Origin of the sequence: Sinomonas susongensis, from assembly GCF_005877005.1 — a bacterium.
Lineage (GTDB): Bacteria > Actinomycetota > Actinomycetes > Actinomycetales > Micrococcaceae > Sinomonas > Sinomonas susongensis.
On the sequence record NZ_SSNH01000002.1, the window covers coordinates 402,984 to 459,666 of the forward strand.

The 56,683-nt window shown below is 68.5% G+C and carries 50 protein-coding genes and 1 tRNA gene (2 of these 51 only partly in view); 17 read left to right on the forward strand and 34 right to left on the reverse strand.

Features of this window, described 5'->3' with window-relative positions:
* The 3 genes from E6A21_RS04975 to mobF all read right to left on the reverse strand — a co-directional run.
* Positions 1-878 carry the start of a DUF4209 domain-containing protein gene (locus E6A21_RS04975; RefSeq protein WP_138443016.1) on the reverse strand. Its footprint begins 901 nt before the window's first position, so the window shows 878 of its 1,779 coding nt (coding positions 1-878); the start codon lies at positions 876-878; its stop codon lies beyond the left edge, outside the window.
* Positions 879-932: 54 nt separating this feature from the next.
* On the reverse strand, positions 933-1,814 hold the full coding sequence (locus E6A21_RS04980; RefSeq protein ID WP_138443017.1) for a hypothetical protein: 882 nt from the start codon (positions 1,812-1,814) through the stop codon (positions 933-935).
* Positions 1,815-2,077: 263 nt separating this feature from the next.
* Entirely contained in the window at positions 2,078-5,125 is a 3,048-nt protein-coding gene (gene mobF, locus E6A21_RS04985; protein ID WP_212745870.1) for a MobF family relaxase, read from the reverse strand.
* Positions 5,126-5,654: 529 nt separating this feature from the next.
* Here mobF and E6A21_RS04990 point away from each other — a divergent pair.
* Positions 5,655-6,227: a hypothetical protein gene (locus E6A21_RS04990; protein WP_138443019.1), complete on the forward strand. Its 573-nt coding sequence runs from the start codon at positions 5,655-5,657 to the stop codon at positions 6,225-6,227.
* 254 nt (positions 6,228-6,481) lie between these two features.
* On the opposite strand, the gene E6A21_RS04995 is transcribed toward E6A21_RS04990, so the two are convergent.
* The 15 genes from E6A21_RS04995 to E6A21_RS05065 all read right to left on the reverse strand — a co-directional run bounded on the left by E6A21_RS04995 (position 6,482) and on the right by E6A21_RS05065 (position 24,731).
* Positions 6,482-7,261, reverse strand: a complete 780-nt coding sequence (locus tag E6A21_RS04995) for a hypothetical protein (protein ID WP_138443020.1) — start codon at positions 7,259-7,261, stop codon at positions 6,482-6,484.
* 142 nt (positions 7,262-7,403) lie between these two features.
* Positions 7,404-8,477 (reverse strand): patatin-like phospholipase family protein, encoded by a 1,074-nt coding sequence (locus E6A21_RS05000; protein WP_138443021.1) that lies wholly within the window; start codon positions 8,475-8,477, stop codon positions 7,404-7,406.
* The gene (locus E6A21_RS05005; protein WP_138443022.1) at positions 8,474-10,921 is read right to left on the reverse strand and encodes an anti-phage 6A-MBL system cap2_3 protein; all 2,448 of its coding nucleotides are present in this window, start codon (positions 10,919-10,921) and stop codon (positions 8,474-8,476) included. The genes E6A21_RS05000 and E6A21_RS05005 overlap by 4 nt, the downstream gene beginning before the upstream one ends.
* Entirely contained in the window at positions 10,918-12,225 is a 1,308-nt protein-coding gene (locus E6A21_RS05010; protein ID WP_138443023.1) for an anti-phage 6A-MBL system MBL-fold protein, read from the reverse strand. Before E6A21_RS05010 ends, E6A21_RS05005 begins: the two co-directional genes overlap by 4 nt.
* 1,943 nt (positions 12,226-14,168) lie before the next feature.
* On the reverse strand, positions 14,169-15,353 hold the full coding sequence (locus E6A21_RS05015) for a tyrosine-type recombinase/integrase (protein ID WP_138443024.1): 1,185 nt from the start codon (positions 15,351-15,353) through the stop codon (positions 14,169-14,171).
* A 4-nt stretch (positions 15,354-15,357) separates the two neighbouring features.
* Positions 15,358-15,600 carry a helix-turn-helix transcriptional regulator gene (locus tag E6A21_RS05020; protein ID WP_138443025.1) on the reverse strand — a complete coding sequence of 81 codons (243 nt, stop codon included), beginning with the start codon at positions 15,598-15,600 and terminating at the stop codon, positions 15,358-15,360.
* Between the two features lie 179 nt (positions 15,601-15,779).
* Positions 15,780-15,856: transfer RNA gene (locus E6A21_RS05025), tRNA-Pro, on the reverse strand.
* A gap of 113 nt (positions 15,857-15,969) precedes the next feature.
* A complete protein-coding gene (gene der, locus E6A21_RS05030; protein WP_138443026.1) occupies positions 15,970-17,505 on the reverse strand; it encodes a ribosome biogenesis GTPase Der in 1,536 nt (511 codons plus the stop codon).
* Positions 17,506-17,539: 34 nt separating this feature from the next.
* The gene (cmk, locus tag E6A21_RS05035; RefSeq protein WP_138443027.1) at positions 17,540-18,352 is read right to left on the reverse strand and encodes a (d)CMP kinase; all 813 of its coding nucleotides are present in this window, start codon (positions 18,350-18,352) and stop codon (positions 17,540-17,542) included.
* Entirely contained in the window at positions 18,334-19,434 is a 1,101-nt protein-coding gene (locus tag E6A21_RS05040) for a prephenate dehydrogenase (RefSeq protein WP_138443028.1), read from the reverse strand. The genes cmk and E6A21_RS05040 overlap by 19 nt, the downstream gene beginning before the upstream one ends.
* A 3-nt stretch (positions 19,435-19,437) precedes the next feature.
* The gene (locus E6A21_RS05045) at positions 19,438-20,487 is read right to left on the reverse strand and encodes a pseudouridine synthase (RefSeq protein ID WP_138443029.1); all 1,050 of its coding nucleotides are present in this window, start codon (positions 20,485-20,487) and stop codon (positions 19,438-19,440) included.
* 209 nt (positions 20,488-20,696) lie between these two features.
* Positions 20,697-21,248 carry an SMC-Scp complex subunit ScpB gene (gene scpB / locus E6A21_RS05050; protein ID WP_246036200.1) on the reverse strand — a complete coding sequence of 184 codons (552 nt, stop codon included), beginning with the start codon at positions 21,246-21,248 and terminating at the stop codon, positions 20,697-20,699.
* The gene (locus tag E6A21_RS05055; protein ID WP_246036201.1) at positions 21,238-22,173 is read right to left on the reverse strand and encodes a segregation and condensation protein A; all 936 of its coding nucleotides are present in this window, start codon (positions 22,171-22,173) and stop codon (positions 21,238-21,240) included. The genes scpB and E6A21_RS05055 overlap by 11 nt, the downstream gene beginning before the upstream one ends.
* Positions 22,160-23,059 (reverse strand): ParA family protein, encoded by a 900-nt coding sequence (locus tag E6A21_RS05060; protein WP_138443031.1) that lies wholly within the window; start codon positions 23,057-23,059, stop codon positions 22,160-22,162. The genes E6A21_RS05055 and E6A21_RS05060 overlap by 14 nt, the downstream gene beginning before the upstream one ends.
* A gap of 238 nt (positions 23,060-23,297) precedes the next feature.
* Positions 23,298-24,731: a cation:dicarboxylate symporter family transporter gene (locus E6A21_RS05065; RefSeq protein WP_138443032.1), complete on the reverse strand. Its 1,434-nt coding sequence runs from the start codon at positions 24,729-24,731 to the stop codon at positions 23,298-23,300.
* Between the two features lie 159 nt (positions 24,732-24,890).
* Between E6A21_RS05065 and E6A21_RS05070 the strand changes: the two genes are divergently transcribed.
* The 5 genes from E6A21_RS05070 (at position 24,891) to E6A21_RS05085 (ending at position 28,583) form a co-directional block, all read left to right on the forward strand.
* A complete protein-coding gene (locus E6A21_RS05070; protein ID WP_138443033.1) occupies positions 24,891-26,600 on the forward strand; it encodes a sensor histidine kinase in 1,710 nt (569 codons plus the stop codon).
* Between the two features lie 41 nt (positions 26,601-26,641).
* On the forward strand, positions 26,642-27,340 hold the full coding sequence (locus E6A21_RS05075; RefSeq protein ID WP_138443034.1) for a response regulator: 699 nt from the start codon (positions 26,642-26,644) through the stop codon (positions 27,338-27,340).
* A 101-nt stretch (positions 27,341-27,441) separates the two neighbouring features.
* Positions 27,442-27,594 (forward strand): hypothetical protein, encoded by a 153-nt coding sequence (locus E6A21_RS17755; protein WP_171041265.1) that lies wholly within the window; start codon positions 27,442-27,444, stop codon positions 27,592-27,594.
* A 44-nt stretch (positions 27,595-27,638) separates the two neighbouring features.
* Entirely contained in the window at positions 27,639-27,848 is a 210-nt protein-coding gene (locus E6A21_RS05080; protein WP_138443035.1) for a hypothetical protein, read from the forward strand.
* A gap of 3 nt (positions 27,849-27,851) precedes the next feature.
* Complete coding sequence (locus E6A21_RS05085; protein WP_138443036.1) at positions 27,852-28,583, forward strand: nucleotidyltransferase family protein; 732 nt, start codon at positions 27,852-27,854, stop codon at positions 28,581-28,583.
* On the opposite strand, the gene E6A21_RS05090 is transcribed toward E6A21_RS05085, so the two are convergent.
* From E6A21_RS05090 to E6A21_RS05110, 5 genes are all read right to left on the reverse strand, one after another.
* Positions 28,544-30,214, reverse strand: a complete 1,671-nt coding sequence (locus E6A21_RS05090; protein ID WP_138443037.1) for a class I adenylate-forming enzyme family protein — start codon at positions 30,212-30,214, stop codon at positions 28,544-28,546. The genes E6A21_RS05085 and E6A21_RS05090 overlap by 40 nt on opposite strands.
* A 73-nt stretch (positions 30,215-30,287) precedes the next feature.
* Positions 30,288-30,944: a GntR family transcriptional regulator gene (locus E6A21_RS05095; protein WP_138443038.1), complete on the reverse strand. Its 657-nt coding sequence runs from the start codon at positions 30,942-30,944 to the stop codon at positions 30,288-30,290.
* A 98-nt stretch (positions 30,945-31,042) separates the two neighbouring features.
* Positions 31,043-31,996, reverse strand: coding sequence for a transketolase family protein (locus E6A21_RS05100; protein ID WP_246036212.1), 954 nt, complete (start codon positions 31,994-31,996; stop codon positions 31,043-31,045).
* 20 nt (positions 31,997-32,016) lie between these two features.
* Complete coding sequence (locus tag E6A21_RS05105) at positions 32,017-32,907, reverse strand: transketolase (protein WP_138443040.1); 891 nt, start codon at positions 32,905-32,907, stop codon at positions 32,017-32,019.
* Positions 32,904-34,241, reverse strand: coding sequence for an MFS transporter (locus E6A21_RS05110; RefSeq protein ID WP_138443041.1), 1,338 nt, complete (start codon positions 34,239-34,241; stop codon positions 32,904-32,906). The genes E6A21_RS05105 and E6A21_RS05110 overlap by 4 nt, the downstream gene beginning before the upstream one ends.
* Before the next feature lie 192 nt (positions 34,242-34,433).
* On the opposite strand from E6A21_RS05110, the gene E6A21_RS05115 reads away from it, so the two are divergent.
* Genes E6A21_RS05115 through E6A21_RS05130 form a run of 4 tightly spaced genes read left to right on the forward strand, consistent with a single transcriptional unit; the run spans position 34,434 to position 38,331 of the window.
* Positions 34,434-35,258, forward strand: a complete 825-nt coding sequence (locus tag E6A21_RS05115; RefSeq protein WP_138443111.1) for a sugar phosphate isomerase/epimerase family protein — start codon at positions 34,434-34,436, stop codon at positions 35,256-35,258.
* A 32-nt stretch (positions 35,259-35,290) separates the two neighbouring features.
* Positions 35,291-36,064, forward strand: a complete 774-nt coding sequence (locus E6A21_RS05120) for an SDR family NAD(P)-dependent oxidoreductase (protein WP_138443042.1) — start codon at positions 35,291-35,293, stop codon at positions 36,062-36,064.
* Between the two features lies 1 nt (position 36,065).
* Positions 36,066-37,814 (forward strand): dihydroxyacetone kinase family protein, encoded by a 1,749-nt coding sequence (locus E6A21_RS05125; RefSeq protein WP_138443043.1) that lies wholly within the window; start codon positions 36,066-36,068, stop codon positions 37,812-37,814.
* A gap of 49 nt (positions 37,815-37,863) precedes the next feature.
* On the forward strand, positions 37,864-38,331 hold the full coding sequence (locus E6A21_RS05130) for a ribose-5-phosphate isomerase (RefSeq protein ID WP_138443044.1): 468 nt from the start codon (positions 37,864-37,866) through the stop codon (positions 38,329-38,331).
* 22 nt (positions 38,332-38,353) lie between these two features.
* On the opposite strand, the gene E6A21_RS05135 is transcribed toward E6A21_RS05130, so the two are convergent.
* Both E6A21_RS05135 and E6A21_RS05140 read right to left on the reverse strand, forming a co-directional pair.
* Positions 38,354-39,199: an NAD-dependent epimerase/dehydratase family protein gene (locus tag E6A21_RS05135; protein WP_138443045.1), complete on the reverse strand. Its 846-nt coding sequence runs from the start codon at positions 39,197-39,199 to the stop codon at positions 38,354-38,356.
* Positions 39,200-39,432: 233 nt separating this feature from the next.
* Positions 39,433-39,990 (reverse strand): NADPH-dependent FMN reductase, encoded by a 558-nt coding sequence (locus tag E6A21_RS05140; RefSeq protein WP_138443046.1) that lies wholly within the window; start codon positions 39,988-39,990, stop codon positions 39,433-39,435.
* 101 nt (positions 39,991-40,091) lie between these two features.
* Between E6A21_RS05140 and E6A21_RS05145 the strand changes: the two genes are divergently transcribed.
* Together E6A21_RS05145 and E6A21_RS05150 are read left to right on the forward strand one after the other, a co-directional pair.
* Complete coding sequence (locus E6A21_RS05145; RefSeq protein WP_138443047.1) at positions 40,092-40,682, forward strand: MarR family winged helix-turn-helix transcriptional regulator; 591 nt, start codon at positions 40,092-40,094, stop codon at positions 40,680-40,682.
* A 9-nt stretch (positions 40,683-40,691) separates the two neighbouring features.
* Positions 40,692-42,116: a DUF1731 domain-containing protein gene (locus E6A21_RS05150; RefSeq protein ID WP_138443048.1), complete on the forward strand. Its 1,425-nt coding sequence runs from the start codon at positions 40,692-40,694 to the stop codon at positions 42,114-42,116.
* A gap of 229 nt (positions 42,117-42,345) precedes the next feature.
* Here E6A21_RS05150 and E6A21_RS05155 read toward each other — a convergent pair whose 3' ends face one another.
* The 5 genes from E6A21_RS05155 to E6A21_RS05175 form a co-directional block, all read right to left on the reverse strand.
* A complete protein-coding gene (locus E6A21_RS05155; RefSeq protein ID WP_171041266.1) occupies positions 42,346-43,878 on the reverse strand; it encodes an HNH endonuclease signature motif containing protein in 1,533 nt (510 codons plus the stop codon).
* A complete protein-coding gene (locus tag E6A21_RS17760; protein ID WP_171041267.1) occupies positions 43,875-44,216 on the reverse strand; it encodes a hypothetical protein in 342 nt (113 codons plus the stop codon). The genes E6A21_RS05155 and E6A21_RS17760 overlap by 4 nt, the downstream gene beginning before the upstream one ends.
* Before the next feature lie 308 nt (positions 44,217-44,524).
* On the reverse strand, positions 44,525-45,058 hold the full coding sequence (locus E6A21_RS05165) for a hypothetical protein (RefSeq protein ID WP_281281555.1): 534 nt from the start codon (positions 45,056-45,058) through the stop codon (positions 44,525-44,527).
* Positions 45,059-45,414: 356 nt separating this feature from the next.
* Complete coding sequence (locus tag E6A21_RS05170) at positions 45,415-46,041, reverse strand: DUF6318 family protein (RefSeq protein ID WP_281281556.1); 627 nt, start codon at positions 46,039-46,041, stop codon at positions 45,415-45,417.
* A 237-nt stretch (positions 46,042-46,278) separates the two neighbouring features.
* Positions 46,279-46,821, reverse strand: coding sequence for an acyl-CoA thioesterase (locus tag E6A21_RS05175; RefSeq protein ID WP_138443051.1), 543 nt, complete (start codon positions 46,819-46,821; stop codon positions 46,279-46,281).
* A 117-nt stretch (positions 46,822-46,938) separates the two neighbouring features.
* Here E6A21_RS05175 and E6A21_RS05180 point away from each other — a divergent pair, with 117 nt between their 5' ends.
* The 4 genes from E6A21_RS05180 to E6A21_RS05195 are packed head-to-tail and all read left to right on the forward strand — an operon-like array spanning position 46,939 to position 51,274.
* Entirely contained in the window at positions 46,939-47,625 is a 687-nt protein-coding gene (locus E6A21_RS05180; protein WP_138443052.1) for a GntR family transcriptional regulator, read from the forward strand.
* On the forward strand, positions 47,618-49,138 hold the full coding sequence (locus E6A21_RS05185) for an MmgE/PrpD family protein (RefSeq protein ID WP_138443053.1): 1,521 nt from the start codon (positions 47,618-47,620) through the stop codon (positions 49,136-49,138). The genes E6A21_RS05180 and E6A21_RS05185 overlap by 8 nt, the downstream gene beginning before the upstream one ends.
* A 20-nt stretch (positions 49,139-49,158) precedes the next feature.
* Positions 49,159-50,076, forward strand: coding sequence for a methylisocitrate lyase (gene prpB / locus E6A21_RS05190; protein WP_138443054.1), 918 nt, complete (start codon positions 49,159-49,161; stop codon positions 50,074-50,076).
* 34 nt (positions 50,077-50,110) lie between these two features.
* Positions 50,111-51,274: a bifunctional 2-methylcitrate synthase/citrate synthase gene (locus E6A21_RS05195; RefSeq protein WP_138443055.1), complete on the forward strand. Its 1,164-nt coding sequence runs from the start codon at positions 50,111-50,113 to the stop codon at positions 51,272-51,274.
* A 6-nt stretch (positions 51,275-51,280) separates the two neighbouring features.
* Here the strand turns inward: E6A21_RS05195 and E6A21_RS05200 are convergent, their stop codons facing one another.
* From E6A21_RS05200 to E6A21_RS05210, 3 genes are read right to left on the reverse strand one after another with little or no spacing between them, the layout of a single operon-like run.
* Positions 51,281-53,101, reverse strand: coding sequence for a glycoside hydrolase family 15 protein (locus E6A21_RS05200; RefSeq protein ID WP_138443056.1), 1,821 nt, complete (start codon positions 53,099-53,101; stop codon positions 51,281-51,283).
* A 1-nt stretch (position 53,102) separates the two neighbouring features.
* Positions 53,103-54,152 (reverse strand): glucose 1-dehydrogenase, encoded by a 1,050-nt coding sequence (locus tag E6A21_RS05205; protein ID WP_138443057.1) that lies wholly within the window; start codon positions 54,150-54,152, stop codon positions 53,103-53,105.
* 41 nt (positions 54,153-54,193) lie between these two features.
* Positions 54,194-55,996 carry a thiamine pyrophosphate-requiring protein gene (locus E6A21_RS05210; protein WP_138443058.1) on the reverse strand — a complete coding sequence of 601 codons (1,803 nt, stop codon included), beginning with the start codon at positions 55,994-55,996 and terminating at the stop codon, positions 54,194-54,196.
* A 95-nt stretch (positions 55,997-56,091) separates the two neighbouring features.
* On the opposite strand from E6A21_RS05210, the gene E6A21_RS05215 reads away from it, so the two are divergent.
* The gene (locus tag E6A21_RS05215; RefSeq protein ID WP_246036202.1) at positions 56,092-56,577 is read left to right on the forward strand and encodes a MarR family winged helix-turn-helix transcriptional regulator; all 486 of its coding nucleotides are present in this window, start codon (positions 56,092-56,094) and stop codon (positions 56,575-56,577) included.
* Between the two features lies 1 nt (position 56,578).
* Here the strand turns inward: E6A21_RS05215 and E6A21_RS05220 are convergent, their stop codons facing one another.
* Positions 56,579-56,683 carry the final stretch of a hypothetical protein gene (locus E6A21_RS05220; RefSeq protein ID WP_138443059.1) on the reverse strand. 213 nt of this gene lie beyond the right edge of the window, so 105 of the gene's 318 nt are visible here — the last part of the coding sequence; its start codon lies off the right edge, out of view; its stop codon occupies positions 56,579-56,581.

Here is a 56,683-nt window from a genome sequence, read left to right on the forward strand (position 1 = left end):
CTGTACTTGCGGGCGATCTTGACTGCCGTCTCGAGATGTGCCATTCGCACAGCGCCGCTGTTTCTCTCGGCTTCTGCTATCCAGGTTTGGACGGTGTCTCGACGAAGCTGTTCGCGCTGTTCGCGTGAGAGACCCGCCACCCGCAACTGCAGGTCGATCGCTGCGACGGTGATGAAGGTGTTGCCCGTGTAGACTGCGCGGGCCTTCTCCAGAAGGGGAAGGACTCGGTCGGCAGGGGCGGCGTCGTTGACGAGGATTTCGATCAGTCCCAGGACTACACCCGGCCCTGGGGATGTGCCATTCATTGCGCCTGCCGCCGCCTTCTCAGCGGCAGCGAGTGCGGCTTCGCTTTGATCAGTCGCCTTGATAAGCCGTGCGAGGTCGAGCGCACGGGCAAGGCTCTTGACGGCCGCAATGTTGGCTCGGAGCTTGCCCGCCTCGTCGAAGTGGTGCGTGGGCCGTGCAGGCACACTGAGATAGCTTTCGATTGCCGCGCGTGCGTGCTTGCCGGGGTGACCCCACTTTGCCTCGAATGCGATGTCGTTGAGCCGAGCGCGGGCGACTGGCTCCGTAACAGCATTTGCGACGGCTTCCCAAAGGGCACTTTCTTCGGGCGGCAGCTGGTCAAGGGGCGGGGGATATTGGGAACCATCGTTCAGGCTGATACAAGGGCCGAAGTGGCCTTCGCTCTTGCCGGATTTGGGCTTGGCCTCGCTGTACCCAAAGGCCATTGCCACGCTTCTGAGTGGGCCATTATCTTCGGGCAGGTGGAAGCGATCGACTAGTTCGTTGGCGTCGGCGGCCTGTTTCGCCGCAGCGTCAATCTGGCGAGCCACTTCGATCACCAAGTCCGGATCAAGCTCGTTCTCGTCATCCATCTGTCTTTCCCGCTTTTCTCCCACTGGACAGTACGGCGGTAGCCCAAAAGCAGGCTAGGTCCCGGCGAAGATGAGCTGAGCGAGGCTGGCCGCGGTACCAAGCGCGAGCACCGCGTTCTCCCGGCGCCAGGCGATGCCGCGCAGATGCGGGTCGGTGTGGCTGGCAGCCGAGTCGTAGTTGAAAAGTGCTTGGGTGAACTCTGTCATCTTCTCGAGAATGAACGCTTCGCGCTCGGGGAGCTCGCGTTGGGGCGGGTTCGGGTTGATCGTGGCCGGACGCATTTTGCGAAGCAGCTCGCAGGCCTCGCGTGATGCCTCGATGCTCGCTTTCAGGTTGTCGGGTGTGCCTGCGGTCAAGAGCTGCTTTGCTGTCGTGAGTCGGCTGATGACCGTTCTGTGCTCGTCGGTGGCCGCCTCGGTCGGGAGCGCGACCACGAGCGAGATGGCTGCGGCGAGGTGCCACTGTTCGAGGACATTCTGCATCCACTGGTGCGCGTCGATTCGGACCTCAGTCGGCTGTCCTGGGTAGGGGAAGCGGATGGGACGCTGGGGCTCGTCCCAGATGGGAAAGGTGGATCCGGGGCTGATCAGGGCGTACTGGACCTGCGGGCAGATCGTCAGATCCCCTCCGTCGCGGATCTTCTCGATCCGCTCGATCGCGGTGTCCGACAGTGTCCACTCCGCGTCGACCTTCGTCTTGCAAACGTTGCCGCCGCCGCGGGCTTCACAGCCGAGCTGTTTCAAGACTGGGGCAGCTGTGCCGAGGTTCAGGAGGCGTCCCGATTCGGCGCGGATGCCACCGGTAATCAGAAACAGCGCAGACGCCCCGTCAGACAGGCCGCCTGCCTCGAGATCGAAAGTGAGCCGCAGAACTGGCTCGGCCGCGGGAATTCCGCGCAGCTCGCCGGTCGTCGCGCTGATGTAGGAACCGCCCATGGGCACTAACTCTACGGGGGCCCGGCATGCTCGCATGAGAATCCTCACGATCCGACTCTGGAACTGAGAAGCGGTGTCTCAATCGTCTTTGCCCTTGCCTCCGCACGAAAGAGCTATGGGGTCGCCCGGAGCACAGCTCGTTACTTGCCTCTGATTCCGGACCCGTTGCCCCGGGTGCTTCTGAGAGTCAGCAATAATCGCTCCAGGGCCCACCTACAGCCGCGCCCATGCAGTGACCTCGCCACACCCCATTCGCTGCAGGCTCAGAGGCCCTGTCCGCTGGCTTCTCGGCCAGGTGCGCGCGCTCGCATGGTCGGGTGCTCAGCTTCGGCCTGCTGGGCCTTGCGGGCTGCGACCTTCTGTGCCTCGGTTGCGCGGGTGCGCTGGATGCGGGTGACGGCGTCGCGAGGGTTGAGTGACCTCAGCGCCTCGGCCTCGGTTCGTGCGTCTTGTGCGGCCTTTGTCCAACGACGGGCTTCGCGGTCGGGGTTGATGTGTTCGTATCGGGCGGCTGCGCGGCGGACTTGTTCGACGCCGAATACGCGGGCCATCGCGGCCAGTCTTTCCTCCCTGGGCGATGGTGTCGGGCGGCGTGTGCCCGTGGAGGCGAGGAGGTCGGCGACGTGGCCCCACTGGGTGGCCCTGCGCTCGGCGGCCTCGGCGCGGGTGGTGAGAGCGAGGATTTCGTCTCGTATCCGCCCGGCCCGGCCGACATCGACCAGCCCGCGGACCGCCTCCGCCGCACGTTCGCCGGCGACGGCGAGGCCGCGATCGGCGCGCTCGCGTTCCATCGCGGAGACAAACTGTTCACGGGCATCGGCGGGGTTCTCGGCGACGACGTGCAGCAGGTTCGTCTGGCGGCCGCGGGTCATGCCGACGTAGACGGCCGCCGCGCTGGTCTGGTCGGTGAGCAGCGTGTGCGAGGCCGCGACGGTCGTGCCCTGGACGCCGTAGGCGGTCGCCGCGTAGGAGAGGTGCGCATGCTCGGCCACGTAGCCGGCCGGGAGGTGGACGCTGGTGCTGTGCCTTCGGCCCGTGCCCGCCTCGCGCGCCCAGAGCGACCCGTCGGCGTCGACCTGCTGGACGGTCCAGGTCTGCCGGTTGGCGACCCCGAGCCGGGCGTCGTTGCGTCGGGTCTGGACCAGGTCGCCGGCGCCGATGCTCAGCCCGTCGCTGCCGGTGGCTGTGCGAGCGTCGTCGACGATGCCCTGCTCTACTAGGCGGGCGCGGATGCGCTCGTTGAGGGCGGTGGCCTCCTCGACGGTCGCGACAGTGATCGCCTCGCCGTCCCGGGCGGTGCCGGCGATGTGCGCCTGGGCGTCGGTCTTGCTCGCGTGGATGCGGACGAGTCCGAGCACGGCGAGCTGGTCGAACACGGCGCCGGGGTCGTGGCCGTCGCGGATCGCGAGCGTGAGGTCCGCGTAGGCGGGATCGGCGAAGCGGTGCACGCTGGTCATCTGCCAGATGCGGCCGCGGAGCTGGGCTGCCATGTCGAGCACTCCCCCGCGGCCCACCGCCGGGAGCTGCGCGCGGTCGCCGACCAGCGCGACGCTCGCTCCCGACTCCCTGGCAACGGTGAACAGGGCGAGGGCGCCGTCCTGGTCGAGCATCCCGGCCTCGTCGACGACAATCCGCTCGCCACGATCGATCCGCGCGGCGGTGGACGGGCCGTCGTAGCTGCGTCCGGTCTCGGGGTCGATCGCGCCGCGGGCAAGGCGGGTCCAGACGCCGTCGTCGTTCCACCGCCAGCCGTGCGCGTGCACGAGGGCGGCAACCGAGTCCGCGGGCACGCCGAGTTCCTCGGCCACGACCTGGGCGGCCTTCTTCGTCGGGGCGAGCACGCGCACCCGGCGCCCGTCACGCTCGGAGGCGGCGATCGCGGCGGCGAGCATCGTCGTCTTCCCCGCACCGGCCGCGCCCTCGACGACGACGAGCGGATCCGCCGAGGCAACAGCCGCGGCCGCGGCGCGCTGGTCCGGATCGAGGCCGTCGGCCTGGGCGAGGTGGCCGAGGTCGGGACGCTCGGGCTCGGCGTCGGCGCGGGCGGCGAGGAGGTCGCGGAGCCTCGTCTCGGCGCCGACCACGCGGACGCTCGTGAGGTGCGCGACGTGCTCCCGCGCTCGCTCGCCGGGCGGCAGGAGCGAGAAGCAGTCCTCCAGGGCGAGCCGGGTCGCGAGCCCGACGAACTCCCGCAGCTCGTCGCCGGCTGCTTGCACGCCGTGCTCGGTCACCAGGTGCGTGATGTGCTCGGTGACCGTGTGCATGGTCCATGCCGAGGCGCGGGCGGCGCAGCGGTCGAGGGCGCGGGCTGCGATCTTCTCGATCGAGAGGTCCTCGAGCGCAACCACCGTGGGCCGGGCCGGTCGCGTCAGGGTTGCGGGGTCGTATCCGGCCTGGCGGAGTTCGGCGACCCACGCGGCCTCCTCGACGAGGCTGGCCGGTTTCTTCGCGGGCCGCTCGTGCGCCCACGCCTTCGCCTGCAACCGCGCGGCGACCACCGGCCCGGGCGTCACGCCGGGGTGGGCGGCCTCCCACGCGGCGCTCAGGCGGTCGAGGTTCCGCTCCACCTGCGCGGCCCGCTTGCTCATCACCGCACTGAACGGCCGCAACTCGGCGACCTCCCCGGTGACCGGATCCAGCGTCAGCCCGTGCCGGTCCAGCACCCCTGCCAGCACCGGATGAGCGGCGATCACCGCGGTGCCGAGCGCGCGGATGGCGCCCTGCTGCGCGAACAGCGCCGCCGTGTCGAGCGCACGCCATGCGTCGCCCGCGCGCACGCGCGCGCCGAACTGGAGGTGGATGTGCCGGTGCGGGTCCCCGGCACGGCTCGTGCGGTGCGCCACCGCGACGGTATGCAGTTCCTCGACCGGGACAACCTCCTGCGCGCCGCGTACCCCGACCCGTGTCACCGAATGCCGGGCGAGCCAGCGGCGGATCTCCGCGGCGGCGTCCCGCTGCGCGACGTCGAGTGCGGCCGACACCCCGGGGTGCAGGGCCGCGGCGATGGAAAGCGACTTCGGGGCATTGACCACCATCTCCGCGAACCGCGGCGAACCCAGACGGCCCTCGCCCGCCCGCCGTGGGATACCCAGGTGTTCCCCCGTGACCGGGTGGACCCAGTCGACCCACCCCGCGTACGCCTCCGGGGCGAGCTCACGGATGGCCGTGACGTCGCCGTCGCGGTCGAGCTGGACGAACTCGGCCACGGCACCATTGCCGAGGTAGTAGTCGTCGGCGCGCAAGCGGTCGGACTCGACATACCGGCGCGCGGCCGCGCCGTCACCGCGGAACAGTGTCACGCCGCCCTTCACGCCCGCCTCCCTCACCTCTGTGAGAGACAGGTGCGCAGCGCCTACCGGCGGTAGCATGCGTCCATTCAGAAGAAGTTTCTCGGGAAGGGGGAACGTGTTCGGCAGGCACCAGACGTCAGCACAGCGTGATCACGACGACGTCCACCACGACCCTGTGTGCTGATCCGGGCGCTCTTCGGATGTTTCGATTGAGGTACCTCAGGGTGTATATGGCGTCGCATTATCTGCTCGAAAACGAGCACATAGGCGGGCCTGCGAATCCAGCATTCCCACCGCGATCACCACATGAGAGTCCGAGTGCTGGCCGCCCTCTGGGCCCCAGCACGCCCAGCTAGACCGAGGACTTCGACCTTTGAGCCTCCGCCAAAAAACGAGTACAGGCGAGTGTAGCCCGGGACTGCGGCGGTTTGGGAGAGTATGAAGGCTGACACGTGGAGGCCAGTTCAAAGGGGGCAGCAAATGTTTCTCAGTTCGTCAAGGGGCTCCGGTGGCCCACCATTTCCTGAGCTCGCCACCGTCTGGGGCTGACATGAGCGTCATGATCGTGGGCAAGGACCACGTTGACCTGCTGGTCACGGCCTTCATGACCATCCACCACTCCAAAGAGGCCCGAAAGGCGCAGGCGCGGATGGGAGACAATTACGGTCGGGGATTCATGGTGCAGAACCTCAATAGCTGGAACTACTGCCACCCAGAAGACAAGCGCACGAAGGTCCCCGAGTACCACTGGGACCCGGTGACGGAGTTCGTCGACGCCTGGTGGGAGCACGATGTCATCCCAGGGCACTACATGGTTCAGCTCCTCAAGGCGGTCGACTGGTACGAAGACCAGTCGAGCGAGCACCCCGAGTGGGACGAGAGCGAAAACGGAATTCGCAAGATATGCCGGGCACTCCGTGCGGTCTGCGCAGACACGTGCTTGGATAAATACCTCGACTGGCCCAAGGACGAGCGCCCCGAGGACGGGGGCAGGCTGACATGGAGGGGTTGGAACCTCGCAGCATGGCACTGGACCCGCGAGCACGGGTTCAGGGAGCCGCCAAAGGACGACTTCGAGGCGATTGTGGAGTATCTGGACCCTGACCCTTGGGGCAGGGTATAGATGAACGGCGCATGAGATCGCTCCTACTCGCAGGCCCAGCTTGGTGGTATGCGACGGTTCCTCGTTGCGGTTCTCGGCCATGTTCCCGAGCCGCTGCGGTCGACGGATGTGGTCCCCAAAGCGACCACCCGTATCTATCCGCTGCCCGACCGCCTGCCGACCTAGGACGAGCTGCCCCTCCACGACGACTGCCTGGGGCCAATCACACACATTGACCTGATCGAATATCGGTCGCGGCAGGAAGGGGTGCGGCGTCAGCCGTCCTGACGGAGGCCTTCGAACGGGACGTCGCACTGAGGAGCTGAAGGGCGCGCGGCCCACTCTTCTATCTCGACCTGCGGAATCTGCCACTGCCGTCCCCGGAATCTGTTGGCAGGCCATGCGACATTGTCGTCTCTAGCCACGATCGAATCCTCAAGCCAAGGCGCGTCGAACCCCGCCTCGGCAAGCGCTGCCCTCAGGGCTGCATCCAGTGATTCGAGCCATTCCTGCAACTCCTCCACGGTGAAGCCACCGACTGTCACCTGGTGCTTCGACACGCTGAACGACGCATGGAGTGCCATGGGTTCGTCGTTGTACCGCCTCCTCGCACTCTCCTCTTCATCCGGAGATGAGAGTCTCGCGATGAGGATCGCGTCGTCCATCGCCCGCCGGTGGTACTCGGTCTCCACCAGCTCACTGATCGATGATCCGCCCTCTTCGTCCCAATGCTCCATGACATTGCGGAGCAGGGTGATTGCCTTCCCGCCTGGCACCGCAGGCTTCAAGCCTGCAGGGAGCCTGTCGTGGGCACGCAGCGCGTTCCTCAACGCCACGAACAGGAACTGGTGCTCAGCAGCGACCTGCATGCTCAAAGCCACTGTGGGGACACGGAACGGCCGTTGTGGGTCGAACGGCGGCTGGTCATCGAGGCTGTCGCGCCATCTTTGAGCGAGCAGGGGCTCCTTGTGGCCCTCAAGGTCTGCACGCATCGACGCGTCGAAGTACGCCGCATAGAGCTCGGCGGCAGCGTGCTCGAACCGCGCGCCCTGCATGCGCGCGGCCTCCGTCCATTGCAGGCCGCCGCGCCAGACGATGTGGTCTTCTTGCTTCCGCGCCTTGCCCATGCCCTGATGCTGTCACGTTCTGTGTGAAAATACCCCCCTCCCGCCTACGGGTTGTGCCCTCTCTCTGAAATCAGCGCAAGTTCGGAGCGTGCTGTGCGATCACCAGTCTCGTCAGTTGCTCGCCTCGAATCGTTATTGCGTCGAACATCGCATCAGACATGGCCGCAAAGTCTGTCGGGCAGCGGCGGGCGACGTCACGCGGCACGAGGTCGGCGAGCGGGCGCACCAAATGGTCGCGCATCCCGAGGTACACGTGGACGAAACCGTCGAGTCCATTTCCGGCGGCGAGGTTCAGGAGGGCCCGTCCGGAGTCTTGGACACGCCCGTGCGAGATCGTCAGCGTCTGCCTCAACCGGTTCATCAGGTACTGCGCGGGCTTTGCCGTCTCTCGTCCGCGACCGGAGTCAACTGCGATCACATAGTCGAGGTCGTATACATGGGCCGTGTGCTTCGACGACCGCCCAGGAAGCAGTGGTGTGATTCCGAGGTTGTCGTAGACACCCCCGTCGGTCATCGAAAGGCGTTGAACTGTCCTGCTGCCGGTGTCGAATGCCTCGAACGTGTAGTTGCGTACTAGTGCCGGCAGGAGTGCGGGGAAGGCTGCTGATGCCGCTACCGCGTCGGCGACCGGAACGGCGTCGGTGATCCGACCGTATGGTGAGCTGGAAGAAACACGGCTGCCGAACCGGACCGCGTTCGCCGTGGCTAGGTCCGTGGCGGAAATGATCGCGTCGAGGTTGGGGTGGGTGACCTCATTCATCAGTCGCTGCCCAAAGTCTCGATGCTTGACCGCTTGGACTAGGGATTCCGTCCGGCTGAAGCTTCGCCCGGTGCCGATGTTCCTCCAGCTTGCTGCGGTCCGGATTGTCCGGGCTGCGTGAGCGAGCGAGAGCGTCCGTTTCAGCAGTTCTCGCTGCAGCCCTTGACGTAGGATCTTCGTCACGGTGTCGTCGAAATCGGCGAATTGCTCCGGTCCGTAGGCCCACATGGCTGTGAGCAGACTGCCCCCGCTGATGCCAGAGACGACTCGGACGTGGCGGAGCAGGTCGCGGTCGTGCAGGGCGCGCATCGCGCCGAGGCCGAACGCCGTGGCTCGGAATCCTCCACCGGAGAGGGCAAGGCCAATTCGTGGTTCCCGGGTCATCCCTGCGTCCTGTTCCTCCGCTGCGAGCCAGTGGCATAGCCGAAACCGCCGGGGTAGAACTTGATGCCAGCGGGCATCCCGAGAGCCGTGCTTTCGGTCGGCCTAGGCATGCCCTGGTCCACGATTTCGGCGTACAGGGCCGGTTCTGCGTCCGAATCGACGAACCCCGTCCATTCGCCGTTGTCTCCGGCGAGGATGAGCATGATTGCCCTTGCGCCGCCGGTGAAGGTGAGGATCTCTGCAATGCCGTTCTCGTCGGTCTCGCTCGGGCGCGCTTTCCCGTATGGATGGGTGTGCCATATGCCGATGAATCCGGTTGCCCCGCCGGACCGATTTCTGTAGTAGTCGACGGTTTCCTGGGTGCCGGCGGTCCCGTGCTGGAAGTAGAGGGAGGAAAGACGGCTGTCTGGCGGTGGGCCTACTGCGGCGTCGATGAATACGATGCGGGTGGCCTCGTCGATTCGGCCGAGAAGCATTCCGCCTGTCTCGACGTTCCTGTTGCGCACTCGGGCACCTCGCCGGGCTTCGGAGCGCATCTCCGCCACGGCTGCTGCAGAGACTCGAATCTGGTATGTGCCGGACTGGTCCTTTACAGCCCAGTCTGGCTCCCATCGCAGGACGCTCACGGCGGGCGGTGTCGTCGACGGCAGCCTGACGGCTGCGGCGGCGAGTTGCGCCGGCGTCGTGGCAAGCGCGGCAAGCGCCGCGTCAAGCATCATGGTCGCCAGCGCGGTCACCTCGTGGAACGAACCGACAAATGTTGGCGAGGAACAACCCGGCTCCGGGAAGAACAGGTCCGTGCGCGGCTCCGCTGGGAAGAGGTCATCGAGGACATCACGCCACTCCCGGAGCCCTTCGCTTTGAGCTCGAACTGCGGCCCTGCGGAGGACATCGGCCCCGCCGGCGGTTGCGCTTCTCGGAGACACGGCGACGACTCCGCGTTTCGCCTCGTGCCCGATCAGTACTGTCACGAGGTCAGGCCATGACCCCATGGCATCGGCGGCGCGAGCTCGCTCGATCGCAGAGCGGACACCGGCATCGGCGGTCGCGTCGATGATGAGGTCGTATCCGACGACAGCAGTGGAGCCAGCTATTTCGTCGATCGCGTTCGCGACGGCGGGCTCGACGCTTAGACCGCGGCGGATTCGGCTGAGGCGCGCCGAGAGTGCCTCAGCCTTCGGCGCCCCGATGTCGGCGTCCGAGTAGGCCTGGCGGACGAGAAGGCCCGGGGTGACCAGTCCGCTGTCGACAACCTTGAGTGACGCAGCTCCGGCGCGGACGACGGATTCGGCGATCGGAGCGCCGAGAGCACCGCAGCCGAGAATGAGCACACGCTTGCCTGCGAGGAACCGGGCGGGCGTAGTCTCGTCGCGACGATGTGTCACTTCGGCGCGGTCCTCGAGCACGCGCATCCATGCAGTCTCCGCGAACCCGAGCCACCGGCGCGCCAGATCCATGATCTCGTCAGTGACGTCCGTGAGCACACCGTTGATGGTCTCAGCGAGAATTCGTGCGAGTTGAGACCCGATTTCATCGAGCTTCCACCCGGAGATGTGAGCAAGGAGCCTGGTACCTTCCAAACGCCTGCTGGGCGTCGCCAGCAGGACGATACTCGCGAAACGGGGGTCGTCATTGTCCGCTGAGGCGAGGCACCGAAGGTAGCCGTTGATCATGCCGGCTCGGGCAATCCAGCGCAGCAGCTCTTCCTCGGACGCTCCCTGCTCAATCAAACCGCTGATCAGGGCGGAGGCAGCAGAAGGATATTCGAATCCGATCTGTCCATTGAACAACATGACGGGTGCCACGAAGTACGGCCGGCCGTCAGGGTCGACGTTGATGAACTCGTCCGCTAGGACTCGGTCGATGACGGCACTGTAGTCCTGCCATTCAACGACGTCGACGCGGTCGCCTTCGCGCACGCACCAGGCAAGCACGAACTGGGAGCTGTCCTTGCCCCCATCCCGCCACGGGACTCGATCACCGAGGTCGGGGTGCACGACGAGGGTGCCAGCCTCCTCTGTCTGGTAGGCGACCGGTGGGTGTAGCGGCTGACCGTCCGGGTCGAGGGTGCCTTCAGCTGCCCGCTGCAGCCACTGCACAAGCCGAGTGATGAAACCGCGCATGCCGTCGGACGGATCCCATTCGACGGACGGCGCCGCGTAGATGCACAGGTGGTAGGCCCATTGCACGTGCGCTGTGCCGGCCCAGCGACGATGGCGAACGTTGACCGACGGAACGGTGAACGGGTACGTGTCCTTTACGGAGATCACGAACTGTTCGCGGTTGCGGAGCGCTATCCCACCGGGCTGACTCGGTATCCCGCTGGTGTCCAGGGAAACGCGGAAGTTCGTCCACCCGTCGCGCTCGGTAATCGTCAGCAGCTCGACAGCGCCGCCACTGCTTGCTTGGAGAGCGCGGAGCTGTTCCTCCGCTTGCCTGTTCACCCGCCGAAGCCGACCGCGGTTCGCGGAGCACTTTCACCGCCACGGTCAGCGGCGATGCCCTGCTGCACGCGTTCCGGTCCAGTGCGCCGATCCGACGCCGCCGCGGATCCGCGGGCCGCTGCAGCGGACTTGGCGACGAGCGTGGCCGCAGCAGCAATCCGGCCAAGACGGCGGGTATCCGACTTGGTCAGGCCAGTCGCGAGCACAGCGTTGGCGGAAGCTTCCACGAGCTCGTCCCGCACGATCGCCGCTCCCTCTGCCGTGACGCCGAAGACGACCGGGGAAGGTTCATTCACGTCCAGCCAGGACATGGTGTTGATCAGCTCGTCGACGATCTCTTCGTAGCGGTTGGCCGCCTTCCGGTGTGGCGGATTCATCCCTGGCTCATCCATTTCCGGAAACACCGCGCTGCTGCTGATCACGACCGCGTTCGGCCGCTGGTACTTCTGGAAGAAGTCCATGACATCACCTTGATACTCGTCATCGCCTTCGATGGAGCGCAGGTACATGACGTACTTCGAGCAGTGATGCGGAGCAAGCAGCACATCCCACTCCAAGTACTGAGGACGTTCGTGGTGCTCGCTGTAGGAGAAGATCTTGACGATCGTGTCATGAGCAAGGTCACCGAACAGCAGCAGCCTTCCGTCACGCCCAGACTCGTCGGTCAAAGTGACCTGCATTGCCAGCGACGTCTCGTTGCGTGCCGCAGCCGCATCGGCCGCGAACGGGGCGTGGATGAACGCTTCAAACAGACCAGTGCAGTCGTGGCCGTCGAGCACGCTGATCGAATGCCCGGGGCCCGACAGGTACTCGGCGGGGAGATCGTTGTACGCGTGCTCAGACTCGCCGTCATAGCCGATGACCACGATGCGGTTGCCGCTTCCAGGATCCCCGTCGGCCTTCCTTGTCGCCTCGACGCGACGTTCGGCCTCCTCTTGGAAGGCGCGCGCGTCGTCGCAGAGCCCATCACCGTCAGGGTTGTCGGTGTACTCCCGCCAGAGCCGTGGAGTCGCCCACAGCTCACCGATAGTGACCTTCGAGAGAAGGTCCGCGAACCCAAGACAATGGTCCTTGTCTGCATGTGTAAGAGCAAAAACCGAGAGATAGGGCTTGCCATCGACCCTCGGAAGCGACTCTGCAAGTTCGTCGACGACCGGCACTTCCGGCGTGTCATCCTGGTCAGCCTTGGCCATGTCGTGCAGGTCGATCTGCATGACGACTTCCTCGTTGATCACCAGCGTGGTGCTGTCACCAGTACCAACCGGCCAAAACACCGCTCCGCGCTCGGGCAGTTCCGTGGTCATGCGGTCTCCTATACGATTCTTCGATTCGAAGCGTGGACAAGACGGATATTATCCGCAGCCACCGACATTCCCTCCACGAACCAGCGGACGGTACAGGCCCATTCACGCAGCACGGACGCGGCACGAGGCATTGTCGCCGCCGTCCGGGAGTGCCGGGACATAGGAGTGGTTCAGCAGCCAGCCAGCGGATGGGGTATGCAGTCAGCGGATGAGCCCGAAGAGAATAGGTCAGTAGCGGAACCAGATTGTGACCCCGGCGTCGCCGACACGTCAGCCATCGGCCGCAGCCGCCGCTAGGAGCGCGACGTTCATTCACATCGAGACCCCGGATCACGACACCCACTGACATCGGCGGCGACGCCCCTCGATGTGCAGGGGTGCGGGAAGAGACGCCGCGGGACCACGAACTCGGACTCACGCACCCTAGAGGATAAGCGCCCCATAGTCCTCACCGATTCTCTAGTGGCTGCCGTGGTCGGTCGCGGATCGGTGCGCCTGCCCATCGACGAGGTCTGAGCGGGCAACGACGTGGCTCGGCGGCCTCGAGATCGATCTCCATGGCGAGCATGGCCGCAGCAGCTGGTCCAGGGAGTGGCTTGCCACCCAAGGGCGTGAGTAGAAGAGGCCGCGTGCTTCGGCTTCCGCCGGTGACGGTGTGCGGTCTCAAGGGCGCAGGCCCAAAGGGCGGCCTATCGAGGGGTCGGGATGGGTGGGCTGAGCATGTCTGGTGCATGGCGCCGTACCGATCACGATTGCCGGGGAGCGCGTGTGCACCTATCAGCTGGGAGGTGCCGCCTTGATGGACACCACTAGCCGCAAACGGCGGAACTGGTACGACTTCACCCTGCTGGGATGGCCAGCGGCCGCAGCGCATGCAAGGGTGGAATGCAACTGCGCCAGGCTCATAGAGGCCTCCTCAAGGGCCTCGACTCTCGAGGTCCCTGCGCCGCGGCTTCCACACCTAAGCGCCACCGGACATTCCGGCACGAGGTGGCTGGCGATGCGGCGCGCCGTGCTCCGCCACCCCGACCCTGCCCTGACGCAGTCTGCCGCAGGGCGGGGCGTCCCGCTGTGGCTGACCATCGGCGAACCGCTCAGCGACCTCCTGGCCGACCACGCCCTGCTAGCCGAGAACGGCACGCGTCGTCAGGAGGTCTCAGAGTTCAGCGGCATCGGGAATAACCCCAGGTCACACGGTGGGGCCACCGTGGCCCCACCGTCACGGTCGAACGGCAAGCCGCGGGAACAGTCCGCGCGCTGGACAACTGGCCGAAACGTGTACATGAGCCTGGACAGCATCGGCGAAGTGCGGTGCCCGCCGAGGATCCCAACCAACCCGCTGCGCTCCGTAACCGCGACTTTGGAACTGGTGGGGATCGGGTGCGGAACTCGAGGAGCGGGCCCCCGACCGGCCTGGAAGATCTTGCCGCCGCGGTGCGCGCGTCCGTGCCGGACAGAAACGCGGCAGCCACCCCCGCCTGCCGACACGCGCCGCAGTGGCGATGACCGTCCGGGCGTTCGTGCTGACGACGTCGCCGAGCATGCTGCGACGGGGCGGCGTCGCGGTTCGCCGTCTGCAGGCATAAGCCCAGGTCGCACGGTGCCGCCACGGTGGCGGCACCGTCGAGGCAATCGCAGCCCGACTAGCCCGTGTGCCCTTTTGCTGGCGCGGGCGCGGAGAATGGTCGGAAACTCCATCGTCGGCATCGTCCTCGGCGAGCCTCCGGCCCTAAGGACTTGCTCGAAATGGCCACCCTCATCAGCGAACAGGCCACCGCGGCTCTACCGCCACAGGAGAGCACGGCACCGCTGTGTACAGCCTCTCCCGTCCCACGAGTCCCCTCCTGCCTCCGATACGATCCTTGCCCACGCCGGGCAGGGCTCTCGTCCCGTCGCACCGCGAACTACCCCAGCGTCGCACGCGGGCAGGCGGCCGGGGAAGGTCACAGCTCGTCCTTCGCGAACGCGCGCTCGAGCATCTCGGCGGTGGCGGGGTTCACCATCTCGTTGCGGCGGATGTAGTGCGCGACGGTGATCTTCGGGTCGGTGTGGCCGAGCAGCTCGGCGGCGAGGTCGACCCCGGCCTCGGCGCTGATCGCGGTCGCGACAGTCCTCCGGAACATGTGCGGGGTGACCCCGGTGATCCCGGCGAGGTCCATCACATGGCGGAGCTGGCGGCGTACGTTGTTCGTCGTCAAAGGCGTGCCCTCCCGGCTGCAGAACAGCAGCGCATCCAGGGACGGGTCCTCGAGCTTCGCCAGCCGGCGCCGTACCGCCTCGGCCGTGAACGACGGGACGGCCACAGTGCGGCGCGACTTCGCGGTCTTGGGGTGGTCCTGCCGCAAGGTCGGCTCGCCCCGGTGGCTGACGATCGTCCCGGCGATCCGGATCGAGGGCAGGGCACCGGTGATGTCGATGTCGCGGCGGCGGACGGCCAGGACCTCCCCGATCCGGGCGGACGTGCCGAGCATGACCTCCACGATCGCGCTCAGCTGGCCGTCCGGCCTCGGCCCCGAGGGCGATCGGCCGGCCTCCCAGTAGGCGACCGCGGCGCGGATCGCGTTGACCTCCGCGGGGGTGAGCGCGTCCGGGGTCGTGGCCGGGCGGTGGAGGCGGGAAACGTGGTCGACCGGGTTGCGCGGCAGCACCTCGTGCCGCACGGCCAGGGCGAGAGCGAGCCGGAGCACGACGCGGGCGTGCTTGGCCTTCGCGTAGGACTGTTTCGCGAGCTGCTTGAGGAACTGGTCGCAGCGGGCGACGCCGATCTCCCTGAGGGTGAGCCCGGCGAAGGCGGGGAGCACGAGGCTGCGCATGTCGCGCTCGTAGAGCTGTCGGGTCGCGGTCGCGAGCCGGCCCTCGAGGTCGATGTCCTCGAGCCAGTACTCGACCAGGTCGGGGAACGGGCTGTCGGGCGCGAGTGTTCCGGTCGTCGGGGCGAGCAGGTTGCGTTCGGCGCATTTGGCCTTCAGCGCGCGGGTTGCGGCCGCGGGGCTCTCGGCGCTGGCCTGGACGAGCCGCGCGACGCCGTCCCAGTCCCGGTAGCGGGTGCGGGCCTCGAACCGTCCGCTCGGAAGGCGCCGGGCGGTGATCTCGCCGTAGGTGCCGATCGCCAGGCGCGGGCGGCTCATCGCGTCACCGTCGATCCGGCGACGGCGAGGACGACGGCGCGGGGGCGCGCTGCGCCTCGATCCAGGCGGTCACGTCGTCCACGGCGAACTTGAGGTGCTTGCCGAACCGGTACGCGGCCGGCCCAAGGCCGCGGGCGCGCCAGTCGTAGATCGTCGAGACCGGGACGCCGAGGTAGGCCGAGAGTTCGCGGATGCCCAGCAGCGGCGGCAGTCCGGGAGGTGGCGGGAGGGGTGCTGGAGCAGTCATGCCCGGCAGGTGCACCGGACGTCCCGGGCCGACCGTGAGCGTCCGGCAGGAACGCCGCCGAGCCGAGCAAGGGGGCCGAGAGGGCACCCTGCGGAAGGGGTTTTTGATGGGTTCTTGATGGCCGGTTCAAATCTCACCTACGCAGAAGCCGCGGGAACCCTTGGGTTTCCGCGGCTTCGTGGTCGGGCTGACAGGATTTGAACCTGCGACCCCTTGACCCCCAGTCAAGTGCGCTACCAAGCTGCGCTACAGCCCGAAGATTGCCTGACCGTTCTCGCTGTTCGCGCCCGTTCAAGCAACCGCTTCAGCATAGCGGAAGGGGCCCTTGAAGGCGAATCGAAACGCCCCTCATCCGCCCTCCCCGAGGGGCTACTTCTTCCGCGAACGCTTCTCCCGGACGCGCATGCTGATCTCGATCGGGGTGCCCTCGAAACCGAACGTCTCGCGCAGTCTGCGCGTGATGAAACGGCGGTAGCCCGGGTCGAGGAAGCCGGACGTGAAGAGGACGAACTTCGGGGGTCGGCTCTGGGCCTGGGTGCCGAAGAGGATGCGGGGCTGCTTGCCTCCGCGCACGGGGTGCGGGTGCGCGGAGACGAGCTCCCCGAGGAACGCGTTGAGCTTGCCCGTCGGGATGCGGGTGTCCCAACCGGCGAGGGCCTTGTCGAGCGCGGGGACGAGACGATCGCGGTGCCAGCCCGTCTTGGCCGAGAGGTTCACGCGCGGCGCCCACTCGACGTGCGCGAGGTCCTTCTCGATCTCGCGTTCGAGCCAGCGGCGACGCTCGTCGTCCATGAGGTCCCACTTGTTGAACGCGATGACGAGGGCCCGGCCGGACTCGATGGCGAGGTTGATGATACGGATGTCCTGCTCGGCCAGGACCTCGTCGGCGCTGAGGAGGACGACGGCGACTTCCGCCTTCTCGAGGGCGGCTTGCGTCCGCAGCGAGGCGTAGTACTCAGCGCCCTTGGCCATGTGCTGCCGGCGGCGGATTCCCGCGGTGTCGACGAAGCGCCAGACCCGTCCGCCGAGTTCGATGAACTCGTCGACCGGGTCGCGCGTCGTGCCGGCAAGCTCGTTGACGACGACGCGCTCCGAGCCGGCGAGCTTGTTCAGGAGCGAGGACTTGCCCACGTTCGGCCGCCCGATGAGCGCGACACGGCGGGGGCCGCCCGAACGCTCGAGGCCGGCGATCGCGGAGAACTCCGGCAGGACTTCCAGCGCCGCGTCGAGGAGGTCGGCGACGCCCCGGCCGTGCATGGCCGAGACGGGGTACGGCTGGCCGAACCCGAGGCCCCACAGGGCGGCGGCATCCGCCTCCTGCACAATGTCGTCCACCTTGTTCGCAACGAGCAGGACAGGCTTCTTCGACTTGCGCAGCATGCGCATCACGGCTTCGTCGGTCGCCGTCGCGCCGACCGTCGAGTCGACGACGAACAGGACCGCGTCGGCCATGCGCACGGCGATCTCGGCCTGTTCCGCCACTGAGGCGTGGATGCCACGCGCGTCGCGCTCCCAGCCGCCGGTGTCGACGAGCGTGAACCCTCGCCCGTTCCATTCGGCAGGATAGGAGACGCGGTCGCGCGTCACCCCGGGAACGTCCTCCACCACTGCCTCGCGGCGGCCGAGGATACGGTTCACGAGCGTGGACTTGCCGACGTTCGGTCGGCCGATGATCGCGAGGACCGGATCCATGCGCGTGGGAGCATCGGCGTCCCACTCTTCGCCGTCCAGGGCGAGGAGGCGCGCGTCCTCCTCGTCGAGCTCGTAGTCCTCGAGCCCGGCCCGGAGGGCCGCCGCCCGCTGCTCGGCCTCGTCGTCGCCCATTGTCGCGAGGCGCTCGGCGACTTGGTCGCCGCCCTCGGGCTCGTACTCTTCAGCGGCGATGTCGCCTACGGCGTCGCTCATGCTGACTCTCCTTCGTTGATGTCAAAGCGGCGGGTCAGTGCCCGGCCTGGGGTGCGGCAACGGCCGCGTGGACGACTGCGAGGACCGCCTCGACGGTCTCCTCGAAGTCGAGGTCTGATGAATCGAGGGTGAACACGCCGTCCGCGGCCTGGGTGAAGCTCGCGACGGTCGAGTCCTTGAGGTCCCGCCCCACGACCTGCTCGTGCAGGTCCTCGGCGGTCTGGGTGCCGCCGAGCTGGAGCCCGCGGCGCCGCATCCGCGCTTCCTCGGACGCCGTCAACAGGAGCCGCACCTCGGCGTCGCGCGCGACCACCGTCGTGATGTCCCGGCCCTCGACGACCATGCGGCGGCCATGCACGGCGATGAGGGCCCGCTGGCGCCGGATGAGCTCGTTGCGGACCCCGAGGTTGGTCGCCACCGCGCTGACCGACTGCGAGATCCGCGGCTCGCGGATCTCCGCGGTCACATCGTGGCCCCGGACCGACACGCTCTCGTGGTCGGCGCTCGTGCTCAGCTCGAGGTCGAGCGCGCGGGCCGAAGCTTCCACAAGTGCACCGTCAGTCAGGTCGAGTCCGCGATCGAGGCAGTCCCACGTCACCGCGCGGTACATCGCGCCGGTGTCGAGATAGGCGAGGCGAAGGCGGCGAGCGACCTCCTTGGAGACGCTCGACTTGCCTGAGCCGGACGGGCCGTCGATCGCGACGACGAGCGGGCGCCCGACGCGAAGCGGCTCCTCCCCGGGCACGGGCGTGTAGCGCACGGTCGTTCCCCGCGCGGAGCTCGTCGAGCTGAACTCCGCGCCGGTTTCCGAGCCGCGCCCAGAGTCAGTCACTGCAGCACCCGCCATCCCCGCTCCTCCAGTTCCGCTACCAGTTCATCGTGCTTGCTCGGGAGCACGGAGATCTCCACCATGCCCACATTCCGCCCCGACGAGTGGTCGAGGCGCAGATCCTCGAGGTTCACACCGATCTCGCCGATCTCGGTGAGCAGCCTCGCGATCTGCCCGGGCCTGTCGTCGACGAGCACCGTGAGCCACGAAAACGCCTGCGGCGGCCCGCCGTGCTTGCCGGGTATACGTGCCTGGCCCGCGTTGCCCTCGCTCATGAGCTGTGCGAGGTCGAGCCGCGCACCCGGTGCTGTCGGATCCTCGAGCGTGCTGATGAGCCGCTCGACGTCCTCCCGCACACCGTACAGGTGCTTGACGAGCTTGTCCGCGTTCGCCCCGAGGATCTGGATCCAGAGTCCGGGATCGCTCGCCGCGATGCGCGTGGTGTCCCGCAGCCCGTTCCCCGCGAGCGAGAGCAGCCGCAGGTCAGTGCCCTGAAGCCGACTTGCGAGGAGCGAGGACATGACCTGCGGTAGATGGCTCACGAGCGCCACCGCCTCGTCGTGCTCGTCGGCGTCGAACTCCATGACGGTCGCTCCCAGGTCCGCGCCCAGCGCCTTGGCGAGGCGCACGGCGTCGTCCGAAGCCTCCCGGTGAGCGCACACGACCCACGGCATCGACGTGAAGAGCTCGCCGCGGGCGGCGACCGGTCCCGACTTCTCGCGGCCCGCCATCGGGTGCGTGCCCACGTACCTCGAGAGGTCGGCAGGACGCCGGCGCAGTTCGTCGAGGATCGCGGACTTCACGCTCGCGATGTCCACGACGACGGCGTGCGGCCAGCGGGCGAGGGAGCGCTCGACGACGTCGGCCGTCACGTCGGGCGGCGCGGCGACGACGACGAGCTGCGGCTCGGCGCCACGGTCCGCGTCGAGCTCGGCGACGGGCCGACCGGCGCCGATGTCGACAGCCACCGCCTGATGGGTAGGCGAGGGATCTTCGAGGAAGACGGGGACGCCGCGGTGCTCGAGCCCGAGTCCGATGCTCGTGCCGAGGAGGCCCGTGCCGATCACGACGACGGGGCCGCCCAAGTGCGTCTGGGCCATCCTCTAGAGCCCCACAGCCGCCATGAGATGCCCCACTTCCTGCTTGCCGAGCTTCCGGACGGTGCCCTGCTTCTGGTCTCCGAGGCCGATCGGTCCGATCTTCGCGCGCACGAGCCGCTGGACCGGGAAGCCGACCGCGTCGAACATGCGGCGGACGATCCGGTTCTTGCCCGAGTGCAGCACGACCTCGACGAGCACGAAGCCCGGAGTCGAGTCGACGAGCTTGAAGGAATCGACCTTCGCGAGGCCGTCCTCGAGTTCGATCCCCCGCCGGAGCTGGGCGCCGACGCCGTGGGGCATCGGGCCGCGCACCTGCACGACGTACGTCTTGGGCACCTCGTACGACGGGTGCGAGAGGCGGTTCGCGAGCTCGCCGTCGTTCGTGAGGAGCAGGAGCCCCTCGGTGTTGGTGTCGAGCCGGCCGACGTGGAAGAGCCGCTCAGGCGTGCCCGCGCGGAGGTAGTCGGAGATGCACGGACGTCCTTCCGGATCGTCCATGGTGGACACGACGCCGCGCGGCTTGTTGAACGCCATGTAGACGAGGTGCTCGTTGGTCTGGACACGCACGCCGTCCACGTGGATCACGTCCGTCTCGGGGTTGACCCGGCTGCCGAGCTCCGTGACGATCTGGCCGTTGACCTCGACGCGGCCCTGCTCGATGAGCTCCTCGCATACGCGCCGCGAGGCCACGCCCGCGTTCGCCATGACCTTCTGAAGGCGCACGCCCTCGTCGTTCATCTCGGCGCGCGTCCGCGGCCTGTGCTGGGGAAGCGGAGTCGGGGACTTCCGTTCGGTCCGCTGGACGGCCCCGAGGTTGCGCCCGAAGCGCTCGTTGGCGAACGGGGCTGCGCCCGTTCCCTTCGGCTGCGGCCGCTCGCCGCGCTTGCGCTGAGAACCCTTCGGGGCGCCCTTGGCGCCGCCCCGGGCGGAGTTCCCGCGAGAACCGAATGAACCCGAATCGCTCTTTGCGCTGCTCCTCTGAGCTGCGCTGTTCTTCGGGGTGGGGCGTTGCCCCCTGTTGCGTGGTGAACCCTGGCGTCCCGCCTGTGTCATGACCCGGCCTCAAGTATGTTGAAAAGGAGAATCTCGTGCCCGCTATGCTGCGGGCGGGGCATACAGCCCGCATCTACGATACCGGATAGTGGGCTCCCGCTTGGGTCACGGGTGACTCAGGTCTCCCCTCACCGCTCCCCATCGCCCGCGCCAGCCTCCCCAGGTTTTCCGAAAGTGGGGAAGCCGGAACATGAGGCGGGAGCGTCGCCTCATCGCTCCAGTTCGATCGAGGCCAGCTCGTCGAGCCCCGGCAGGTGGGGCGAAATCTGCGGGAGTTCGGAAACCGAGCCGATCCCGAGCCGCTCGAGGAAGTACGACGTCGTCTGGTACAGGATCGCGCCCGACTCCGGGTCCGTGCCGGCCTCCTCGATGAGGCCGCGGGTAACAAGGGTGCGCACGACGGAGTCCACGTTGACTCCACGGATCGCCGCGACGCGAGACCGAGCGACCGGCTGGCGATACGCGATGACGGCGAGCGTCTCGAGCGCGGCCTGCGTGAGCCGGGCCGTCTGGCCCTCGAGCACATAGCGCGAGACGATCTCGGCGTAGTCGGGCCGCGAGTAGAACCGCCATCCGCCCGCCACAGAACGGAGCTCGAACCCCCGCCCCTCGGCATCGTATTCGGCCGCGAGGCGGGTGAGGAGGTCCTCGACCTCGGGCTGCGGCAGCTCGAGCGTGGCCGCGAGATCCACGGCGCTCACCGGCTCGTCCACGACCATGAGCACGGCCTCGAGTGCGGCCGCGTTCCGATTACCCTGCATGCTGCTTCTCCCCTGCCTCGTCGGCATCTGGCTCGTCGGCATCGGGCCCGTCGGCATCTGGTTGGCCGGCATTTGGCCCTTCGGCATCTGGCTGGCCGGCATCGTCGTACTCCTCGCTCAAGCGGTCCGCGCCCCAGTCCTCCCCCGCCGTCCAGCGCACTCTGAGCTCCGCGAGCGGCGCCGCCTGCTCGAAGGCGACCGCCCGGTCGCGGAACATCTCGAGCAGCGCGAGGAACCGGGCCACGACCATGAGGCGGGAGTCGGCGTCGGCTGTGAGGGCCCTGAAACTCTGCGGGCCCCCCGACCGCAAGCGCTCGCCCAGGAGGGCGGCCTGTTCTCGCACACTCACGGCGGGGGCGTGGAGGTGTGCGAGGCCTACCTCCGAGGGCGGGGCCTCCTTGGGCACGAACGCCTTGGCCGCGAGCGCCGTGAACTGCTCCGGCGTGTGCTGCCACACGAGTTCGGGCAGAAGCGCGGCGAACGCAGGCTCGAGGCCCACGGTCCGCGGGAAGCGCCGGCCTTCGGCCTCGAGCGTCTCGCCGAAGAGCGCGGCGATCTCCTTGAACGCCTTGTACTGGAGGAGCCGCGCGAAGAGGAGGTCGCGGGCCTCGAGCCGGGCCACGTCCTCCTCGTCCTCGACCTCGCCCTGCGGCAGGAGCCGAGCCGCCTTGAGGTCGAGCAGCGTGGCCGCGATGACGAGGAACTCGCTCGCCTCGTCGAGGGCCCATTCCTCGCCCCGGTCCTTCATCGCGCGGATGTACGCGATGAAGTCGTCCGTGACAGTTGCGAGCGCCACCTCGGTGATGTCGAGGCGGCGCTTGGCGATCAGCCCCAGGAGGGCGTCGAAGGGACCGGTGAAGTTGTCCAGCCGGACTTCGAACCCGGACGCGGGCTCGCCGGCGATCGGCTCGCTAGGGTGCTCCACCGCGGGCCACAAGCTCACGCGCGAGCCGCCGGTACGCCTCCGCGCCGGCGTGGTTCGTGGCGTAGCGGGTGATCGGCTCGGCCGCGACCGTGGCATCGGCGAACTTGATGGTGCGCTTGATGACGGAGTCGAAGACCTTGTCTCCGAAGGCCTCGATGAGCCGCGCGAGCACCTCGCGGCTGTGGAGGGTCCGGGAGTCGTACATCGTGGCGAGGACGCCGTCGACGACGAGCCGCGGGTTGAGCCGGTCCTGGACCTTCTCGATGGTCTCCACGAGGAGGGCTACGGCACGCAGCGCGAAGAACTCGCAGATGAGGGGGATGATGACTCCGTCCGCCGCCGAGAGGGCGTTGACGGTCAGCAGGCCGAGCGAGGGCTGGCAGTCGATGAGGACGAGGTCGTAGTCGTCCCGGACCTTCCGGAGTGCGCTCGCGAGAACCTGCTCTCGGGCCACCTCCGTGACGAGCTGCACCTCGGCCGCGGAGAGGTCGATGTTCGCCGGAAGGAGGTCGAGGTTCTCGATCTCGGTCTTGCGGATCGCGTCGCGGATGTCGACGTGCCGGTCCATCATGACGTTGTAGACGGTGAGGTCCAGCTCATGCGGGTTCGTCCCGAGCCCGGCCGACGCCGCTCCTTGGGGATCGAAGTCCACGATCAGCACTCGGCGGCCGTATTCGGCGAGCGCGGCGGCGAGGTTGATCGCCGACGTCGTCTTGCCGACGCCACCCTTCTGGTTGACCATCGCGATGATCCGGGAGGGCCCGTGCGACTCGAGCGGAGCCGGCACGGGATATTCGCGTTCGGGCCGGCCCGTGGGGCCGAGGACGACGTCGGTGAGGTCTTCGGTGATGCCGTCCAGAGTCGCCGAGCTCTGCTCTGTGCTCACGTATCCATCCACACTTTCGAATCGCTGCCTTCGGCTTCCTTGAGTCACAACCCTACACGCGCGCGAAACGCAGACGGCGGACCTTGACACATCCCCGTGAATGAGCCTTGAGCCTCAAGTAGAGCCTAAACGTTGGACCAATGGATGGAGGGAGGCCGCGGGAAGGCGGCCTCCCTCCATCCATTGGGATGGCCCTGGACGGGATGGCCCTGGACGGGATGGCCCAGGACGGGGTGGATCAGGCGCGGGCCGGTTCCTTGAGGTCCGTCTCGGACGGGGCCGCCGCGCCGCCCGCCCCAGAGCTGCCCGCCCCAGAGCTGCCCGGCCCGGAGCTGCCCGCCTCAGAGCCGGCCGCGTCGTGGTCGGCGAGCATCGTGGTCTCGTCGAATGGAAGGCGCCCGGAGAGGACCTCGCCGACGCGGGGACGGTCGATCTCGCGCGTCCACACGCCCATCAGGACGGTTGCGACCGCGTTTCCGGTGAAGTTCGTCAGGGCACGGGCCTCTGACATGAAGCGGTCGATGCCGACGATGAAGGACACGCCTCCGACGAGCTGCGGTGCGTGCGACTGGAGGCCGCCCGCGAGCGTCGCGAGCCCTGCGCCGCTCACCCCCGCCGCTCCCTTCGACGCGATGACCATGAAGACGAGGAGCGCGATCTGCTCGCCGAGGTTCATGGGCTGGCCCATCGCCGAGGAGATGAACAGCGAGGCCATGGTGAGGTAGATCGCCGTCCCGTCGAGGTTGAACGAGTAGCCGGTCGGGACCGTCACTCCCACTACCGGCTTCGACACGCCGAGGTGCTCCATCTTGGCGATGAGACGTGGCAGCGCGGCCTCGGAGGAGGATGTCGAGACGATGATGAGGTACTCCCGCGCAAGGTACTTCATGAGCTTGAAGATGTTGACGCGGCCGACGACGCGCAGGAGCGTGCCGAGGATGACGACGACGAACAGGATGCACGTGATGTAGAAGGCGACCATGAGGGTGAGGAGGCTGAGGACGGCCTTCCAGCCTGTGGTCCCGACGACGGCGGCAATCGCGCCGAAGGCGCCGATCGGGGCGGCCCACATGATCATGACGAGGATGCGGAAGACGAGCACCTGCGCCTGGCGGATGAACTCGAGGAGCATTGCGCCGGCTTTGCCCATGCGCTGGAGTGCGAAGCCGACGAGGAGCGCGACGAAGAGCGTCTGGAGGACCTGGCCCGACGTGAGCGCGGAGACCAGCGTGTTGGGGATGATCCCGAGCAGGAAGTCCGACGTCCCCGAGGCAGCGGGCGCCTTGTACGTCGCGTCCTTGAGGTTGAGCCCGGAGCCGGGGTGGATGAGGTTCCCGACCACGAGCCCTATGGCGAGCGCGAAGGTGCTCATCACCATGAAGTAGACGAGCGCGAGGCCGCCGACCTTGCCGACGGTAGTGGCCTTCGCGATCGAGCCGATCCCGAGCACGATGGTGCAGAAGATGACCGGGGCGATCATCATCTTGATCAGGTTGACGAACGCGTCCCCGAGCGGCTTGAGATCCGCTGCGAAGCCGTCCTTGCCTGGGAACATGAGGCCGACGACGACTCCGAGCACCACTGCGACGATGACGGCGATGTAGAGCCACTGGGTGCGGTCGGCCTTCTTCTTCGCCGGCTGCGTCGCCGGCGTCAGTGGCACGGTTGCCATGAATCCTCTTCCTCGAGTGGGGCCGCGTCCCTGTGACCGCGGCCATACCACCTTCCCGTAGAGTGTGAGCAGGGTCGCCTTTGCGTTCATATTGGTCACAGGTGAACGAAGGACCAACAGCGAAGAGGGGACCAGAGGGACAAGCGGAAAGGGAGCGCGATGCGGCAGTTGAGCCTCGCGCGGGGGCTTTTCCTCCTGCTCGTCGTCGCCGTCGTCCTCTTCACGGCCTTCATCGGCACGGCCTTCTACATCGATGCACGGGACCAGCTGCACCAGGCGGCCGGGAACCGGACCCTCGCCGTGGCCGAGGCGATCGCGGACAGCCCCGGCGTCGTCAGCGCCGCGCTCGCTGCCCCGCGGACCAGCCCGACGCCCGCGCTCCAGCCGTACGCGGAACAGGTCATCTCCGACGCGCACCTCGACTTCATCACGATCATGGCCCCCGACGCGACCCGCTGGACCCACCCCAATCCGGCCGAGATCGGGGGGAAATACCTCGGTTCGACCGCTCAGGCGCTCGCGGGTCGCTCCTTCACGGAGACGTACACGGGCACCCTTGGCCCGTCGGTGCGCACGATCGTGCCGATCAAAGAGCCGGGGTCCGGGCGCGTCATCGGCATGGTCGCCGCGGGCGTGACCGTGACGAACCTCGACGTCGCACTCGCCTCGAGGCTCCCAGCCCTCCTGGGGGTCGCCGTCGTCGTCCTCCTCCTGGGCTCTGTCGGCGCCGCGCTCCTCGAGCGGCGCCTCTCCGCCGCCACCCACGGCTACGGCATCGAGCAGCTGGGCCAGCTGTTCGCCTACTACGAGTCGGTGCTGCACTCGGTCCGCGAGGGAGTCGTCATGGTCGATCCACGCGGACGGCTCGTGATCCGCAACGACCAGGCTTCCGAGCTGCTCGGCCTCCCGTCCGCCGAGACCGCCGGGCGTCCTCCCCTGCTGGCCGACGTCGACCTGCCCGAGAGCCTCCGCGAGCTCCTGGCGAGCGGACGGACGGCACGCGACGAGATCCATCTCACGAAGGACCGCGTGCTCGTGGTCAACCAGGAACCGGCCACGGCTCCCGACGGACGGCGGACCCGCAGGCTGGGCTCCGTCGCGACTCTCCGGGACCAGACGGAGATCGAGGCCCTCGGCTCGGAGCTCGCGACCATGCGCACGCTCTCCGACGCCCTCCGGAGCCAGACCCACGAGCACGCGAACCGCCTCCACACGATCGTCTCCCTCCTCGAGCTGGGCCGCACCCGGCAGGCCCTTGAGTTCGCGACCGAGGACCTCTCGCTGAGCCAGTCGCTCGCGAACGAGCTCGTCGTCTCCGTCCAGGAACCGGTCCTCGCCGCGCTCGTCATGGGCAAGGCAGCGCAGGCGCACGAGCGGGGCGTGCGGCTCGACGCCGAAGCGACCGGGAGCCTCGCGGAGGCCGGCCTCGAGCCGCAGCACCTCGTCACGATCGTGGGGAACCTGCTGGACAACGCGATCGACGCCGCGGCGGCCGCCGAACCTCCCCGTTGGGTCGCGCTCGAGCTCCACGAGGAAGATGGGAACGTGCTCATCGAGGTCTCGGACTCCGGAACAGGTGTGCCGAATGAGGAGCGCGAGCGGATCCTTCAGTTCGGCTACTCGACAAAGCCCCACGGGACGGCGGGGCGCGGCCTCGGCCTCGCGCTCGTGCGCCGCTCCGCCGAGGCTCTCGGCGGAACCCTCGCCGTCGCGGGGACCCGGGGTGCCGTCTTCACCGTGACGATCCCCGCCCGCTCGGTCCCCACCCGTTCAGTCCCCACCCGGTCAGTCCCCGTGCCGAACGCCGCGCGGAATGCAGCAGGGAACGGGAAGCAGGGCGAGTCAACGCCCGGGCGGAGCGCCGAATGACCGACCATCGGATGATTGACCACCGAACGACCGACCACCGGATGACCGATCTCCGTGTGCTCGTCGTCGAGGACGAGCCGATCGCAGCAGATGCCCACGCCGCCTACATCGGGCGGATTGACGGCTTCACCCACGTGGGCACGGCGCACGACGGCGCGTCCGCCCTCAGGCTCGCGGGCCAGCTCGCGGCGGCGGGAACCCCGGCGGACCTCGTGCTGCTGGACATGAACCTGCCCGACCTGCACGGGCTCGACGTCGCGCGCAGACTGCGGTCGGCGGGACACCACCCGGACATCCTCGCGATCACCGCCGTGCGAGAGCTCCCCGTGGTCCGGCGGGCGATCTCGGCAGGCGTCGTCCAGTACCTCATCAAGCCGTTCACGTTCGCGGCCTTCGCAGAGCGGCTCGAGCACTACCGCGAGTTCCGCGAGTCCCTCTCCCGTTCGGAGGGGACCACCTCCCAGGACGCGGTCGACCAGGCGCTCGCCGCGCTGCGGACACCGGTGGGGACCCCCCTGCCCAAAGGCCTCTCCCCCGATACCCTCGACGCGATCCGCGCCTTCGTCCGGGATCGCGGTGCCGCCGTCTCTGCCGCCGAGGTCATGGAGGCAGTTGGCGTCTCCCGCGTGACCGCCCGCCGCTACCTCGAGCACCTCGCGGACGCCGGCGTCCTCAGCCGGTCCGCGCGCTACGGGACTCCCGGCCGGCCCGAGAAGGAGTACCGCTGGTCGGGTTCCTAGCTCGAGATCGCAGCCTCTGCCGCCCGTGCCCGGACAGGCCTACCGTGGTAGTGAGGGGTCTTCCCCCGCGCAAAAACACAGCACGAAGGGCAGGAGGAGCGATGAGCACCGAGCGGACGGAGCGGGTTGCCAGCGAGGCAGACGTGCTCGGCACGCCCAGCCCTCGGGCCGCGGACGTCTCCGCGATCCCCGACGGCTCCGGCAACGACCGAGACGACGACGAACGGGACGACGAGCGCTTCGACGCCGGCTGAACCCCCGTGCACGCGTGGAGGACCGCCGAAGAGAGGAGTGCGCCATGACCCACGATGTCGACTACGGAAACTCCGAGGACGACGATCTCACCGAGCCGCTCGACGGCCGCGACAGTCAGGCCGCTGAGGAAGGATCGTCCGACAATCCCGAGATCCTCGACGAGGTCGATCCCCTTCGCAGCCCGCACCGGCTCCTGGAGCTGGACGGTGAGGACGAGGAGCCGAACCCCGACGTCGACCTCGGGTACGACTGAAGGATGGCCGATCCTGCCGATCCCCCAACCCCTGCCGGTGCGTCCCCCGCCGCCCCAACCCCTGCCCTGGCCGGGGTGCTGCTGGCCGCAGGCGCCGGGCGGCGCTTCGGTGGCCCGAAGGCGCTGGCCGCGACTCCCGACGCCGGGGGCTGGCTTGAGCGCGGCGTGAGGCTGCTGCTCGAGGCGGGCTGCGATCCGGTTCTCGTCGTTCTGGGCGCCGAGGCGGAGCGGGCCCTGGCCCTGCTTCCGACCTCCGATCGCCGCGTCAGGCCGGTCGTTGCGACCCGTTGGGCCGAAGGAGTTGGGGCCTCCCTCAGAGCTGCCTTGCAGGTGCTCGAGCGGCAGCCGGACGGGCAGCCGCTGGCGGACCGGCGCCCCGCCGCCGCGCTAGTGACCCTCGTCGACCTGCCCCGCCTCGCGCCCGAAGCCCTCGAGCGCGTGACGGGCACCGGCGTCGGGCCTTCGTCGTTGCGGCGCGCTGTCTACGGGGGCACGCCGGGCCACCCGGTGCTCATCGGCAGCGCGCACTGGCCCGGCCTCCTGCAAGGCCTCGAGGGCGACACCGGCGCGGGGCCCTACTTGAGGGCACACCGCGCCGAGGCCGTCGAGTGCTCGGGGCTGGGCGGGGACGACGACGTCGACACGCCTGCTCAGCCCCCAGCGCCGGCCCAGCCTATGGCGCCGGGTTGGACAGTTCAGCCCCGCACGGGCTCTTCGAAGAGTCCGCGCGCGTGATCCTTCTCGGCCTGCTGGGCGAGGACGTAGTGGATCTTCTTTCCCGTGGCGGTCATGGGCAGCTCATCGATGAAGCGGTAGGCGCGCGGCCGCTTGTAGTTGGCGAGCCCGTCGTCGCCGACGCACCACTCCTCGAGCTGGGCGGCAGTGAGCTCCTCGTCCCGGCGCACCACGTACGCGACGACCCTCTGGCCCCAGCGATCGTCGGGAAGCCCGACGACGACGGCGTCCTTCACCCCGGGATGCGCGGCGAGCACCTCCTCGACCTGGACGGGGTGCACGTTCTCACCGCCCGAGATGATCATGTCGTCCTTGCGGCCGAGGATCGTCACGAACTCGCTCTCGTCCCACACCGCGAGATCGCCGGTGTAGAACCAGCCGTCGTGGAACTTCTCCTCGTTGATCCCCGGCAGGTTCGCGTAGCTGAACCCTGACTTCGCCGAGCGCATGATGACCTCGCCCTGCTCGGTGTTGTCGTGCGCGACGTGCTCGTCGGGCCGCCCGCGCCGGTCGGCGAAGATCTTGACGACGGCGACGTCGTCGTCCGTCGATGCCCTTCCGGCCGTCCCCGCGTGCTCGGGCAGGTCCTCCGGACGGAGGAACGTGTTCCAGAATGTCTCCGTGGTGCCGTAGCCGTTGAAGATGCGCGGCGTCAGCGTGCGCTGGTACCGCAGCGCGGCGGCCTTGTCGAGGGGGGCGCCCATCGTCACGATCCCGCGGAGGGGACCCAGGTCGCGCGGGCTGCGCTCCTGCTCGTCAGCAAGCATCTCGAGCGTGGTGGGCGCGCCGATGAGGAACGTGATGCCGTGCTCCGCGACCCAGTCGAGGGCCGTCCCGGGGTTGAAAGCGCGCATGGGCACGACGCTCCCGCCGACATAGAAGACGGGGTTCGGGCCTCCGGAATAGAGGCCCCCTCGGTGGAACCACGGGGTCATGTTGAGCGTCCGGTCGTAGGGCGTGAGCGGGAAGTGCATGATGACGTCGTGGGCGGACATCACCTCCACGAGCGACGGGAGCGAGACGCCCTTGGGCATGCCCGTGGTCCCCGAGGTGTAGAGGCGGGTGGTCTCGTCGTAGACGGTCGTCGTCGCGGAGTCGCGCTCGGGGAGCTCGCCGCTCGCTGCCTCGCGCGCACGGGCGAAGTCCTCGGCCCCCGCGAGCTCCTCGCCGTCGTCCGCGCCTGCCTGCGGCCCTCCGACCGAGAGCAGCCGCGGCGCAAGGCCAGCCTGGGCGAGCGCGCGGCCCACATTCGCGGACACTTCGCGGTCGAACACGAAGACGACGGGCTCGCTGTCGCGCAGGATGTGCGCGATCTCACCGGGCGCAAGCCGGAAGTTGATGGGCACGCTGACGGCGCCGAGCCGCTGGGTTGCGAGGTACAGGAGGACGAATTCGAGCCCGTTGAACAGCTGGTAGACCACGCGGTCGCCAGGACCGACGCCTCGCTCGGCAAGCGCGAGCGCCGTCTTGTCCACTTCAGCCGCGAGCTGGCCGTAGTCGAGCTCCGTCCCCGATACGGGGTCGAAGAACGCCGGGCGCGAGCGGTACCGCCGCACGTTGCGGCGGAAACCAGCCTCGTAAGTGAACTCGTGCTCGAAGTAATTCCTGAAGCGACTGGCGTCGTAGGCCATGCCGCTGCCTCCCTTCACCGTAGAATCCCCCAACGGCGCAGGTTACTCCTCTTTCAGGCGCTTCTCGGACATCTCAGCTGACGAGGGTGTCGGCTGCGCCGTCCATGTGGTCGAGGATCGTCTCGCGGGCGAGCGCCGCATCGCCGGACTCGATGGCGTTGACGATCATGCGATGCCGGTCGATGCCCATGTTCTGGGTGGCGCGGTCGGAACCGGCGAACATGATGGACATGCGAATGGATCCCTCGAGGGACTCCCACGAGTGGAGGAGCGTCTCGTTTCCCGTGAGGCTGCACAGGAGCCGGTGGAAGTCGAGATCGGCCTCGATGCGGTCCTCGAGGCCGCGGTCCGCGGCGTCCTCCATGGCCTCGACGGCCGCGCGAAGTTCGCCCACGATCCGCGCCCGGCGCGGCTGGTCGATGAGCGACTGGGCGGCGAGGGCCTCCAGCGCAGCGCGGACGGAGAAGATGTCGCGGATCTCCTTCGAGTCCAGGTGCCGGACGCTGAGCCGCCCGCGCGGCCCCGCGGAGACGAGGCCCTCCTGCTGGAGCTGGCGGAGCGCCTCGCGGAGCGTTCCCCGGCTGATTCCGAGGCGTTCGGACAGCTCGGTCTCGACGAGGTGGCGGCCGGGCTCGAGCTCGCCGGAGGTGATGGCGCGGCGCAGCGCCACCACGGCCTGCTCGCGCAGGCTTGTCTTCTCCAGCCCCAGCAGTGCGACGGTGGCGGCCATGCGGACTCCTTGGATTGCTGCCGCCTGACGGCGGCATTGTCAACTGTCATCATAGGCGCAGCGGAACCCGAGCCACACTCGTGACAGGCGCGCCGAACCTACCCGAGCTCGGCCAGGACGCGCCCGACGATGCGTTCCTTCGACAGCCCGTACCTTTCGTGGAGGGTCGGCAGGGCACCGGCGTCGAGGAACCGGTCAGGCAGTCCGATCGGCACGACGCGGCCCGATTGCCCCCTGCGGACGAGGGCGGACGCGACAGTTTCGAAGAGGCCGCCGACGACGGTGTGGTTCTCGAGCGTCAACGCGAGACGGTCGCCCGCGAGTTCCCGGAGCACGGTCTCCTCGTCGAACGGCTTGAGCGTAGGCGTGTGGACTACGGCGGCGTCCACGTGGTGGGCGGCGAGAGCTTCCGCAGCCTGGAGCGCGCGCATCGTCATGAGTCCCGAGGAGACGAGCACGACGTCGCGGCCGCCGCGCAGGACCTTCGCCTTGCCGAGCTCGAAGCGGTAGTCGTACTCGTCGAGGACAGACGGGACCTTGCCGCGGAGGAGCCGGAGATACGTGGGTCCCTCGGCGGCAGCGAGCTGCGGCACGGCCTGGGCGATGTCGACGGCGTCGCAGGGGTCGACGATCGTCAGGTTGGGCATGCCGCGGAAGATCGCGACGTCCTCGGTCGCCTGGTGGCTCGGTCCGTAGCCCGTTGTGAGCCCCGGGAGGCCTCCGACGATGTTGACGTTGAGCTCGGGCTCCGCGATGTCCAGGCAGATGAAGTCGTACGCGCGCCGAGCCGCGAACACGGAGTAGGTCGTGGCGAACGGGACCAGCCCGGCCTGCGCCATGCCGGCCGCGGCGCCGAACAGAAGCTGCTCCGCCATGCCCATCTGGAAGTACCGGTCCGGGTACTGTTCCCCGAAGATGTGGAGGTCGGTGTACTTGCCGAGGTCCGCTGTGAGGCCGACGATCCGCTCGTCCTGACCCGCGAGTTCGGCGAGCGCATGTCCGAACGGGGCCGGCGTCGTCCGCTGCCCGGGGTCCGCGAAGGAGGCGATCATCGCGGATGTCTTGAGCTTGGTCACGGTGCCACCTTCTCTCGGTCCTGCATTCCTCTCAGGTAGCCCTCGGTCAGCTGTTCCTGGCAGACCGCCCATTCGTGCTCCTCGATCCTCATGAAGTGGGCCTTCTCGCGCTCCTCGAGGAGCGGAACGCCACGGCCCACCCTGGTGTCGCACAGGATGACGGCGGGAGCTGAAGGCGCCCCGTCCTCGGCCCCGGCCGCCACCGCGTCGAACGCCGCAAGGAGGGCCCCGACGTCGTTCCCGTCGACGCGCTGGACCCGCCAGCCGCAGGACGCCCACTTGTCCGCGACCGGTTCGGTGTGCAGGACGCCAGCGGTCGGCCCGTCCGCCTGGAGGGCGTTGATGTCGACGACGGCGATGAGGCGCCCCAGGCGGTGGTGGGCCGCCCCCATGGCGGCCTCCCAGGTCGACCCCTCGTCGAGCTCGCCGTCGGAGAGGAAGTTGACGACGCGAGCCGGGTTCCCCCTGGCGCGGAGCCCGAGCGCGTAGCCGACGGCGATCGTCAGCCCGTGCCCGAGCGAGCCGCCGGAGATCTCCATGCCCGGCGTGTACGTCGACATCCCGGACATCGGCAGGCGCGAATCATCCGAGCCGTAGGTCTCGAGCTCCTCTACGGGAAGGATTCCGGCTTCTGCGAGCGCGGCGTAGAGCCCGATCGCGTAGTGGCCGGTGGAGAGGAGGAAGCGGTCGCGGCCGTCCCATTCGGGATCATCCGAGCGATAGGCGAGCTGGTCCACGTAGAGGGCGGCAAGGATGTCCGCCGCTCCAAGTGCCTGGCCCACGTAGCCTTGGCCCTGCACCTCGCCCATTGAAAGGGCGTTCTGGCGAATCCTGTACGCGGCGGCGTCGACTGCTGCCCGACGGCGTCCCTGCTGGCCGAACGTCATGCATGCGCTCGCTCGACGTTGGAAGCGGATGCCTTCTGGGCGGCTTCGCGCTCACGGCGGCCCCATGTCTCGCGAGTGCTGATCGCAGCCCACAGGCCGATCGCTGCGTACGCGCTGAACAGCAGGGCCGGGCCGAGCCAGCCGAGTCCGATGTAGAGGATCGTCGTGATGAACGGAGTGAAGCCCGAGACCATGGCCGAGATCTGGTAGGCCAGCGACGCCCCCGAGGATCGCGTGTTGGCCCGGAAGAGCTCGGGGAACCAGGCGCCCTGGACGCCGGCGAGCGAGTTCTGGCACACCGCGTAGGCAATCACGATCGTGGCCAGCACGAACACGAACAAGCCCGTGTTGACGAGGAGGAACATGGGGACGCCGAACAGGACAGCGAATGCGCAGGACCATATGTACAGGGGACGGCGCCCGATCCTGTCCGTCAGCTGGCCCCAGGCTGTCGTCGCGAAGATGCCGATCGCGGATGCGACACACAGCGCGATGAGCGTTTCGGTGGTGTTCGCGAGGTGCTTGCTGTTGAGGTACGAGATCATGTAGGTCACGGAGACGGCGTAGCCGGCGGTCTCGGCGATGCGGAGCCCGATGCCGCGGAGGATGTTCTTCCAGTCGTGCTTGACGACCTCGATGAGCGGCGCCTTCGTGAGCTGGCCGGCGTCCTTGACGTCCTCGAAGACCGGCGACTCCGGCACCTTGGAGCGGATGACGATGCCCACGATGACGAGCACGATGCTGGCGAGGAACGGAACGCGCCACGCCCAGCTCCCGCCGAGGTGGACGCTCACGAGGAAGACGAGATTGGCGAGCAGCAGTCCCACCGGGAAGCCCGACTGGACCATGCCCGTGAACTTGCCCTTCCGCGTCCACGGTGCGTGCTCGTAGGCCATGAGGATCGCACCGCCCCACTCGGCGCCGAACGCGACGCCCTGGATGATGCGCACGGTCACGAGCAGTGCCGGTGCAAGCAGGCCGACCTGCGCGTACGTGGGCAGAAGACCGATCGCGAACGTGGCGAGTCCCATGAAGATGAGTGAGGCGACGAGCACCGGCTTGCGGCCGAGGCGGTCGCCGAGGTGGCCTCCGATGAAGCCGCCGAGGGGACGCGCGGCGAAGCCGACGCCGAGGGTCGCGAAGGATGCAAGGGTGCCCGTGAGGGCATCCGCCCCCGGGAAGAAGGCCTTCCCGAAGTAGAGGGCCGCGGCGGTGCCGAAGCCGATGAAGTCGTAGGTCTCGATGACGGCTCCAACGGAGGAGCCGATCGCCACCCGGCGGGCGTCGGGGGTCCCGTGGACCGGGCCGCGCAGGGCCAGAGCCTCGTTGCTCATGAGTTTTCCTTCCACAAATCGACGCGCTCTCTTGCTGGCGGATACCGAGGGATCGACGTCTGTCGACAGTTGACGTGCTCCCAAGTGTGCTTCGCGACACATCAGCCTGTCAACCGTCGACTCAACCGGTTGACTGTTAACAGTTATCTCTCCTATCGTGGGGTACGTCACTCCAACCGGAAGGCCACGACGATGTTCCATTCCCGGCTCGGATGCTCCTCGATCAGCTTCCGCCATCAGGATCTCCCGACCGCGCTCGGCACGATGTCCGCGCTCGGCTTCGAGGAGATCGACCTCGGCGCCCTTCCCGGCGTCTGCAACCACGTCCCCTACACCCTGGACCGGACGGCGGTCGCCGCAGTCGAGGAGAACGTAGCGGAGAGCGGCCTTCGCGTACGCTCGGTCAACGGCGATATTGGGGACCTCAACGTCCCTCTCGACGCCGAGGCCCGGGCGGGGCGCCGTGAGCACCTCGCCCGCCTCCTCGATCTGACCGAGGCTGTCGGAGCCAAGGCGCTCGTTCTCCCCTGCGGGGCACTCGACCACGCACCGGTCCGCACGCTTGAAGCGGACCTCGACCTCGTGGCCTCCGAGCTGGCAGCCGCCGCCGAAGCCGCAGCGGACCGCGGGCTCGCGCTGTGGACGGAGTCCCTCCACGCCCTCCGACTCTGCTGCAATCTCGAACGCGCCCTCGCCCTCGCGGAACGTCTCGACGGTACCCCCGTACGGCATGTCCTCGATTCGAGCCACGCCGTCGCCTCCGGGGGCGACTTCGCGAAGGCTGGATACGCCCTCGGGGACCGCATCGCCCACGTCCACCTTCGTGACGCGGTCCCGGGCGACATCCACCGCAGCATCGGTGCCGGAGAGGTCGACTTCGAAGGCGGCCTCGCCACCCTCAGGGACCTCGGCTACACCGGCCACTTCACCCTCGAGCTCGAGACCCGCGACCTCGAGCACAGCGAACGACCCGCGGCAGCCGCCAAGGCTGCAGACTTCATCACTGCCCTCATCTGACGCAGCAACCACCGCAAGAAAGAAGTACCGCCATGAGCACCACGCAGCGCACAGCCATCCTCACTGGGGCAACGTCCGACCGGGGCATCGGCCTCACGACGGCCCGCCGCTTCGCCCGCCACGGGTGGGGCGTCGTCGTCCTCGACCTCGACGGCGAGAAGTCGGCAAAGGTCGCCCAGGAGATCGCGAACGAGTTCAACGTCCCGGCCTTCGGCCATGAGATCGATGTTGCCGATGAGGCCTCGGTCGCCGCCGCCCAGGGCGCCGTCCTTGCCGAGGTCGCGGGCGGGCGCCTCCCCGTCATCGGAGCCCTGGCGAACATCGCGGGCATCACCTCCCCCGTTCCCTTCCTCGAGACCGACCTCGCACTCTGGAACAAGGTCATGGCCGTCAACGCGACCGGAACGTACCTCGTGACAAAGGCGTTCCTCCCCTCGATGATCGAGGCCGGCTGGGGCCGCGTCGTCAACATGTCCTCTGTGTCCGCCCAGCGCGGCGGCGGCGTGTTCGGCCGCGTTCCCTACTCCTCGGCCAAGGCCGCGATCCTCGGGTTCACGAAGGCCCTCGCCCGCGAGATCGCCCCGACCGGCATCACGGTCAACGCGATCACCCCCGGCGCCGTCGACACGAACATCCGCGTGGGCAGCACTGACGAGCAGGAAGCGGCAATCGCCCGCGACATCCCCCTCGGCCGCACCGCGACGACGGAGGAGATCGCCGCCGTCATCACGTGGCTCTCCTCCGAAGACGCCTCCTATCTCACGGGCACCACGGTGGACATCAACGGCGGAAGCCACATCCACTGACATGACCCACATCTCGAACGATCGCGCGGACTTCGCAGACGAGGCTCTGGCCGGATTCTGCGACCTGTACTCGCCCATCGTGCGCCAGGTCCAGGGTGGGGCCGTGCGCCGCACTCGACCTACTCGGCCCAAGGTGGCCGTCCTGCTCGGGGGCGGCTCCGGACACTACCCCGCCTTCGCGGGGCTCATCGGCAACGGCTTCGCCGACGGCGCCGTCGTCGGCAACATCTTCACCTCGCCCTCCTCGCAACAGGCGGTGGCGGTGGCTCGTGCCGCCCACTCGGGAGCCGGCATCGTCTTCGCGTACGGCAACTACGCCGGGGACGTCATGAACTTCGGCGTCGCGACAGAACGTCTGCGCGGCGAGGGGATCCAGGCAGAGAACGTCCTCGTGACCGACGACATCGCGAGCGCCCCGCCCGCCGAGCGCGAGCGGCGCCGCGGCATCGCGGGAGACTTTGCGGTGTTCAAGGTCCTGGGCGCGGCAGCCGAAGAAGGGGCCGACCTCGCCGAAGTCGTTCGCCTCGGGCGCAAGGCCAACGAGTTCACGCGCACGCTCGGCGCGACCTTCGGGAGCTGCACCTTCCCGGGAGCCGAGAGCCCGCTGTTCTCGCTTCCCGAGGGGATGATGGGCCTCGGTCTCGGAATCCACGGGGAGCCAGGCCTCGACGACCGCCCGCTCCCCCGCGCCGACGAGCTTGCGCGCACCCTCGTGGAGCAGGTACTCGAGGAACGCCCGGACGGCGCTGGGCACCGCGTCGCCGTCGTCCTCAACGGCCTCGGCAGCACCAAGGCCGAGGAGCTGTTCGTGCTCTGGCGGGCGGTTGCACCCCTGCTCCGCAGCCACGGGCTCGAGCTCGTGGCGCCGGAAGTGGGCGAGCTCGTCACCAGCCTCGACATGGCGGGGGTCTCGCTCACCGTTATGTGGCTCGACGACGAACTCGAACGGCTCTGGCTCGCGCCGGCCGAGACACCGGCCTTCCGCCGGGGCCGAGTGCAGGAGCAGCCCGAGGGCGCGGCACCGGAACTACCTGAGCAGGCGGAGGAATCGGCTGCGGGCCCAGTAGCTGCCAGCCTGCCCGAGGGCTCGGAAGCGTCCCGCGGCTACGTTCCCTCGTGCCTCGAGGCGCTCGCGGCCGCGCAGCGGACGCTGCACGGACTCGAGCCCGAACTCGGCGCCCTTGACGCGATCGCGGGCGACGGAGACCACGGACGGGGCATGGTCCGGGGCGTAAACGCTGCCATGGATGCGGCGCGCGACGCCGCGGAACAGGGCTGCGGCGCGGGAAGCCTTCTCGCCGCGGCCGGCGACGCCTGGGCCGACAAGGCAGGCGGCACGTCGGGAGTCCTCTGGGGAGCTGGCCTCCGTGCGTGGGGGCAGCGGCTTGGCGATGCCGAGCGACCGGACGACGCCGTGATCGCCGCTGGCATCGAAGCCTTCGCCGAGCGGGTGGTCGCTCTGGGCGGTGCCCAGAAGGGCGACAAGACCCTCGTCGACGCCCTCCTGCCCTTCGCCGCTGAGCTCAGGGCCGCCGTCGACCGCGCCGCGCCGCTCGCGGAAGCGTGGGCAAACGCGTCCGACGCCGCAGCCCTCGCCGCCCAGCAGACCGCGGGCCTGCGCCCCCAGAAGGGGCGCGCGCGTCCACTCGCAGAGAAGAGCGTCGGCACGCCGGACCCGGGCGCCGTCTCGCTCGCAGCCGTGTTCGCCGCAATGGGACCTGCTCTCGACCCGAGCGTCCGAGCCGTCTGAGATACGACCGGCCTGAGATACGACCAGCCATCTGAGATAGGAAGCACCCATGACAGGACTGCGAATCATCGTCGGCGCGGATGAAGCGGGCGTCGACTACAAGGACGCCGTGGCCTCCGACCTCGGAGCCGATCCGAGGGTCGCGGAGGTCATCGACATCGGGGTCACGCGCGGAGACGACGACTTCACCAAGCCATACCCGCACGTCGGGCTCGCGGCAGGCCAGGCCATCCGGGACGGACTCGCGGACCGCGCGATCCTGTTCTGCGGCACCGGGCTCGGTGTCGCAATCGCGGCGAACAAGATCGACGGGATCAGGGCGGCGACGGCCCACGACTCGTTCTCCGTCGAGCGCTCCGTGCTCTCGAACAACTGCCAGGTGCTGACCATGGGGCAACGGGTCGTGGGCCTCGAGCTCGCCCGGTGGCTCGCCCGAGAGTGGATCGGCTACACCTTCGATCCGGACTCGGCCTCCGCCGCGAAGGTCAAGATCCTGACGGACTACGAGGGCTGCTGACCACTCGTGTGCACAGCTGGCGTCAGACCGTCTGGCGCCAGCTGTACTGGGGGTCGAATCCGAGGAGCCGGCGTGCCTTGTCGATGCCGAGCATCGTCTCGTGCTCGCCGAGCTCCTTCGTGACCTTGACGTCGGGGAACACCTCGGCGGCCAAGGAAGCCGAAGAACGGCTCATGACGGTGTCCGCGGCGGCGATGATGTACGCCTCGAAGCCGGGGCGCGCCGATTCAAGGGCCTTCTCGACCGCCTGCGCCCCGTCGCGGGCGTCGATGTAGCCCCACAGGTTCCACTTCCGCGCCCGCGGGTCGGAGTCGTAGGACGGAAACTGCGAGTAGTCGTCCGGGACCATGACGTTGGAGAACCGGAACGCCGAGACGCTCAGCTCGGGATTCCACCGGCACATCTGGCGCGCCATCTGCTCTTCAAGGTGCTTGACGAGCGAATAGGTGCTCTCGGGCCGGGCCTCGTACTCCTCGTCCACGGGGATGTACGGCGGGTCGATGTCGAAGGGAAGGCCGAGCACCGTCTCGCTCGATGCGTAGACGATGCGGTTGATTCCGAGCTTCCGCGTTGCCTCGAAGATGCTGTATGTCGAGAGCATGTTGTTGCGGAAGGTTGCGGAGTCGGGGGCGATGCCGGGAGCCGGGATCGCTCCGAGATGGACGACGGCGTCGACGCCGTCGTAGCGATCGTCCACTCCCCCGAGCGCGTCAATCACCTGCCCGTAGTCGGTGAGGTCAGTCAGAATGAAGCCCGGCTCGCGGGTGCCCACCCGGTCGAGGTTCCATACGTCATGGCCCACCGATCGCAGGTGGTCCAGGACCACGTGACCGAGCTTGCCACTGCCACCCGTCAAGGCGATCTTCATACCGCTCCCTCCCGGCTGCTCACCGCAGCCGCCTTCGGTTTCCGCTGGCACCCTCCTGCCTACCAGACTCTTGAGCCTGCGTGAAGGTCGGACCACACAGCGGACCAAACAGCGAGCGGCTCCGCATCCCTGCGGATACGGAGCCGCTATCAAGCCGTTGAGCTGCTATCGAACCGCCAAGGAGCTGCGACTGAGCCGCTCGCCGGCGACGCGACGGCCGGACGGCGGAGAGGTCAGGCGACAGCGGCCTCGGACCGCACCGTCGCAAGGGCGCGGGCCCAGCGGACGACCTGGTCGAACACGGGGACCACAGAGGAAGCCTGAAGCTCACTCGGCGCGAACTGCCCGTCCTTGAAGTCGATGAAGAGCGAGAACATGCCGGTCTTCTGCACGTGAGCGATCTGGAGCTCCGAGAGGATCCCGCGGAGATGCTCGACGGCGCGGGCCCCGAACGCCGAACCGTACGAGACGATGCCTGCCGCCTTGTTGGCGAGCTCCGGCTTGAGGTAGCTGAGCGCGTTGGACAGTGCGGGCGAGACTGAGTGGTTGTACTCGGGCGTCACGAAGATGAAGCCGTCGAACTCGTCCATGCGCGCGGAGAACTCCTTCGCCGACCCGAGGGCCTGTTCGCTTCCCGGCTCGCCGAGGAGCGGCAGGCGATAGTCTGCGATGTCGACGAGTTCGAACTCGGCGTCGTCCCTCTGTTGGCCTTGGGCAACAACCCACTCGGCCACCTGACGGTTCTTCCGCCCATCGCGGGTACTGCCGGTGACAACGGCGATCCTGGTCACGCTTCCTCCTGATTGACGCATCAACAACCTTTGATGATTCAGGATTACCCCCATAAGATTGACACGTCAAGCTCATAGCACCATTCCCCGGGGGCAGCACCATGGAGGCAAGCGACACGACCGCCGCGTCTGCCGCACGAGCGGAAGCGGCCGGCGTCGGCTCCGACCCATCCGCCGACGAGGGGCGTTGGCTGAACCCGCGCGAGCGGGAGGTATGGCTCGCTCTCCGGCACCTCCTGTGGAGCCTGCAGCCCGCCGTCGACCGCCAACTGCAGCGCGACTCCGGGCTCTCGGGACCCGAATACTCGGTGCTCGCCACGCTCTCCGAAGACCCGCAGGGCATGGTGCGTTCAGGAACCGCTGCGCAGATGCTGGGGTGGGGCCGTAGCCGCCTGTCGCATCTTCTGCGGCGCATGGAAGCCAAAGGCCTCATCGCGCGCTCGTGCTCTCCGGACGACGGGCGGGGCCAGGACATCGCGCTGACCCCGACCGGGCAGAGCGTGATCGTCGCGGCCGCACCCGGACACGTGGATTTCGTGCGCAAGGTCGTCTTCGATCCACTGACGCCCGAGCAGCAGGACGCCTTGCGCGAGGCCTGCCACCGGATCTCGACAGCCATCGAGTCTTCCGGCAGCTGCGAGCCGGTGTGCGAGGGCGCGGATTCAGACTGCGGCGAGGGGCCCACCGCCTAGACTGTCCGGGTGACCTGGCACCGCACTGCATCCCAATGGCTCCGACTTCCCGCGGAGCGTCTGTGGGACGTCCTCGAACGCGTGGAGCGATGGCCGGAGTGGAACCCCTCCGTCGGGTTCGCGGCTGTCGAAGGGCCGGCCCGGGAAGGAGCCGCGGGTCGCTACGTTCCGTCGCACCGCCTGCTCGGACCCCTGCACCGCCGGACCGCGCCGTCGTTTCGCGTCAGCGCCTTCGAGCCGGGGCGTCGGATCAGCCTGCAGCAGCCGCAGCCGGGCGGCAGCCAGCTGATCGAGTGGACGCTCGAGGAGCGCGACGGCGGGACGCTCTTCACTCAGCGTGTGACGCTCGACGGTCCGCTCTCCCAGCAGTTCGGCCTCACCGCGGGCGAGCCGATCGTCCGAGACTTCGCGGCCCAGTGCGCGCGGCTGTTTCGGCTTGCTTCCCGTCCCGGCCCTGCCGGAGCCTCTGACGGCATCCGCACCGACGACGGCGGGACCGCGGGTGCGCTCACGGTCGTCGCCGGTGGGACCGGCTTCCTCGGGACGCTCCTCGCAGCAGACCTCGTGTGCGACGGTCGGCGGGTTGCCCTCCTGACGCGCAAGCCGCAGCCCTCACCGTTCGAGCAGATTCCGTGGGACGGACGGCGTCCAGGCGCCTGGTGCGAGCGCCTCGGTCAGGAGTCCGAACTCTCCGTCGTCAACCTCGCGGGTGTGAGCCTCGATATGCCCGGCACGCCGGAGAATCTCGCGAAGCTCGAAGCTTCACGAACGGAGCCCACGCGAGCGCTGGTCGAGGCGAGCCGGTCATGGAATCGGCCTGCTGCGCGCTGGCTGCAGCAGAGCGCGGTCGGAATCTACGGCGACTCGGCTGAGGAGTTCGACGAGCGGACCCCTCCCCCGGCCTCCGCGCCCGGGCTGGCAGCCGTCGTCCGCGGCTGGGAGGCCGCCGTCGACGGCGCGAATGCCCGCCACCTGACCGTTTTCCGGACCGGGGTCGTGCTCGCCCGCGAAGCGGCACTCATGAATCGACTGACCGCGATCGCGCGCCTCGGCGGAGGCGGCCCTCTAGGGTCGGGGCAGCAGTGGTTCAGCTGGATCCATGCGGCGGACTGGGTCCGCGCCGCGCGCGCCTCCCTCGGCCTGCCGACCGCGCCCGGCGAGTCGAACGTCGAAGTTCCCACCGGCGTCGTCAACGCAACCTCACCCCACCCGACTCAGAATCGGGAACTCATGGCGCACCTCCGCGAGTATGTCGGGGTGCCCGTCGGCATCCCGGCACCCGCCGGCCTCCTGCGTGCCGCCGCCAGCGTCCTGCGCACGAATCCCGACCTCGCCCTGGACAGCGTCCGCGCCGTGCCAGCCGTGCTGCGCGAGGCTGGCTTCACGTTCCGGTACCCACAGCTCGCAGGGGCCTTCCGGGAGATGTCCGCGTAGCGACGGCTGGGCCTTTCCTCAGGTGACGCCACGGCCTAGCAGCCACTCGCCAGGCGCGAGAGGCACCGGCCAGCGGCCGAGAGGTACTGGACATGACGCTTCGTTAGAAGGGCGGAGGCCGGTCTTCTAAGGTCCGTCCTTCCGAACTTGCTTCTATACGTCCGGAGACGGCTCCCTGACGTTCGTCCGTGCGGCCTTCTTGGGACCTCGGGATTTGGGGCAGCACTGTTTAAGGAGGCGCGGATTCCGGCAGCGCGGATTCCGGCAGCGCGGTTTCCGGCGGCAGGATTTCCGGCACGATTTCCGGCCTCGCGGTTTCCGAAATGTAGGTCCGGCCTAGGGCTGATTTCCATTCCATGACGGTGTGCGAGCGGGCGTCTTTTGGCTGCTCAGTGTCTGGTTGGCGGGGGCGGTGTGTTCTGTGCTGGTAGGTCCAGGCGCCGATGGATTTGAGGGCGTGGTGTTTTCGGCAGAGCAGGGCGAGGTTGTGGGGGTCTGTGGTGCCGCCGTCCTGCCATTCGGTGGTGTGGTCGGGTTCGCAGGTGCGGGCGGGGGCGGTGCAGCCGGGGAAGAGGCATCCGCCGTCGCGGTGGGCGAGGTAGCGGCGCAGGGCCCTGGGCGGGCGGTAGGCGGTGCGCCCGACTCCGAGGGCGGCTCCGGTGTCCCAGTCGGTGAAGAGCCGGTCCCAGTTCGGGGCCAGGGCGGCTAGGCGGCGGGCGGTGGCGGGGTCGATCGGCCCGAAGCCCTCCAGTTCGGGCCCGCCCGGCCCAGCCCGCCCCGGCACGGCCCCGATCGCGGGCCCCCCGGTGGCTGGCCCGGTGGCTGGCCGTGGGCGATGGGCTGCGGGCGGGGTGGGTGTTGTGGCGCCGGGGGCGGTGTCCTCGGGGGTGTGCTCGGGGTCGGGGACGAGGGTGCGGACGGGGATGGTGATGGTCACTTCGGGGCGGAAGGGGCCGGGGAAGGCGGGGTCGGGGCTGCCCAGGAGGCGGTGGACGAGGGCGTCGGCGCGCAGCTGGGACAGGGTCCGCTCCTGGGCAGCGACCCCCACCGCCTCCGGCCCGGCCTGCTGGGCACCCGTCGCCTCGTCCCCGGTGTGCTCGTCCCCGGTGTGCCCGTCCCCGGTGTGCTGGGGGCGGGGGTGCTGGGCGGGCTTCCCGTCCTGTGGGTGGGGGGCCGGGGTGCGGGCGGTGCGGGCGTCGTGGTCGAGGCCGTTGCGGATGGCCAGGCCGGCCTCGGCGGGCAGGAGGGCGGTGAGGGTGCACATCCCGTCGGGCTCGGGGGCGAACCAGACCCCGCGGTCCCGGGCCGCGGCCTGTTTCCGGGCCTGGATGCTCTCGGGGTGGGAGCGCTCGCGCAGGCGGTGCAGGCTCGAGCGCAGCTCGGCGGGGGTCCGGCGCCGCCCGGTGCGGGTCACGGCCCGCTCCAGGCCCTGGCGGGCGAAGCTGGCGGCGTGCCCGGGCGGGAGGGTGCGGCACTGGTCCAGGATCACCCGGGCGTGCTGGTGCGAGATGGCCCCGGCCCGCAGGGCGGCCAGGACCTCCCTGCCGTGCCCGGCGAGCTCGGCGGCCTCGTTCAGCGCCCGGGCGGCGGCGGCCTCGGACACAGCGGTCGCGGCGGCGGCCTCGGCCACGGCCAGGGCGTGGGCCTCGTCCCCGCCGAACCGCCGCGGCTGGCCCTCCCGGCGCGGGAGGGCCTCCCGGGCCAGGGCGTGCTCGAGGCGGGCCAGGGCCTCGAGCTTCGCCGCGGTCGCCCACCCGATCACCCGCTCGGCGCACTCGATGACCCCCAGCGCCTCCTGCGCGGACAGGGACCCGCCGCGGGAAGCCCCACCGAGCCGTGCAGCGGCGAGGAGAACGGCTCCTCCAGCACCACCAGCCCGGCACCGCCCCCGCAGAGCCCGTCGTCCCCGGGGCAGACCCCGCCCGGGACGGGCACGGCGCCCGAGGGCACGGCCTCGGCCCAGCCCCCTGCCCCGGCCCAGCCGCCTGTCTCGGCCTCGGCCCAGTCACCTGCCTCGGCCTCGGCCTCGGCCCAGCCACCGGCCTCTGCCTCTGCCCAGCCCCCGGGGCCCGACCGGCCGGTGTGCGGCTCCGCGCCCATCCCATCACCCCCAGATCCTGTAGGAGGACCCGCCCATAGTGGACGCGCCCGTGGTGGACGCGCCCGTGGGGAGAACCTTCCTTTCGGGGAACCCCCGTCCCCCGAACCTGGTCCGAGCCTACGGCCCCCCACCGACAGAACAGGCGCGCCCGGCGGAACCGGGCCGGCCGACGGGCCAGGGCCGGCCGGTGGGCCGGCCCGGCGGGCGGGCCCCTGATGCTCCATCTGGCCGCGGGGGTTCAGCAGCCCTCGCCGCGGGGGTTCAGCAGCCCTCGCCGCGGGGGTTCAGCAGCCCTGGCCGTGGGGGTTCAGCAGCCCTGGCCGTGGGGGTCGGTGTTGCAGTCCTGGGCGTAGAGGCGGACCTCGGAGCGCCACACCGAGACCGGCCGGGGCGGGCTGGGGACCTCGGCGGTGCCCGGGATCGGCTGCCAGGGCCCGCCATCGACGGAGAACTCCCCGGCGAACACGGTCACCAGCCCCACCAGGTACTCCCCGGTGGCCGTGTACCGGTGGCTCGTGGCCGTCCGCTCCCCCCACCGCTCCTGCGGGACCGGCCCGCCCGGGGCCGCGCTGACCAGGGACGCCCCGTCCCCGTAGTCGAAGCGGTGCTCCACCGGGCGCACCCGCACCAGCACCCCCCGGCCCAGGACCGTGGTGCGGAACGACTGCACCGCCGCCTCCGCGTAGACATTCGTCTCCGCGCCCCGGAGCGTGTGCCGCCCCGGCTGGAGCCCCAGCCCCGCCGCCGCGATCGGCAGCTCCCGCAGCTCCCGCTGCCCCAGCCCCACCACCGCGCCCCCGCCCGGGCGCTCCGGGGGTTCTGGTGGATTCCCGTCGTACATGCAGGCCTCATTCAGTCGCTCAAGCGCTGAAGGGCTTGTTCGGCTGGTGCGGTACCAGACCACCAGCGTCCCGGTTCTGTCGTGTGTGGACCGGCACTTGCGATCCAGTTCGACGCATGTGTCGGGTGGTCCCCCATCTATCCCGCTCCTGCACGCCGGTTGATAGCTATAGGTGAAGGAATCGGACGAACCTTCCGGCTGCTGAGGGACCGTCACTGCGGCTTGGCCTCCCGAACCTGCGTGCACCGCTATTTTGCGCTCCCCCCAGTCCGCGTCGAATTCCTCGGCACTGGCAATCGGCGCTAACAACGTGAGCGCCGCGGCCAAACAGGAGGCCGCGGCTGTTTCGCGTCTAGTCATGCCCCGCCCGCCTCGACCATCCGCCAGGTGTCCGCCGAGTAGGTGGCGTACGCCCTTTGAGCACCGGGAAGTCTTCCGCCTCTCCTGTTCTCCGTCGGACTTCCGTCGGCTCCATACGAAATGGATGCCGATTCCTCAAGAACGAAGTCGCCGACAAGCCTGCCCGTAGAATCTGGGGTCAGGTCGGAAATAAAGCCCTTGACCGTCCATCTGGGCCCAAGGCGCCACCCGTTTTCTCCGTGCAGAGCCATTACCGAAGTCAAATACGAATCGCACATCTTGCACCCCTCGGAAGATAGCGACCTGAGTAAAGTCGTGTCGCCGGTCTCAAAGGCGTAAGTGATGGCATCGAACCAATACTGGGTGAACGCCTCGAACCCCTCCCTCGTGTTCTGCTTCGCCGCCTCGGGCAGCACCGGGAGCGGCACGTTGCGTGCAGGGCCCCGCGAACTCGCGGGAGTCGCCTGCGTGTCGGGGGTGGTAGGCGGAGCTGAGACGCCCGCACTGGTGGGAGCTGGGCTGGCAGGTGAGGATCGTCCGGCGTCGGCGGGCGCACCACAGGCGGTCAATGCCAACAAGCAGATGAGCAGAAGAGAGCAGCACAAAGAGCGGCGCGACGCCATGACATCCCCCAGTCAGCGGTCCGCAATGGGTGCGGAAACGACAAGCAGCAATCCCGGTTCCGAGACTCTAACAACGGCCGAGAACACCGAGACCAATCACTGGGGATACCGAGGCCCGACCGCGCATGAGCACCTAGACGCACTCTCTGCACGGGCACCGGATCGACACGCACGGCCAGTGCTCAGACGACGCGGACAAGGCCCTCAAGTCGGCCTAGAGCACACCTTCTACGTGGCCTACCAGACGTGCGGTGCAGGGCGTCGAGTGCTCGGGAGGGCGTTCTCCTCGCGCCAGCGAACGAGGAATTCGGGCAGCACGAGATCCGCGGGCGGTCGACCGACCACCGCGAAGATCTCCTCGTTGCTTACGGGCGCACCCCGATGGACGAGACGGGTCGCGATGTACGCCCGTGCGTAGACCTCGCCGCGGGAAACCATCCGCTGCTCGAAGTAGATGGCACGCTCGTCAACCCCGACAATGCGGGTTACTATCGTGTACTGCTGCCAGAGGGTCAAGGACTTGCGGAACGTGATCGTCTCCAGATTGACGACGGGGCTCCAGCCCTTCGCACGCATCTTGTCCCACGCTCTGGCCCTCACCATGAGGTCGAAACGCCCGAGGTCCATGAGGGAGAAGTACATCCCGTTGTTGACGTGCATCGCGATGTCGATGTCGGTGGGGAGGACCCGCAATGGCAGACTCGAGGTTCCCCAGAGGCTGAGCGGCGCCCGACGGCGGGACGTCACCAACAGCATGAGCGTGCGGAGAAGCAGGTGCATGCCCCATATGTTACCCGCGAGTAGTCAAGGACGGCAGTGCATGCTTGTATACATATTTCTCAGAGTTCTGGTTGCGAAGGCTTGCTCGCCCCCATTTTTCCTGCCACTGTATACATCGTGAAGGCTAGTGATCGGGCGTATGCATCTCTCCGCGAGGACATCGTGGAGTGGCGGCTTGCGCCGGGGACGGTGCTTGGAGAGGTTGAGCAGGCCGAGCGGCTGGGCGTGTCCAGGACTCCGCTTCGCGAAGCCCTCGCACGGCTCACGGCCGATGGGCTCGCGACCTCGCTGCGGGGACGTGGCGTCGTCGTGAGCGATGTCTCGCTTGGGCGCCTCGGGGAGCTGTTCGAATTGCGCGAGGCACTCGAGTGCAAGGCCGCCGCCCTTGCCGCAGAGCGCGGCGACAGCCCGCGCTTCGCCGACCTGCGGGACCGCCTTGCCGCCGCGCCGGCCCTCCTCTCCGACCACGATCCCCAGCGCCAGGAGTACTACGCCCTCGCGTCCGAGCTCGACGCCGCCATCGACGAGGCCATTGCGAATGGGTACCTCGCCCAGTCGCTCGGCGCCTTGCGCGTGCACCTTGCGCGGGTGCGGCGCCTCGCGAAGGACGACGCCGCGCGGCTTCGGCAGGCCGCCGTCGAGCACGCGACGATCGCAGGGGCGATCGCCGATCGAAACGCCCCCCTCGCTTCGGCTGCGACCGTTGTCCACCTGAGCAACAGCCTGAACCACATCAGATCAACACAGGGCGCGAATCCCGACACCAAGAGCTTCCAATCCGACAGAGAGGCCATCCATGGTTGAGCTGCACCACGTCCGGGTCTACAAGAGCGAGGAGAACCTCCCCCGCGGGGGCCAGCTCGCCTACAAGATCGCCAAGGTCGCCGCCGACCCCGTCGAGGTCGCGCCCAAGGTTGCCGAGATGGTGATCAACCGGATCATCGACAACGCCTCGGTCGCGATCGCCTCCCTGAACCGGGGACCGATCGTCGCCGCGCGCGCCCAGGCCCTTGCCCACGCGCCGTCGTCCGGCGGCAGTGGGGCCCTCCTCTACGGGATCGGCAACCGCGTATCCCCCGAGTGGGCAGCGTGGGCGAACGGTGTCGCGGTCCGGGAGCTCGACTACCACGACACGTTCCTCGCGGCCGAGTACTCCCACCCCGGGGACAACATCCCACCGATCCTCGCCGTAGCCCAGCACGTCGGCTCGAACGGCCGGGATCTGATCCGCGGGATCGCGACCGGCTACGAGATCCAGGTCGACCTGGCCAAGGCGATCAGCCTGCACGCGCACAAGATCGACCACGTCGCCCATCTGGGACCCTCCGCCGCGGCCGGGATCGGCACCCTGCTCGGGCTGGACGTCGAGACGATCTTCCAGGCCGTCGGGCAGGCCCTGCACACGACGACGGCGACCCGCCAGTCGCGCAAGGGCGAGATCTCCACGTGGAAGGCCCATGCACCCGCGTTCGCGGGCAAGATGGCGGTCGAGGCCGTGGATCGGGCGATGCGCGGGCAGACCTCGCCGGTGCCCATCTACGAAGGCGAGGACGGGGTCATCGCCTGGCTGCTCGACGGTCCCGACGCCTCCTACGACGTCCCCCTCCCGGCTCCGGGCGAAGCCAAGCGCGCGATCCTCGACACCTACACGAAGGAGCACTCGGCCGAATACCAGGCCCAGGCCTGGATCGACCTCGCCCGCAAGCTGCACCGCGAGCACCCCGAGGTCACCGACCCGGCGAACGTGGCGGGCATCCTGATCCGCACAAGCCACCACACCCACTACGTGATCGGCTCAGGGGCGAACGACCCGCAGAAGTACGACCCCACCGCCTCCCGGGAGACCCTCGACCACTCGATCCCGTACATCTTCGCGGTGGCCCTCCAGGACGGCAGCTGGCACCATGTCGCCTCCTACGCTCCCGAACGGGCCGCCCGCCCCGACACCGTCGCCCTGTGGCACAAGGTCACCACCGAGGAAGACCCGGAGTGGACGCGCCGCTACCACTCCCTCGACATCACCGAGAAGGCCTTCGGCGGCTCCGTCACCATCACCCTGAACGACGGCACCGTGATCGAGGAGGCGATCGCCGTCGCCGACGCCCACCCGCTCGGCGCCCGCCCGTTCGGACGCGAGCAGTACATCGACAAGTTCCGCACCCTCGCCGCCGAATCCGTCGCCCCCGAGGAGATCGAGCGGTTCCTGGACACCGTCCAGCGCCTTCCCGAGCTCGGCGCCGGCGAGCTCGACCAGCTGAACATCCTGGCCAAGGACGGGGTCATCGACCTCGCAAAGGGACCGAGGGGCCTCTTCTAGAAGGAAGGTTTGGTCCAGACATGCTGTACTCGAAAACCACCCCCGAGCAGAAGCGCCTCCGGCTGCGCGAGGCGCTGGCCTCGGGGAAGATCCAGCAGTTCCCCGGCGCCTTCAGCCCGCTCTCGGCGCGGCTGATCCAGGAGAAGGGCTTTCCCGGCATCTACATCTCCGGGGCGGTCCTCGCGAACGACCTCGGCCTGCCCGACATCGGCCTGACGACCCTCACCGAGGTCGCCACCCGGGCAGGGCAGATCGCCCGCATGACCGACCTGCCCGCGATCGTCGACGCCGACACCGGCTTCGGCGAGCCCATGAACGTCGCCCGTACCATCCAGGAGCTCGAGAACGCCGGCCTCGCCGGCTGCCACATCGAGGACCAGGTCAACCCCAAGCGGTGCGGCCACCTCGACGGCAAGGCCGTCGTCGACCTCGACACTGCCCTGCAGCGGATCCGGGCGGCAGCGGATGCCCGCCGAGACCCCAACTTCCTCATCATGGCCCGCACCGATATCCGCGCCACGGCGGCCGACGCCGCGGGGCTGCAGGCCGCCGTCGAGCGCGCCAAGGCGCTCGTCGAGGCTGGCGCGGACGCGATCTTCCCCGAGGCCATGGGAACCCTTGAAGAGTTCAAGGCCATCCGGGATGCAGTGGACGTCCCCGTCCTGGCCAATATGACTGAATTCGGCAAGAGCAGCCTCTTCACCGCCGCGGAGCTCGAAAGCGTCGGCATCAACATCGTCATCTACCCCGTGACCCTTCTGAGGATTGCCATGGGCGCAGCAGAACGTACGCTGGAAGCAATTGCTGCGCACGGCACTCAGGAGGACCAAGTACAGGACATGCTGACTCGTTCCCGCCTCTATGAGCTTGTCGACTACGAGGCGTATAACCGCTTCGACACGAGCGTGTTCAACTTTCAGGTTCCCGGCCGATACTGAAGCCCTGGGGCAACACCAAAGAAGGAGCCCTGCCATGACGCAGCAATCGAACACCGATGAGATCAAAAAGGGCCTCGCCGGTGTGGTGGTGGACTACACCGCCATATCAAAGGTCAACCCGGACACCAACTCCCTCCTCTACCGCGGCTACCCCGTCCAGGAACTCGCCGCCCGCTGCACGATGGAGGAAGTCGCCTACCTCATCTGGAACGGTGAACTGCCCACGCGCGAGCAGCTCCTCGCCTTCGAGCAGAAGGAGCGCGCGGGCCGCGCGCTGGACCCGGTCGTCAAGCGGGTCATCGACGAGCTGCCGCCCACGTGCCATCCGATGGACGTCTGCCGCACAGCCGCCTCCGTCCTCGGCGCCCGCGACCCCCGCGCCGGCGACTCCTCGCGAGAGGCCAACCTCGCCAAGGCGCTCGACCTCTTCGCCGCCATGCCCGCCGTCGTCGCCTACGACCAACGCCGTAGGCGCAGTGACAGCCGCGGCCAGGACCCCGTCCCCCCACGCGAAGACCTCGGCTACAGCGCGAACTTCCTGTGGATGGCCTTCGGCGAAGAACCGGCCCCCGAGGTCGTCCGGGCGTTCGAGGTCTCGATGATCCTCTACGCCGAGCACTCCTTCAACGCCTCGACTTTCACGGCCCGCGTCGTCACCTCAACCCTGGCCGACCTCCACTCGGCCGTCACCGCGGCCATCGGAGCCCTCAAGGGCCCGCTCCATGGCGGCGCCAACGAGGCGGTCATGGAGACCTTCGAGGAGATCGGCATCGATCCGAGCGAATCGCACGAGGACGCCAAGGCCCGCGCGAAGGCCTGGATGGATGCCGCGCTGGCCCAGAAGAAGAAGGTCATGGGCTTCGGGCACCGCGTCTACAAGCACGGCGACTCCCGAGTCCCGACCATGAAGGCAGCCCTGGACGACCTCATCTCCTACTACGGGCGCCCCGAGATCCTCGGCCTCTACGACGGGCTCGAGCAGTCCATGGACGAGGCGAAGGGGATCAAGCCGAACCTTGACTACCCCACCGGCCCCGCCTACCACCTCATGGGCTTCGACATCCCCACCTTCACCCCGCTGTTCGTCGCGAGCCGGATCGTCGGCTGGACAGCCCACGTCATGGAGCAGCTCGAGAGCAACTCCCTCATCCGCCCCCTCAGCGCCTACAACGGACCGGACGAGCGACACCTCGACTGAAGCGGCTCACTCCTGCCCCTTGGGGGCGACCGCCGCGTTGCGATGGATCGCGGCGTTGCTGGGGTGGGTCGCGCCCATGTGCAGTTGCGCGGCGGTTGTGACAAGGGCGAAGTGGCTGAACGCCTGGGGAGTGTTGCCGAGCTGGCGCGCGGCCCGTGGGTCCCATTCCTCGCTGAGGAGGCCGACGTCGTTCCTGAGCCCGAGGAGCCGATTGAACAGCTCCTCGGCTTCGGGCCCCCGGCCCGCGCCCAGCAAGGCCTCGACGAGCCAGAAGGAGCAGGCGACGAAGATGCCCTCCTGTCCGGGAAGGCCGTCGTCGCTCGCCTGGGGCCTGTAGCGGAGCACGAAGCCATCCTGGGTCAGCTCTCGCTGAATCGCATCGATCGTGCCGAGGACCCGCGGATGACGGCGCGGCAGGAAGCCCACGCGCGGGATGAGGAGGAGGCTCGCATCCAGCTCCTTGCTGCCGTACGACTGGACGAAGGTATTGCGCTCGGAATCGAAGGCCTTCTCCATGACCTCGTCGTGGATCCTGTCGCGCAAATCCTCCCACCGGTCCGCGGGCCCCGCGAGGCCGGTGTCGCGGACGGCCTTGACCATGCGGTCCGCCGCAACCCAGGCCATGACCTTCGAATGGGTGAAATGGCGGCGCGGGCCGCGCATCTCCCACAGGCCGTTGTCCGGCTGATCCCAGATCTTCTCAAGGTGCTCCATGATCGCCGTCTGCAGATCCCACGAGTCGTCCCGCTGCCCCAGGAGGGAGTTGCGGGTGAGGGCGAGGCCGTCAAGGACCTCGCCCCAGACGTCGAGCTGGAACTGCCCCGCTGCGGCGTTGCCGATGCGCACCGGCTTCGAGCCCTCGAAGCCCTCCAGCCAGTCCACCTCGGTCTCGGGCAGGCGGCGCGAGCCGTGGATCGAGTACATGATCTGGAGATCGGCGGGATCTCCGGCGACCGCCCGCAGCAGCCAGTCACGCCAGGCAACCGCCTCGTCGGTATAGCCCCCGGCAATGAGCGATTGGAGCGTCCAGGTCGCGTCCCGGAGCCAGCAGTAACGGTAGTCCCAGTTCCGTGGTCCCCCGATCTGCTCGGGAAGCGAGGTCGTGGCCGCAGCCACAATCCCTCCGGTCGGCATGTAGGTCAGTGCCTTGAGCGTGATGAGCGATCGCTGGACCGCGTCACGGTATGGCCCGGCCGCCTTGCTCCTCGAGGACCACTCGGTCCAATACGAGGTCGTTCCCTCGAGAGCCTCCTCCGGGTCCACCGAGCGGGGCCGCGGGAGATGGCTCGGCGCCCACGTGAGCACGAACGGCACCCGCTCGCCCGCCTTGACCGTGAACTCGCTCACGCTCCGCATGTGCTCTCCGTGGACCTTTGCGGGGGTGTCGAGGTAGAGCGCATCCGGACCCGCGACGGCGTGGACGCCCTTGTGGTTCCGGCGGACCCACGGGACGATGTGCCCGTAGTCGAACCGCATGACGAGCTCCCCGCGCATCTTCACCTCCCCGCTGAGGCCCTCGACGATCCGCACGACGTCGGCGACCTCGTCGCGAGGGGGCATGAAGTCGATGACCCGCACCGCCCCGCCGTCGAGCTCCCACTCCGTCTCCAGGACGAGGGTGTCCTCGCGGTACTGCCGCCGGGTGCACTCGCCGCCGCCCTCAGGCGCGAGGAGCCATCGTCCGGCCTTGGGCCCGTCCAAGAGGTTCGCGAAGCAGGCCGGTGAGTCGAAGTTCGGGAGGCAGAGCCAGTCGATCGACCCGTCCGTGCAGACGAGGGCGGCAGTATGGAGGTCCCCGATGATCGCGTAGTCTTCGATCCGCCCCATCTCAATCCGCCTTGATCTGGAGCACGACCTTGACGTCGTCGTGCTGGCGTTCGAAGGCCTGCTGGTACTGCTCGAGGGGAAGGCGACGGGTGATCAGGCGCCCGAGCCATTCACTGTCGGCCTTCTTCAGCGCCTCGGCGGCGGCCTCGTAGTGGCCCCGGTTCGCGTTGACGCTCCCGAAGACGACGTCGTTGCCCAGAACCGCTTCCCGGTTGAGCCCGCCGACGTCGACCTGGAGTTCCTCGCCAGTCGAGGAGACGCCCGTGAGGCACGTGATGGCGTCGGGCCCGTGCTTCGTGATGGCCTCCATGACCACAGATGGTACGCCCGTGCATTCGAGGAGGACGTCGGCCAGGATCCCCGACTCCGTGAGGGTGTCCGTGTGGTAAGTCGCTCCGAGGCTGCGCACGAGATCCGGCTTGGGACCGTCCTCCACCCGGTCGAAGACGTGGACTTCGAGGCCCCGCTGCACGCCCAGCAGCGCCGCCAGCAGCCCGACCGGCCCCGCACCCATCACGACCGCGACCTTCGGGTCGAAGAACGCGCGCCTGCCGATGCCCTCGATGTGTTCCCACGCCTTGGCGACGATCGTGGTGGGCTCGAGCAGGACGCCGACATCGGTGAGCGCCGGATCGAGCCGAACGAGCGCGTCCGCATCGGCCCGGTAGCGCTCGCGGGCGAAACCGTGCCTGCCCTTGATGCCGTGCTCGGTGTACTGGCCGTTCCGGCACATGTCCCACTCCCCCGCCGCGCATGCGGCGCAGGGAACCGGGTCCGGGCGCCGCACGATTCCCACCACGAGGTCACCCTCCGCCAGGCCGGAGCCCTCCGGCGCGGAGATGACCCGTCCGAGATTCTCATGCCCGATCACGAGGTGGGTGCTCCCCTCGGGAGCCTCCCCGTACTGGGCGGTGATGATCTCGATGTCGGTTCCGCACAGCCCGACCTCGAGGGCCTCGACCAGGACGCTGCCCTCGGATTCCGCGGGTTCGTCCATCTCCAGCAGTTGCAATGAATCCTTCTCGCCGGGGGTTACGGCCAATGTCCTCATGGGTTACTCCTTATCGGTCGAATCTGGGCGGTGCCTGTGGACTAGGAACTCTTGTCTGCCTGATGCGGGAGGAATTCCTGTGCCTTCGTCTTGACGCCTTCACGGATGACGCCCCAGATGCTGTCATCGCCCTTGAGCATCGCCTTGGCGCTGTTGAGCGCCTGCTCGAACGTCGCGTGCGGCGGGATGGGCGGGATGTCCGGGTCTGTGCGGACGTCGAGGATCGTGGGCCGGTCGGCGGTGAGGGCCTTCTCCCATGCGGAGGCGAGCTGATCGGGCGAGTCGACGGAGATGCTCCCGAGGCCGAGGACCGAGGCGATGGCTGCATAGTCGACGTCCGGCAGGGACTGGGACTCGCGGAAGGCCGGGGCCCCGCCCATGGCCCGCATCTCCCACGTGACCTGGTTGAGGTCGTCGTTGTGCAGGATGGCAACGACGAGCCGCGGGTCGGCCCACTCGCGCCAGTACCGCTTGATGGTGATGAGCTCGTTGAGCCCGTTCATCTGCATGGCGCCGTCGCCGGCGAAGGCGATGACCGGGCGGTCGGGGTGGCCGAACTTCGCGCCGATCGCGTACGGCACGCCGGGCCCCATGGTCGCGAGGTTCCCCGAGAGGGACCCCCTGACGTCGCCACGGAACTTCAATTGCCGTGCATACCAGTTCGCAGCCGAGCCGGAGTCTGCCGTGACGATGGCATTCGCAGGAAGCCGGTCGGAGAGCTCTGAGAACAGGCGCATCGGATTCACGGGGTCAGCCTCGACCTTTGCCTCGGCCCGCATCGTCTCCCACCAGCGGGTGACCTTGGACTCGATGTCCTCCCGCCACGAGCGGTCTTCCTTGCGGCGGAGGTGCGGAATGAGGGCCCTGAGCGCCGTGGCGGCGTCCGAGACGATGTTGAACTCGTAGGGATAGCGGAGCCCGATCATGCCGGGGTCGATGTCTATCTGCACGCCCCTGGCCTGACCCTCCTCAGGCATGAACTGGGTGTAGGGGAAGCTCGATCCGACGGTGAGCAGGGTGTCGCACTCGGCCATCATCTCGTAGCTGGGCCGCGTGCCGAGCAGCCCGATCGAGCCGGTGACGTAGGGCAGGTCGTCGGGCAGGGAATCCTTGCCGAGCAGTGCCTTGGCCACACCCGCCCCGAGCAGGTCCGCGACCTCCCGGACCTCGGCCGCCGCCCCGCGTGCACCCTGGCCGATGAGCATCGCGACCTTCGATCCGGCATTGAGGAGTTCGGCGGCGCCCCGGATCGCTTCGTCATCCGGTTGGATCTCCGGCCAGCGGATCCCCATGCTCGAGGGGACCATCTTGAACGCGTGGGTTGGCGGGGTGTATTCGAGCTCCTGGACATCGCTCGGAATGACGATGGCCGTGGGCGCCCGCTTGCCGAGGGCGATGCGGATCGCACGGTCCAGGACGTTGGGCAGCTGTTCGGGAACGGTGACCATCTGGATGTAGTCCGACGCGACATCCTTGAACAGGGTCAGCAGGTCCACTTCCTGCTGGTATGCCCCGCCCATGGCGCTGCGCGCGGTCTGGCCGACGATGGCGACAACGGGCACATGGTCGAGCTTGGCGTCGTAGAGGCCATTGAGCAGGTGGATTGCCCCCGGGCCCGAGGTCGCCATGCACACCCCGACCCTGCCGGTGAACTTTGCATAGCCGACCGCCTCGAAGGCGGACATCTCCTCGTGGCGTGCCTGGATGAACTTCGGCTTGTTGTCGGACTTGCCGAAGGAGGCAAGGATGCCGTTGATGCCATCGCCCGGGAAGGCGAAGACGTTCTCGATTCCCCACTCGCGCAGGCGGCTCAGTAGGTAGTCGGCGACAGTCTGGGATGGCATGGGGTCACTCTCCTCTTCCTGAAGGAAGGACATGGGGAACTGGTGTGTTGTCGCAAGCTTTGCGATGACGCAATGGGCGAGGCGATACTGAATCCGTGGACAAGAGTGGATTCCGTGGGCGCAGCGAGCAGGTCGAGGCCGTCCTGAGGGCGGCCGATGTGCTTCTCCGGGTGGCCGCGAAGTCCGTTATGGAGGTCGAGGACCTCGTGACGAGCCCGCAGCTCCGCGTTCTCGTGCTCATAGCGTTCCAAGGCCCGCAGAACCTCGGTGCGGTGGCGCGCGAGCTCGGCGTGCACGCCTCCAATGCGACCCGGACGTGCGAGCGGCTCGTCGTCGCGGGCCTCCTGAGCCGACGGGAGGACCCTTCCGACAGGCGTTTCCTCCAGCTGAGCCTCACAGCCAAGGGAAGGGACCTTGTGGAGACCGTGATCGAACACCGCCGTCGCGCAATCGCCGAGGTCCTCGAGCGGGTGCCTGCGGAGTCGCGAGAGGTGATGGCATCAGCCATGGCGGCCTTCGCGGAAGCCGCAGGCTGGGAGGGGACGGCCGACGGCCGGTTCACCCTCGGCCTCGGAAGCTGACTCATCGGAATTCCCCGGCTGCGAACGCGAGCGCTATCGCAGCATTGACTGCCGCTGCGCGGCGGCGCTTCGGGTCGAATACGGCCAGAGCGGCCATCGAGACGGC

What these genes read in the sequence shown, in the direction of transcription:
- E6A21_RS04980 (WP_138443017.1), bottom strand. Translation starts at nt 1,814, where the DNA reads ATGGGCGGTTCCTACATCAGCGCGACGACCGGCGAGCTGCGCGGAATT.
- E6A21_RS04990 (WP_138443019.1), top strand. Translation starts at nt 5,655, where the DNA reads ATGAGCGTCATGATCGTGGGCAAGGACCACGTTGACCTGCTGGTCACG.
- E6A21_RS04995 (WP_138443020.1), bottom strand. Translation starts at nt 7,261, where the DNA reads ATGCAGGGCGCGCGGTTCGAGCACGCTGCCGCCGAGCTCTATGCGGCG.
- E6A21_RS05000 (WP_138443021.1), bottom strand. Translation starts at nt 8,477, where the DNA reads ATGACCCGGGAACCACGAATTGGCCTTGCCCTCTCCGGTGGAGGATTC.
- E6A21_RS05010 (WP_138443023.1), bottom strand. Translation starts at nt 12,225, where the DNA reads ATGACCACGGAACTGCCCGAGCGCGGAGCGGTGTTTTGGCCGGTTGGT.
- E6A21_RS05015 (WP_138443024.1), bottom strand. Translation starts at nt 15,353, where the DNA reads ATGAGCCGCCCGCGCCTGGCGATCGGCACCTACGGCGAGATCACCGCC.
- E6A21_RS05020 (WP_138443025.1), bottom strand. Translation starts at nt 15,600, where the DNA reads ATGACTGCTCCAGCACCCCTCCCGCCACCTCCCGGACTGCCGCCGCTG.
- der (WP_138443026.1), bottom strand. Translation starts at nt 17,505, where the DNA reads ATGAGCGACGCCGTAGGCGACATCGCCGCTGAAGAGTACGAGCCCGAG.
- cmk (WP_138443027.1), bottom strand. Translation starts at nt 18,352, where the DNA reads ATGGCGGGTGCTGCAGTGACTGACTCTGGGCGCGGCTCGGAAACCGGC.
- E6A21_RS05040 (WP_138443028.1), bottom strand. Translation starts at nt 19,434, where the DNA reads ATGGCCCAGACGCACTTGGGCGGCCCCGTCGTCGTGATCGGCACGGGC.
- E6A21_RS05045 (WP_138443029.1), bottom strand. Translation starts at nt 20,487, where the DNA reads ATGACACAGGCGGGACGCCAGGGTTCACCACGCAACAGGGGGCAACGC.
- scpB (WP_246036200.1), bottom strand. Translation starts at nt 21,248, where the DNA reads ATGCAGGGTAATCGGAACGCGGCCGCACTCGAGGCCGTGCTCATGGTC.
- E6A21_RS05065 (WP_138443032.1), bottom strand. Translation starts at nt 24,731, where the DNA reads ATGGCAACCGTGCCACTGACGCCGGCGACGCAGCCGGCGAAGAAGAAG.
- E6A21_RS05070 (WP_138443033.1), top strand. Translation starts at nt 24,891, where the DNA reads ATGCGGCAGTTGAGCCTCGCGCGGGGGCTTTTCCTCCTGCTCGTCGTC.
- E6A21_RS05075 (WP_138443034.1), top strand. Translation starts at nt 26,642, where the DNA reads ATGACCGATCTCCGTGTGCTCGTCGTCGAGGACGAGCCGATCGCAGCA.
- E6A21_RS17755 (WP_171041265.1), top strand. Translation starts at nt 27,442, where the DNA reads ATGAGCACCGAGCGGACGGAGCGGGTTGCCAGCGAGGCAGACGTGCTC.
- E6A21_RS05080 (WP_138443035.1), top strand. Translation starts at nt 27,639, where the DNA reads ATGACCCACGATGTCGACTACGGAAACTCCGAGGACGACGATCTCACC.
- E6A21_RS05085 (WP_138443036.1), top strand. Translation starts at nt 27,852, where the DNA reads ATGGCCGATCCTGCCGATCCCCCAACCCCTGCCGGTGCGTCCCCCGCC.
- E6A21_RS05090 (WP_138443037.1), bottom strand. Translation starts at nt 30,214, where the DNA reads ATGGCCTACGACGCCAGTCGCTTCAGGAATTACTTCGAGCACGAGTTC.
- E6A21_RS05095 (WP_138443038.1), bottom strand. Translation starts at nt 30,944, where the DNA reads ATGGCCGCCACCGTCGCACTGCTGGGGCTGGAGAAGACAAGCCTGCGC.
- E6A21_RS05100 (WP_246036212.1), bottom strand. Translation starts at nt 31,996, where the DNA reads ATGATCGCCTCCTTCGCGGACCCCGGGCAGCGGACGACGCCGGCCCCG.
- E6A21_RS05105 (WP_138443040.1), bottom strand. Translation starts at nt 32,907, where the DNA reads ATGACGTTCGGCCAGCAGGGACGCCGTCGGGCAGCAGTCGACGCCGCC.
- E6A21_RS05110 (WP_138443041.1), bottom strand. Translation starts at nt 34,241, where the DNA reads ATGAGCAACGAGGCTCTGGCCCTGCGCGGCCCGGTCCACGGGACCCCC.
- E6A21_RS05115 (WP_138443111.1), top strand. Translation starts at nt 34,434, where the DNA reads ATGTTCCATTCCCGGCTCGGATGCTCCTCGATCAGCTTCCGCCATCAG.
- E6A21_RS05120 (WP_138443042.1), top strand. Translation starts at nt 35,291, where the DNA reads ATGAGCACCACGCAGCGCACAGCCATCCTCACTGGGGCAACGTCCGAC.
- E6A21_RS05125 (WP_138443043.1), top strand. Translation starts at nt 36,066, where the DNA reads ATGACCCACATCTCGAACGATCGCGCGGACTTCGCAGACGAGGCTCTG.
- E6A21_RS05130 (WP_138443044.1), top strand. Translation starts at nt 37,864, where the DNA reads ATGACAGGACTGCGAATCATCGTCGGCGCGGATGAAGCGGGCGTCGAC.
- E6A21_RS05135 (WP_138443045.1), bottom strand. Translation starts at nt 39,199, where the DNA reads ATGAAGATCGCCTTGACGGGTGGCAGTGGCAAGCTCGGTCACGTGGTC.
- E6A21_RS05145 (WP_138443047.1), top strand. Translation starts at nt 40,092, where the DNA reads ATGGAGGCAAGCGACACGACCGCCGCGTCTGCCGCACGAGCGGAAGCG.
- E6A21_RS17760 (WP_171041267.1), bottom strand. Translation starts at nt 44,216, where the DNA reads ATGGGCGCGGAGCCGCACACCGGCCGGTCGGGCCCCGGGGGCTGGGCA.
- E6A21_RS05165 (WP_281281555.1), bottom strand. Translation starts at nt 45,058, where the DNA reads ATGTACGACGGGAATCCACCAGAACCCCCGGAGCGCCCGGGCGGGGGC.
- E6A21_RS05170 (WP_281281556.1), bottom strand. Translation starts at nt 46,041, where the DNA reads ATGGCGTCGCGCCGCTCTTTGTGCTGCTCTCTTCTGCTCATCTGCTTG.
- E6A21_RS05175 (WP_138443051.1), bottom strand. Translation starts at nt 46,821, where the DNA reads ATGCACCTGCTTCTCCGCACGCTCATGCTGTTGGTGACGTCCCGCCGT.
- E6A21_RS05185 (WP_138443053.1), top strand. Translation starts at nt 47,618, where the DNA reads ATGGTTGAGCTGCACCACGTCCGGGTCTACAAGAGCGAGGAGAACCTC.
- prpB (WP_138443054.1), top strand. Translation starts at nt 49,159, where the DNA reads ATGCTGTACTCGAAAACCACCCCCGAGCAGAAGCGCCTCCGGCTGCGC.
- E6A21_RS05195 (WP_138443055.1), top strand. Translation starts at nt 50,111, where the DNA reads ATGACGCAGCAATCGAACACCGATGAGATCAAAAAGGGCCTCGCCGGT.
- E6A21_RS05200 (WP_138443056.1), bottom strand. Translation starts at nt 53,101, where the DNA reads ATGGGGCGGATCGAAGACTACGCGATCATCGGGGACCTCCATACTGCC.
- E6A21_RS05205 (WP_138443057.1), bottom strand. Translation starts at nt 54,152, where the DNA reads ATGAGGACATTGGCCGTAACCCCCGGCGAGAAGGATTCATTGCAACTG.
- E6A21_RS05210 (WP_138443058.1), bottom strand. Translation starts at nt 55,996, where the DNA reads ATGCCATCCCAGACTGTCGCCGACTACCTACTGAGCCGCCTGCGCGAG.